Here is a 57,671-nt window from a genome sequence, read left to right as displayed (position 1 = left end):
GAGCAGATCGAGAACGTCGATTTCGGCCGCATCGCCGCGCAGGCCGCCAAGCAGGTGATCGTGCAGCGCGTGCGCGAGGCCGAGCGCCAGCAGGTCGTCGATGCGTGGAAGGATCGCGTGGGCGAGCTGGTGACCGGCGTGGTCAAGCGCGTGGAACGCGGCAATGTCTATGTCGACCTGGGCGGCAATGCCGAGGCGCTGATCCAGAAGGACAAGGCCATTCCGCGCGATGTCGTGCGCGCCGGCGACCGGGTGCGCGGCTACCTGTACGACGTGCGCAGCGAGCCCCGTGGCCCGCAGCTGTTCATCAGCCGCGCCGCGCCCGAATTCATGATGGAGCTGTTCAAGCTCGAGGTGCCGGAAGTCGGCCAGGGCCTGGTCGAGATCAAGGCCTGCGCCCGCGATCCGGGTGACCGCGCCAAGATCGCCGTCGTCGCCTACGACACCCGCACCGATCCCATCGGCGCGTGCATCGGCATGCGCGGTTCGCGCGTCCAGGCGGTGTCCAACGAGCTCAACGGCGAGCGCGTGGACATCGTGCTGTGGTCCGACAACCCGGCGCAGTTCGTCATCAATGCGATGGCCCCGGCCGAGGTGCAGTCGATCGTCGTCGACGAGGACAAGCACTCGATGGACCTGGCGGTCGCCGAGGACAAGCTGGCGCAGGCGATCGGCAAGGGCGGGCAGAACGTGCGCCTGGCCAGCCGCCTGGCGGGCTGGCAGCTCAACGTGATGACCCAGGACCAGGTGACCGCGAAGTCGGAGGCCGAGCAGGCCGCCGCGCGCCAACTGTTCATGGACAAGCTGGAAGTCGACGAGGAAATCGCCGGCATCCTGGTGTCCGAGGGCTTCGGCACCGTCGAGGAGATCGCCTACGTGCCGGTCGGCGAATTGCTCGCCGTCGAGGGCTTCGACGAGGACATCGTCGAAGAGCTGCGCTCGCGCGCCCGCGACGCCCTGCTCAACGACGCGCTCGCGGTCGAGGAGGAAGCCGACGAGAACGCGCCGGCCCAGGACCTGCTGGCACTCGAGGGCATGGACGAGGACACCGCGTTTGCGCTCGCCGCCCACGGCGTGCGCACCAGCGAGGACCTCTCCGACCTGGGCGCCGACGAGGTGCTGGAGTTCGGCATCGAGGGCCTGGACGAGGCGCGCGCCGCGGCGTTGATCCTGGCCGCGCGTGCCGAGGAGATCGCACGTCTGGAACGGGAGGGGTGATCTGCCGCCCGGTCGTGTGAAGGCCGGGCAGGACGACCCGAAGTCGTAGTCGGACCGTCGGGAAGGCCGCAGTGATGGCGCAGGTCGCAGGCTCCTTCGAGGGGCGCGCCTGCAGTCGCCCGGTCCCGGTAGGCGGTCGCGTTCGGAATGCACCCCATGCAGCGCTAGAATGACAAATCCACTGCGCCGCCCCCTGCGGCGGCGCGCAAGGAATCGGAATCACGAATGTCGCAACAAACCACCATCCGTAAGCTGGCCGCACTGGTGAACACGCCGGTCGAGAAACTGCTCGAACAGCTGTCCGAGGCGGGCATGCAGTTCAGCAACCCCGATCAGGTCGTGACCAGTGCCGAGAAGCTCAAGCTGCTCGGCTTCCTCAAGCGCGCCCATGGCAAGGGCGATGCCCCGGTCGAGGAAACCTCCGCGCCGAAGAAGATCACGCTCAGCCGCAGCCGCAAGCAGGAACTGACGGTCGGCGGCGGCAAGAACCGCCAGACGGTCGACGTGGTCGTGCGCAAGAAGGTCACGCTCAGTCGGCCTGCCGATGGCGGGGCGCCGGTCGATCCCGACAGCGAGCGCGCCGAGATCCTGCGCAAGCTCGAGGAATCGCGCCAGCGCAACCTCTCCGAGCAGCAGCGCCTGGCCGAGGAAGACAAGCGCCGTGCCGACGAGGCCGAGCAGCGCAAGCGCGAAGCCGAGGCCGAAGCCGAGCGGCTGCGCCAGGCTGCCGCGGCTGCGGCCGCCGCGCCGGACGTCGCCGAGGCCGCGACCGCCCGCAAGCCGGCCGGTGGCCACGCACATGCGCACAAGGCGCCGGCGGCGCCGCGCAGCGACGACCGCAACGCCAATGCCAAGAAGGGCAACCGCGGTTCGCACGCGATGGTGTCGGGCGTCGAGGACGACGACAGCACCGCGCGCTTCGCCGGACAGTTGCACCTGAGTGCGTCCGACCGGGCGCGCCGCAGCACCAGCACGCGCGGCCGGCCGACCCGTGGCCCGCAGCGCCGCGGCAGTGCGCCTGCGCGCAGCGGCGCCGGTCCGCACGGCTTCGAGCGTCCGACCGCACCGGTCGTGCGCGAAGTCGCGATCGGCGAGGCGATCACCGTGGCCGATCTCGCCCAGAAGCTGGCGATGAAGGGCGGCGACGTGGTCAAGGCGCTGTTCAAGATGGGCGTCATGGCGACGATCACCCAGTCGATCGATCACGACACCGCGGTGCTGGTGGTCGAGGAACTGGGCCACACCGCCGTGCGCGCCGATGCCGATGACGCCGAGAGCGAGCTGATCGCCCACGTCGGCGAGTCGCAGGGCGAGCTGGCCGCGCGTCCGCCGGTGGTCACGATCATGGGCCACGTCGACCATGGCAAGACCTCGCTGCTGGACTACATCCGGCGCACCAAGGTCGCCTCGGGCGAAGCCGGTGGCATCACCCAGCACATTGGCGCCTACCATGTCGAAACCGACAAGGGCGTCATCAGCTTCCTCGACACCCCGGGCCATGCGGCGTTCACCTCGATGCGCGCCCGCGGCGCCAAGCTCACCGACCTGGTGGTGCTGGTGGTCGCGGCCGACGACGGCGTCATGCCGCAGACGGTCGAGGCGGTGAAGCACGCGAAGGCGGCGAAGGTGCCGTTGATCGTGGCGATCAACAAGATCGACAAGTCCGATGCCGATCCGAACCGGGTCAAGAACGAGCTGCTCGAACACGAGGTCGTGGCCGAGGACTTCGGTGGCGACACACAGATGGTCGAACTGTCGGCCAAGACCGGTGACGGTGTCGACGACCTGCTCGATGCGATCTCGCTGCAGGCCGAGATCCTGGAGCTGCGCGCGGTCGCCGAAGGCCGTGCCAGCGGCACGGTCATCGAGTCCTCGCTCGACAAGGGCCGCGGCCCGGTGGCGACGGTGCTCGTGCAGCAGGGCCTGCTGGCCCGCGGCGACTACCTGGTCTGCGGCGTGCAGTACGGCCGCGTGCGTGCGCTGTTCGACGAGACCGGCACCCAGGTGCAGACCGCGGGGCCGTCGATCCCGGTGCAGGTGCTCGGCCTGTCGGGCGTGCCCGACGCCGGCGACGATTTCGTCGTCGTCGCCGATGAGCGCCTGGCCAAGGACGTCGCCCAGCAGCGCGAGGCCAAGCGCCGCGAGACGCGTCTTGTGCAGGCAGCGGGCAACCGCATGGAAGACATCATGGCGCAGATGGGCCAGGCCGAGCAGCAGCTGTCGCTCAACTTGGTCGTCAAGGCCGACGTGCAGGGCTCGGTGGAGGCGCTCAAGCAGGCCCTGACCGCGCTGTCGAATGATCAGATCCGCGTCAACATCATCGTCTCGGGCGTGGGCGGCATCACCGAGTCGGATGCCAACTCGGCCGCGGCGGCGAAGGCGACGATCATCGGCTTCAACGTCCGTGCCGACGCCTCGGCGCGCAAGGTCATCGAAGGCAACGGTCTGGACCTGCGCTACTTCTCGGTGATCTACGATGTGATCGACCAGGTCAAGCAGGTCGCGTCCGGCATCCTGGGCATGGAGATCCGCGAGGAGATCATCGGCATCGCCGAGGTCCGCGACGTCTTCCGCAGCTCCAAGTTCGGTGCCGTGGCCGGCTGCATGGTGGTGGAGGGCGTGGTCAAGCGCTCCAAGCCGATCCGTGTACTGCGCGACAACACCGTGGTGTTCGAAGGCGAACTCGAATCGCTGCGCCGCTTCAAGGAGAACGTCGACGAGGTGCGCAACGGCACCGAGTGCGGCATCGGCGTGAAGGCCTACAACGACGTCAAGGCCGGCGACCAGATCGAGTGCTTCGAGCGCATCGAGGTGCAGCGGACGCTGTAAGCGTCCGCGACCGATCGGCGATGAAGGATTCGTGATCCGCGAACGCGGGTCACGGGTCCGCACTCCATCGCAGGATCGAGCAAGCTTTTCGCACCCCCCTGACGAATCACGAACTACGAATCACGTGCCAACCAAATCCTTCCACCGCACCGACCGCGTCTCCGCCCAGCTTCGCCGTGAACTCGGCACCCTGGTCCGCGAGGCCGTGTCCGAGCATGGCCTGCCGTCGGTGAGCGTGTCCGACGTCGAGGTCACGCGCGACATGGCCCACGCCAAGGTGTTCGTGACCGCGCTGCAGTCCGAGCGCGCGGCCGAGGCGCTGAAGGGGCTCAAGGCGGTCGCACCCGAAATCCGCTTCCGTCTCGCGCGCGCGGTCAAGCTGCGCCACGTGCCCGAGCTGCATTTCCACTACGACGATTCGGTCGATCGCGGCGAGCGCATCGACCATTTGCTGCGCGATCTCGACGACGGCGGCGAGCGGGCCTGACCGCGATCGTCGTGAACCGGCGGCCCGGCGTTCGTCGGTGCCGCATGGTCGTCGTGGCTCGATACGAGGCCGCACGCAGGGCGTCGGACGCCCACGCTGCGGCCATGACGCCGCCCGTGTCCTGCGGGACGTCGTTCTTGTTTTCGTCCGCCGATATCCGATGAGCCGTCCCCAGTCCCGCCCGCGCACCAAGTTCCGCAAGCTCGACGGCATCCTGCTGCTCGACAAGCCGGGCGGCCTGAGCTCCAACCAGGCCCTGCAGCGCGTGCGCCATCTGTTCCGCGCCGAGAAGGGCGGCCACACCGGCAGCCTCGATCCGCTGGCGACCGGGCTGCTGCCGATCTGTTTCGGCGAGGCGACCAAGATCGCCGGCGGGCTGCTGGGCGCCCGCAAGGCCTATACCACCGTCGCCAGGCTCGGCCAGGTCACCGATACCGACGATGCGGCCGGCCAACTGCTGCGCGAGCGGCCGGTGCCGCCGCTGGATCTGGCCACGATCGACGCCGCGCTGCGGCGCCTGACCGGTCGCATCGACCAGCGCCCGCCGATCTATTCGGCGCTCAAGCGCGGCGGCGAACCGCTGTACGCCAAGGCCCGCCGCGGTGAGGCCGTGGAGGTCGAGTCGCGGCCGGTCGATGTGCACGCCTTCGAACTGCAGTCGGCGGCCGACCTGCTCGACGGCGTGCTCGACCCAGGGGGGGCGCCGCAGTTGCGCCTGCACGTGGAGTGCGGCTCGGGCACCTATGTGCGCAGCCTGGTCCGCGACCTTGGCGAACTGCTGGGCTGCGGCGCGCACGTCGCGCAGTTGCGCCGGCTGTGGGTCGACCCGTTCCGCGATCCCAGGATGTGGACGCTCGACGAACTCCAGGCGCTCGCCGCGCGCGGCGAGCACCAGCTCGAGGCCTGCCTGTTGGAGCTGGAGGCCGGGATGCTGGCCTGGCCGGCGGTCCACGTCGACGCCCGCCAGGCGGCCCGGCTGCAGAACGGGCAGTCGCTGCCCGGCCCGTTCGCGGCGACCGGCGAGGTCGCGGTCTTCGGACCGAACGCACGCGCCGAGGGGCTGGCGCAGGTGCAGGGCGACGGCAGCCTGTGGCCGCGGCGCATGTTCCGGCGTGCGGGCGTGCCGGACTGAATAGGTCGCCTTGTTCGGGCAGGCCGCAGGCGATACAATCTTGGCCGCCTTTTTCCAGGCGAAATGCACTCTCCATCCACAGGCGGTCCGGGCGGTACGTGACGGTTGATCCGTCGCTGTCTCTGCGGGACGCGCGTCAAGAGCGAACACATGACCACGATCGACAACAGCAAGATCATCGAAGAACACAAGCGCGGCGACAACGACACCGGCTCGCCGGAAGTCCAGGTCGCCCTGCTGACCGCACGTATCGTGCACCTGACCGAGCACTTCAAGACGCACAAGAAGGACCACCACAGCCGCCGCGGCCTGCTGATGATGGTCAATCGCCGTCGCAGTCTGCTCGACTATCTGCACCGCAAGGATGCAGACCGCTACAAGGCGCTGATCGAGAAGCTCGGCCTGCGTCGCTGAACCCGTCTCCCCCCGCGGCGCAGAAATGCGCCGCGGTCGTTTTTTGGGCGCGTGCAGCGTCCGCCCGGTCGGGGCAAGGGTTCCGTCCGGTCCATCGCAAGAGTCATCAAGGGAATTCAACGTGGCAAAAGTGACAAAGAGCTTCCAGTTCGGTAACCAGACGGTGACGCTCGAAACCGGCGAGATCGCCCGCCAGGCCGGCGGTGCGGTCATGGTCTCGTGCGAAGGCACGCAGGTGCTGGTCACCGCGGTCGCCAACAAGACCGCGCGCGAAGGGCAGGATTTCTTCCCGCTGACCGTCGATTACCAGGAGAAGTTCTACGCAGGCGGCCGGATCCCGGGCGGCTTCTTCAAGCGCGAAGGTCGCGCGACCGAGAAGGAGACGCTGACCGCGCGCCTGATCGACCGTCCGATCCGCCCGCTGTTCCCCGAAGGGTTCCGCAACGAGGTTCAGGTCATCGCCACGGTGATGTCGCTCAACCCCGAGGTCGACGGCGACATCCTCGCCCTGATCGGCGCCTCGGCCGCCCTGTCGCTGTCGGGCGCGCCGTTCGACGGCCCGATCGGCGCGGCGAAGGTCGGCTACAAGAACGGCCAGTACCTGCTCAACCCCACGACCAGCGAGCTGGTCGATTCCGAGCTCGAGCTCGTCGTCGCCGGTACCGCCAAGGCGGTGCTGATGGTCGAGTCCGAAGCCAAGGAGCTGTCGGAAGACGTGATGCTTGGCGCGGTGGTGTTCGGTCACCAGCAGCAGCAGGTCGCGATCGCCGCGATCAACGAGCTCGTCGCCGAAGCCGGCAAGCCGAAGTGGGACTGGCAGGCTCCGGCCGCCGATGAAGGCCTGATCTCGACCCTGCGCACCGCCATTGGCGAGCAGCTCGCGGGCGCGTTCCAGGTGCGTGACAAGCTCGAGCGCAAGGACGCCATCTCCAAGCTCAAGAAGGCGATCCTCGAAACCATCGCGCCGCACGCCGAGGCCAATGCCTGGTCGCAGGGCGACCTGTCGAAGGAGTTCGGCGAGCAGGAATACCAGACCATGCGCAACTCGGTCCTCAAGACCAAGAAGCGCATCGACGGCCGCGGCCCGGCGGACGTGCGTCCGATCAGCTCGAAGGTCAGCGTGCTGCCGCGCGTCCACGGCTCGGCGCTGTTCACCCGCGGCGAGACCCAGGCGATCGTCGCCGTCACGCTGGGCACCGCCCGCGATGGCCAGATCATCGATTCGGTCGCCGGCGAGTACAAGGAACACTTCCTGTTCCACTACAACTTCCCCCCCTACTCGGTGGGTGAGGCCGGCCGCATGATGGGCCCGAAGCGTCGTGAGATCGGCCACGGCCGCCTCGCCAAGCGCGGCGTGCTCGCGGTGATGCCGACGATGGAAGAGTTCCCGTACACGATCCGCGTCGTGTCGGAGATCACCGAGTCGAACGGCTCCTCGTCGATGGCCTCGGTCTGCGGTTCGTCGCTGGCGCTGATGGACGCCGGCGTGCCGGTCAAGGCGCCGGTCGCGGGTATCGCGATGGGCCTGATCAAGGAAGGCGACGACTTCGTCGTCCTGTCCGACATCCTGGGCGACGAGGATCACCTCGGCGACATGGACTTCAAGGTCGCCGGCACCACGAACGGCATCTCGGCGCTGCAGATGGACATCAAGATCCAGGGCATCACCGAGGAGATCATGAAGGTCGCGCTGGCACAGGCGAAGGAAGGCCGTCTGCACATCCTCAATGAGATGAGCAGCGCGCTGACCACCCCGCGTGCCGAGCTCAGCGAGTTCGCGCCGCGCCTGATCACGATGAAGATCCACCCCGACAAGATCCGCGAGGTCATCGGCAAGGGCGGTTCGGTCATCCAGGCGATCACCAAGGAGACCGGCACCCAGATCGACATCCAGGACGACGGCACGATCACGATCGCTTCGGTCAACGGCGCTGCCGGCCAGGCCGCGAAGTCGCGGATCGAGCAGATCACCTCCGACGTCGAGCCGGGCCGTATCTACGAGGGCAAGGTCGTCAAGCTGATGGACTTCGGTGCGTTCGTGACGATCTCCCCCGGCAAGGACGGTCTGGTCCACGTGTCGCAGATCTCCAACGAGCGCGTCGAGAAGGTCGGCGATGTGCTCAAGGAAGGCGACGTGGTCAAGGTCAAGGTGCTGGAAGTCGACAAGCAGGGCCGCATCCGCCTGTCGATGAAGGCCGTTGCCGAAGGCGAGGGCACGCCGGCCGAGTAAGGCCTGGCGTTACGAGCCGAAGAAAAAGCGGGCCGAAAGGCCCGCTTTTTTTGGTTCTTTGCGAAGTTGCGGTCATCCTGCTTCTGCGCGCTCGATCGGGCGTTCGTCTCCGGAGAGCGCGTCGCGCCGGCCGGGGACTGCTCACCGGCTCGGTCAGCCATCCATGGCTGACTCGCCGCCGCGGGCCATCCCTGGCCCGCTATCGCAATCCCCGACCAGCACGACGCACTGAGTCCGAAGGCGTACGACTTCTTCCAGCGGACGCGAGGCGTCTACCGAAGTCGCGGTGTATTCGTCTGCTGCAGCGGACTGGCGGCCGGTGGCCGCGTCGAGCGCGCCATGGGTGAGCCCGCTCTGTTTGCGCGGCATGCCGCGCGAGCGGGCGAACGCCCGGCGTGCTGCGCCGGGCCGGACCGATCCGCGAAGCGGAGCGGGCGCGCGCCCGAGTCAAGGCAGGGTGAGCATGGATGGCATGCGCGGCACTGCCGCGCATCCATGCGAACGCCACGCGTGCTTCGCGTGGCTGGACCGCGAAGCGGCCTTGACCGAGGTGAAAACGGCTTCCGGCCGGCAGGCGGCTGCCCATCCGAAGTAGAGCGCCCTGTGTCAACACTGCGTGCTCGTTTCGACGTGCGAGAAAGTGCGGGTGCGCCGCTCAGTCCTCGAGGCTGACGCCTGGCGGCACGGTGCCGGCGGTGTGCAGGCGCGGTGCGACCTCGGCCCACCAGTCGGCGTAGACCGCGCTGTCGAGATAGGACGCGAAGCCGACATCGTCCGGCATCGCGGCCGGATCGCAATCCAGCCGGCCCTGCGCGAGCAATGCGCATAGCGTGCGCAGCAGCGGAAGCTCCGGTGACGCCTGCTCCAGGAACAGGAACTGCCCCGCCTGGTTGACCTCGATGAAGTGCAGCGCGCCGCTGCGATCGACGACGAGGTCGACGCACCCCAGCGCGAGATCGAGCTTGCGATGCAGCGCGAGCAGACCGTCGTGCCAGAAGGCGGGGAGTGCGTAAGCGGACGTCTCCACCGCACCGGCGATCGAGGCCGAACGCCAGTCGACCACGTCGTCATCGTGCGGCGCGTCGAGGCGCGCGGCGAACACGTGCGCGCCGATCACCGTCACCCGCAGGTCGCAGACCTTGTCGATCGCCTGCTGGTAGATCCCCGGACAGAGCTGCAGACTCGCGTCGGAGGCGAGCATCTGCGCATCGACGACGCGCGCGTAGGTGCTGAACAACCGACCGTCCGCATCCTGCCAACTGTGTGTCTGAAATGGTTTGTAGACGACCCGGCCGTGGCGCGCGACAAACGCGCGAATGCGCGCCGGATCGCTGGATATCAGTGTGGCTGGGACCGGCAGGCCGAGTTGCGCGGCGGCCTGCAATTGGACGAGCTTGTGCTCGGCGTGCAGGGCCGATGCCGGCGGATTGACCCACAGTGGCCCGGCCACGTCGCCGGCGATCGCATGCAGATTGCCGGCGAAGCGGCGCCACTCGTCGCCGACGAAACGCTGGTCGGGCTCGGCCACGCCCGGCAACTGCGCCGGTGGCATCGGGCGTCGGAACCACACGCTGCGCGGCATGCCGTCAGGTCCCCAGCCGTCGACGGTCGGGGCGCCGTCGGACGCGATCTCCAGCGTCGGCGCGCCAGCGTGCCAGCCGGCGATCCAGCGCGGCGCAAGGCCCGTGCGACGCAGCCCCCAGCACGCGGCGGCGGCATGGATGTCGTGCGCGAGCGACGACACGATCAGAGGGGCGGTCATGGCGTTGGCGGCATCTGGAATGCAATGCGGCCGACCGTCGGGGGACGGCCGGCCGCGCAGGGCTCGCAGCGGGTCAGACGACGCCCGGGTCGCCCGGATCGTCGCCGTTGGGGCCGGTGGCGTGGGTGTGGTCGGGCTTGCCGCCGGCGACAGCGGCGACCTCGTCCTCGGTCAGCTCGCGGGCCGCGAGGCGTGCGATGGGGCGGACATGCTGCGCGTCTTGATGGCTCATGTTTCCTCCAGTGGCTTGTCCGGATCGAAAGGGGCCGGTCCGGTTCCGGCGTCTTCGATGCTAGTCGCCTGCAGGGACGATGCGGAACCCCGGATTCCGGACCTACGTCGTGTTTCCGGACTTTCGATGCCGACGGTCAGGTACCGTTGGTGTCGTCCGCGCCGTCGTCTTCGACGACGCGCCCATTCACCAGCCGCACGACGCGATCGGCGCTGCGCACGGTCTCGGTGCGGTGCGCGATGATGATGCGGGTCGCGTGCAGGTCGGCGATCAGCGCATTGACCGCGCGCTCGCGCGGCACGTCGAGATGGCTGGTGGCCTCGTCGAGCAGCAGCAGATCGGGCTGGCGATACACCGCGCGGGCGATGATCACGCGCTGCTTCTGGCCGCCCGACAAGGCCGAGCCCATGTCGCCGACCAGCGATTCATAGCCCATCGGCATCGCGGCGATGTCGTCGTGGATCTGCGCGATCCGTGCGGCGTTCTCGATCCGGTCCAGCGTCGCATCGGGATCGAACACGCTGATGTTGTCGGCGATCGAGCCGGCGAACAGCACGTCGTCCTGCATCACCACGCCAAAGCGGGCGCGGTAGCGCGCCAGGCCCAGGTGCCGGATGTCGACGCCATCGATCAGGATGCGGCCCTCGCTGGGCGCCAGCAGGCCGAGGATCAGCTTGGCGAGGGTGGTCTTGCCTGACCCTGATGCGCCGGTGATCGCCACCGACTCGCCGGCGTTGATTCGCAGCGAGCAGTCGCGCAGCACCCAGGGGCCGCTCTCGTCGTAGCGGAACGACACGCCCTCGATCGTGAGCTCGGGCGCGGGGTCGGGGCCCGAATGCACAGCCTGGACATCGGCCTCGGGCGCGGCCAGCGCGACGTCGGCGATGCGTTCGCCGTGCATGCCCAGCAAGCGGAACTCGACCAACTTGTCGACCAGCGCCCCGCCGCGCGTGGCCAGCAAGTCGGCGTAGGTGACGAAGACCACCATCATGCCGGCGGTGAACCGGCCATCGAGCACCAACAGCGCGCCCAGCCAGATCAGGCCCACGCGCATCAAGCCGAAGATCAGCTTGGAGAGCGCGCCGAAGGTCGCAGTCGTGCGCGCGATCGCGGCCTCGCGCGTGGCGACCTCCAGCGTCGCGTTGCGCAGTCGCGCCAGGCGCGCGGCCTCCAGGCCCGCGAGCTTGATGGTCTGGATGCCGCCGATCGACTCGATCATCTGGCTCTGCTGCCGCCCCAGGTGGACCAGTTGGGTCTCCTTGAGGTCGCGCAGGCGCCGGTAGGCAAGCCAGCGCAGCAGCGCGTACAGCGCGAAGGCCAGCAGCACCAGGGCGGTCAGCGGCCCGCTGTAGAACAGCAGCAGCGCGAACACCAGCAGCACGGTCAGCCCGTCGAGCACCGCCTCGACGAAGCTGCCGGTCAGGGTCTGCTGGACCGACTGCACCGACAGAAAACGCGACAGCACGCCGCCGGCGCTGCGCTTCTCGAAGTAGTCCAGCGGCAACCGCAACAGGTGCGCGAACAGGTTGCCGATCCACTGCGCATTGAGCGAGGCGCCCAGGTCGGCCACCAGCCAGCCGCGCACCGCCGCGATCGTCGCCTGGAACGCGACCACGCCGAGGAAACCCAGCCCGATCAGCGTCAACAGGCTGGTATCGGCGGTGACCAGCACGCCGTCGATCGTCCACTGCAGGGCGAGGGGCAGCAGCAGCGTGAACAGTTCCAGCGACAGCGCCAGCAGCAGGATCTGCGTCGCCGCCGGGCCGATGCCGGAGATTCGGCCGAACAGCGCGCGCAGCGGCACTCGGGTACGGTCGGAGACCGGGGCGAAATCGGCGGCTGGCGTCAGTTCCAGCGCCACGCCGGTGAAGTGCCGGCCCAGTTCGGCCAGCGGCATCGTCACCGCGCCGCGTGCCGGATCGTGGATCAGCGCCTGGCCGCGCGACACGCGCACGAGCACGACGAAATGATTGAGGTCCCAGTGCAACACGCACGGCGCCTGGAGCGTGTGCAGATGCTCGGGTTCGGTGCGCAACGGGCGCGCTTCGAGACCGAGCTCGCGGGCGATCGCCATCAGCCGCGACAGGCTCGCGCCCTGGATCGGAATCGGAAACCGCCGGCGCATCGCCGCCAGGTCGAGATCGTGGCCTTGATGCACCGCGACCATCGCCAGGCAGGCCAGCCCGCATTCGGCGATCTCGTTCTGCTGCACGACGGGCACGCGTCGACGGGAAGACAGGGCCATCAGTCGGCTCGGGCGACGGTGGGGCGGGCGAAGCGATCGCCGAACAGGCGCTGGTACAGCCGTTGGCGTTCGAGAATCAAGTCGGCGTCGACCCCGATATCGGTGCGCAACGCGGCGTCGGCGCCTGGCACGTTCTGATGGTCGGGCCGCACCAGCACGCGGTACAGCGGCACGCTGGCGTCGGCGCCGGTGCGCGCATGTGGCGGCGCGGACTGTGCAGCACGGGCCACGCTGACGATCGTGCCCGGCTGCTGGCCGTAACGACGGTGCGGGAAGGCGTCGTAGCGCATCTTCACGCGCTGCCCCGGCGCCAGGTGCGCGACCGCCTGCGCGGGCACCCACAGTTCGGCGACGAAGCGCGCGTCATTGGGCACGATCGTCAGCAACGGCTCGCCCGCGGCCACCGGGCTGCCGATCGACAACCCCGAGGTGCTGACCACGCCCGGGCGCTGGGCGCGCAGCCGGATCGTGCCGCGTGCGCGGTTCTCGGCATCGCCACGGTCCAGGTCGGCCAACGCCTGGGCCAGCGTGCCGCGCTCGTTGGCCTGGGACAGTGCCTGCTCGCGCAGGCTGCGACGTCCATCGGCGAGCCGGCGCTCGGCCTCCAGGCCCGCACGCCGGGCAGCGCCGAGCGCGGCGCGCGCTTCCAGGGCCTGGTTCTCGTACTGCTGGACCTGGACCTCGCTGACGATCCGCGCCTCGCGCAACGGCTGCAGCCGTGCGAACACATCTTCGGCATTGGCGGCCTGGCGCTCGCGCAGCGCGATCTCGTCGCGCGCCGAGCCGGCCTCGTCGACCAGCGTCGCCAGCCGCGCCTGCAGGTCGGCTTCGCGGGCCGGCTGCGCAACGTCGAAGGTCTGCAGCGCCGCGCGCAGGCGCGTGCGTTCGGCCTCCAGGCTCTCGGCCACCCGTGCCGACAGTGGCGCGCCACCATCAGCGAGGTCGCGATCGACCGCGATGTCGAGCAAGGGATCTCCGGCTGCGACGATCGCGCCGTCGGTCACGTGGACGCGGACGACGACGCCGGCCTCGGGCGCCTGCACACGCTGCAGGCCTTCGGCGGGTTGCAGCGTGCCCGAGGCGCGCACCGTCCGGTGCAAGCTGCCGAACGCCAGCGTCGCGGCGATCACCAGCAGCGCAGCGCCACCGAGCGCGGCGAGCAGCCAGCCGCGGCGCGGCACCGGCAGGCTCACGGTGCCGAGCCAGGCCTCGCGGCGCGCGCGCAGCACCTCGTCGCGGAACAGCCCCGTGCTCATCGGGCGCAGGACTCGTGCTGGCGGGGCGGTGCGGCGGGCGGCATCCCCCGATGGTGCACGGGCGGCGCCGTGATCGCCAGCATGGCGGCGGTCGCACTGTCGCGATCGCCGCACGGCGCTTGGCCGGGACGCAATGGCCGGCCGTCAGCCGCCGTCGGCGACGTCCACCCAGACCAGGCGGTGGTCGGTCCCGTCGACGATCTCGGCATGCGGGGTGTCGCTGGGCGGCCAGAACACGCCGCTGGCGAGCGGGACGTGGCCCACCGACGGCAGCACGTAGTCGAGCCGGAGGTTGCCCACCCGCGGGCCGAAGCTGCCGGTGTCGTGCGCGGCCGCGCCGCGGTGCTCGAGATTGGCGCCGCCATCGCGCGCGGCCGCCTCGACCGCGCCTTCGCTGCGCGGCGTGGCCATCCGCAACACGCGCGGGTGTTCGAGGAGACCGACGATCGCCTCGTGCGCACCGGCACCGTCGACCGGGTCGTTGTTGAGGTCGCCCAGGATCACGAACCGGGCACCGGCGGCCAGGCCACCGCAGCGCCCCGCATCGTCGCACAGCCAGTCGTGCGCGCCCGGCGACAGATAGTCCTGCCAGAAGCGGATCTCGTCGTGGTTGCGCGCAACGTTGCGCTTCTCCGGCCCGTCGAACGCCGGTGGCGTGGGATGGGAGGCGAGCACGTGCAGCACGCCGGTGGGCGTGCGCACCGGCACGTCCCAGTGCGATTTGGACGACAGTCGCAGCTGCGCCCACACCGCGTCGGGATGGAACGGCGCGCCGGTCGCCGGGTCGCGCGGGCGCTGCGCATCGGACATCGCGCTCCACTTGAGCAACTGGAACGTGCGCGCGGCCTCGGCGTCGATGGGATAGCGCGAGAGCAGCAGCATGCCGTACTGGCCCGGATGCAGGCCGTAGCCCCAGGCGTCGTTGCCGCGGTCGCGGCCCTCGCCGCCAACGGTGCCATTGCCGTCGAGGTCCAGACCGCTCTGCACGCCGGTGTTGACCGCAGCCAGATAGCGGTAGGGATAGTGCAGCGGTGCGCCGCCGCCCGGTTGTGCGCGCTCGAGCCAGCGGGATTGGAACAGCGTCGCCGCGCTGCCGTCGGCGACGTAGTCGAACTCGTTGAGCAGCACGATGTCCGGACGCACTCGCTGCAGCACGGCGGCGACCTTGCGCGCGCCCGCGTCGTCGCCCTGCAGCCGCTGCAGCAGACCGCCGGGCACGTCGCTGTTGAGCGAGGTGTTGTAGGTGGCGATGCGCAGCGCGCCGGCGGCCGGCGCGGGCGGCGAGGCCGTGGTCGGGCGGTCGCCGTGTACATGCACCCGGACGCAGGCGGCCAGTCCCAGCGCGACGACGACGAGCAGCAGCCAGAGCATGCCGCGCCTCATCGTGCCCACGCCGTCATCGCGCGCCACTGGCGTCCATCGAAGCCTTCGAGCGGCTGGAAATTGCGTTTGTAGTCCATCTTGCGGTGTCCTTCGATCCAGTAACCGAGATACAGGTATCGCCTGCGGTCGCGCTGCGCCCAGGTGATCTGGCGCAGGATCGCCAGTGTGCCGAGGCCGCGTGACACGAAGTCGGGGTCGTAGAAAGTGTAGACGGCCGACAGCGCATCCTCGATGAGATCGGTCACAGCAACCCCCACCAGCTGCCCGTGCAGGCGCAGTTCCAGCAGGCGGCCCTCGTTCCAGCTGCCGATCAGGAACTGGTCGAACTCGTGCGCACCATGGTCGTCCATGCCGCCGGCCGGATGTCGCGAGACGAGATAGCGCCGGTACAGCGCCAGGCGCTCGTCGTTGCGTTCGGCCGGCACCACGCGCGATTCGATGTCGGCATTGCGCGCGAGTGCGCGGCGCTGGCTGCGGTTGGGCGTGAAGTCCTCGACCGGAATGCGCACCGCCACGCACGCGCGGCAGTGCGCGCAGTGCGGGCGATAGACGATGTCGCCTGAGCGGCGGAAGCCCCAGCCCAGGGCCTGGGTGTAGACATGGGCCAGGCGGGGATCGTGCGGGTCGAGCACCAGATCACGGGCTTCGCGTTCAGGCCAGTACCCGCAGGCATGTGGCGCCGTGTGGAACAGGCGCAGATCGCTGGCCGCAGCGTCGGGGGCGGGATCGGGCGGCGGGGCGTCGTGCATGCGGCGAGGATACCGACGCGCGTCGCAGGCGGCGCGACCGGTTCGCCGGCTGCCGGCTGAACCAGGCCGACGCCGCGTCAACGGATCGCATGGCCGGCGCGTTGATCCCTGCATAGCGGCACGGTGCCGCGGCAACGGGACATCAACATGAAGAAGCGCCTCATCACCACCGCACTGCTGGCGGCACTCTCCATCACCACCATCGGCGCTGCGGCTGCGCAGAACCCTGCAGCCGGCACGCAGGCGACCAAGCCCGACGGCGAGCGTCATCGCGGCCACGGCATGCGCGGTCACGGCGGCGATCGCGTCGACGCGCTCGCGCGATTCGACATCGACAAGGATGGCCGCATCAGTCGCGCCGAAGCGCAGGCTGCGCAGCAGGCCATGCAGGCACGTCGCGACGCGCACCGCGCCGAACGTACGGCACGTGGCGACGCACCGCGCGCGGAACCGCCGGCGGCGGCACGCGGCGAACGCCCGCAGCGCGGGCCCGGCGCGCGTTCGCACAAGGGCGACGGCTTCGATCTGGTCGCCAACTTCGATGCCATCGATACCAACCGCGATGGCTATCTGACCCGCAGCGAACTGCGTGCCTGGCACATCGCGAAGGCCGCGGAGCGCCGCGCCGAGGGCGAGCGTCGTTTCGATGCGAAGTTCCGCGAGACCGACCTCAACAACGACGGCAAGCTGAGCCGCGTCGAAGTCGCCGAGAAGATGCCGCGACTGGCCGGACGCTTCGACTGGCTGGACGACAACCGCGACGGCTTCCTCAGCCGCGAGGAACTGCGTCCGGCGCGTCCGCAGCGCTGAGTCGGCAGAACAAGTCGTCAACAAGAGGCCGCGCACTGCGCGGCCTCTCCTGTTTCAGCGGCGGACGGACTTCTTCGTGCGGATCGGGGCGACCGCGAATCTTCGATGGACGGCGCGCGCCACGCGACACCGGCCTGCGTCGCGCGTGTGTCCGATCAGGCCGTCCTGAGCCAGAAGATCAGCAGCACGCCGATCAGGCCGACATTCGTCAGGATCAGGCCGCTGGAGCCGAACATCAGGCGATAGCCCAGTGCACGCCGCGCGCCGCCCTTGGGATCGCGTGCGATGTCGCGCGCAATCAGCGGATTCATCAGGCGCGGCATGCTGGTCAGGAGCGGATAGTTGTAGAGGAACAGCGCGATCGCGACCGACAGCAGGATCCAGCCGTCCGCGATGTGGCTGCTGGCCGTCATGAAGCCGATGCCGGCGCTCAGCAGGCCGCCGGCCAGCGAGCCCCACACGAACCATCTGTCGTAGAGCTTGAGGATCGCCCGGCGCTCGGCCTCGGTGTCGGCATAGCGCGCGACCATCTTCCGGCACAGCCACAGCGTCAGGCCGCCGAAGACCAGCGAGACGCCGGCCGCGCCCAGCGCGCTGGCGCTGCCGAGCGCCGCCTTGCCCGCGATGCTCGTGCCGAATGCAGCGCCGGCGGCGACGCCCGCGGCGGTGCCCGCCGTGGCGGGTTTGGCGAAGCTCATCAGGCCTGCGGTCACGAGCAGCGTGAACGCCGTGCCAGGCGCGGAACTCGTCGCGAACTCGCGGAAGCGCGCCATCAGGTCCTCGCGCAGACTGCGCCGCGCGCGCGACAGGCGCTTGCGCACGGCCGCATCCGACAGACCGAGCAGGGCGGCGACCTGGCGGGAATTGCCGCCCTCGCGGTAGTACAGCAACAACACTTCGCGGCTGTCGTCGGGCAGTTCGGAGATCAGGTCGGCGGCCACGCGCCCGCTCTCGTCGTCGATGATCTGCTGCATCGGACAGCCATCGGGATCGGCGGCCTGCGCGATCGCGAGCTCCGCAGCCTCGCCGGCGACCAGCCGTTCGCGGCGCGCGCGCAGGTGATCGCGCGCGAGATTGCGGGTGATCTGGCGCAGCCACGGCAGGAAGCTGGTGGGGTTCTGCAGCCGCCCGAGCTGCTGCCAGGCCTTGAAGTAGGCTTCCTGGGCGATGTCCTGGCTGGCCTGCACGTCGCGGGTGATCGCCAGGGCGATCGCGGTCGTCGCGTTCTGGCTCAGCCGCACGATGCGACCGTACGCGGCCTGGTCGCCGTCGCGCGCGGCGGGCAGCTCCAGGTGGATCCGGTCTTCGAGGCTCGGGTCGACGGCAATCGCGGACATCGGTCGCTTCCAGCGGAGGATCTGACTAGGACGCAGCCCGGTGGCCGGATGTGACCGACCCGCCGATCATGCCCCATCCCGGCGCCCGCGCGCAGCGACCGGCGACGAGTCCCGGCTACTTGGCCGGCGCGAAGTGCCAGTCGCGGCCTTGCCGCTGGACGTCGAAGGTGTGCGTGATCACGCCCTGGGCGGCGTCGGTGCCCCCGCTCGACAACTCCACTGTGCCCCGGCCCGAGCCGTCGGTGCGGTAGTTGCGCACTTCCAGCCACGCGGCCTGGCCGTCGCCGCCCGTGCATGCCGAGGCTGGCAGCACCTGCGCATAGCCGGCCTCGAGCTCGGCCAGCAGCGGGGCGGTCGGGGTATCGCCGTCGACGGCCACGCAGACCGGGCCCGATTGCGCGCGCAGCGCATCGGTGAGCACCGTCGCGGCCAACGCCTGCGGCACCGGGATGCGGAACACGCCGGCCTCGACCGTCTGCGGCAGCATGTCCAGCGCCGGGCCCTGCTCGGCGACCGGCGTGGCGGCGGGTGCCGGCGCCGGTGCCTCGGGTGACGGCCGCGACCACCAGGACAGCCCGATCACCACGACTGCGCCGCCCAGCAATGCGTAGCGGATCTTCGCCGCCCGGCTCAGGCCCCGGCGGGGCGGCGGTGCGTTGTCGGCCGCGAACGTCAGTTCGCCCTGCGTCAGGTAGCTGCGCGTCGAGGGCTGGGTCTGCAGCAGGCCGGTGTCGCGCAGCAGCGCGCGGGCGCGCGGCTGGTCCTCCGAGCGCGTCACCCAGACCGCGGGGCGGGGGCCGGCGGCCTGGTCGCGATAGCTGAAGGTGCCGCGCCGGTTGCCCTTGTAGGAGCGGCCGTTGCTGATCTGCACCTCGATGCCTTCGGCGCGCAGCATCTCGGCAACGCGCTCGACGTTTTCCAGGCGCGCGCTGGAGAAGACCTGGCGCATGTCAGTCGGCCGCCGGGGCCGGCGGTGCGTCGGGGCGCACGCGGATCATGCCTTCCTGCGCGCTGCTGGCGACCAAGCGCCCTGTGCGGTCGAAGATCTGGCCGCGGGCCAGCCCTCGCGCATCCTGTGCGCTCGGGCTGTCGAGCGAATACAGCAGCCACTCGTCGACCCGGAACGGACGATGGAACCACAGCGCGTGGTCGAGCGAGGCCATCTGTACGTTCGGCTGGTAGTAACTGATGCCGTGCGGGAAGGTGGCAGTGCCCAGCAGATGAAAGTCGGAGGCGTAGGCCAGCAGCGCGCGATGCAGCGACGGCGCATCGCCGACGCGCTCCGACAGCCGGAACCACACCTGCTGGAACGGCGGGCGCTTGGGCGGCTGCAATTCGTCGCGCGGATACACGTGGCGGAACTCGAACGGGCCGCTGCGGTCGAGCCAGCGCTGGACCTTGACCGGCAGTCGGGCCAGCACTTCGGCCGGCAGCGGGTCCTGCGGGGCGATGTCCTCGGGCGCGGGCACTTCGGGCATCGTCAACTGGTGCGTGGCGCCGGCTTCGGCCTCCTGGAACGAGGCCGCGCAGAAGAAGATCACCTTGCCGTGCTGGATCGCGGTGACGCGGCGCACCGAGAAGCTGCCACCGTCGCGGGTGCGGTCGACGTCGTAGACGATCGGCGCGTCGACATCGCCGGCGCGCAGGAAATAGGCATGCAGCGAATGCGCCGGGCGCGGCGCGGTCATCGTCGCCTGCGCGGCCGACAGCGCCTGGCCGAGCACCTGGCCGCCGAACACGTACTTGGTGCCGATGTCGCGGCTCTGGCCGCGGAACAGATTGTCCTCGAGGCGCTCGAGCGAAAGCAGGTCGATCAGTTCCGAAACGGGCGGGGTCATCGCGGCAGGGTCGTGGCGGGCGGCACCGGGCGGACGATTATAGGGGGCGTCCGATGCCCGGCCCCGATCGCGTCGTTCAGGCGACGGCGCGCCGCAACGGCACCTGCGCCAGCACCTTGTCCCAGGGGAAGTGCGGGCCGGGGTCGCGCTTGCGCGGTACACGGCGCTGCGGATCGTCGCTGGCAGGCACCTGCTCGACATCGAGGTCTTCGTGGCCGGCGATCTCGCGCAGCGACGGCAACGTGTCGCACAGCTGCCGCAGCAACGCCACCAGGGCCTCGATCTGCGCGTCGGTGTAGGGCTCGTCCATCGCCTGATGGCGCGAGTCGAGCCAGTGCGGGAAGCGCCCGCGGTTGACCAGCTCGATGCCCACCGATTCGGCGTTGCGGCCGCGCACATGGTGGGCGACGTGCTCGGCGGGCACGTACTCGACGATCGTGCCGTCGCGGTCGATGTACCAATGTCCGCTGTTGCCGGTGCCGGCCGCGTAGAGCACGCGCTCGCCGTAATTGCGGGCGGTCGCCAGGTCCGGCAACTCGGTGCAGTGGATCACCACCAGCGCGATGTCGGTGCGCGCACGTCGCGGCAGCCGGTCCACGTAGGGCAGCGGCTGCTGCACGATGGTCGAGAAGGGCGCGGCGGTGGACATGGCGCGGATGGTAGCCCGGATCGCACGGCGCGAACGCACTGTTGGACTTGGCACGTGCGCGTGTCCGAAAGGCGTTCCGGGCTACCATTGCCGCGATGAGACTTCCGCCCGCCGATTCCCCGCTCCACGCCTTGATGACGCAGTTTCCCCGCGCCGGCCGGCTCGACTGGATCGGCCTGCGTCCGGCACGCGATGTGCCGATGACGGTCGTCGAGACCGCGCAGGCACATGCGGGCGCAGGCCTGGCCGGCGACCGCTACGCCGGTGGCAGCGGCAAGCGCGGCGCCACCCTGATCCAGGCCGAGCACCTGCCGGCGATCGCTGCATTCAGCGGCCGGGACGCCGTCGCGCCGATGACCTTGCGCCGCAACCTGGTGGTCTCGGGCATTCCGCTGATCGCCTTCAAGGGCCGGCGCTTTCGGATCGGCGAGGTCGTGTTCGAAGGCACCGATCCCTGCGACCCGTGCTCGCGCATGGAGACCGCGCTGGGGGCGGGCGGTTACAACGCGATGCGCGGCATGGGCGGGCTGTGCGCGCGGATCGTGCAGGGCGGCACGCTGCGCGTCGGCGACGCCGTGCACTGGGAGGCCGCCGCATGAGCGCGCGGCGCACGCCGATGCAAGGCCACTGCATCCTTTCGCACGGCTTCGAGAGCGGGCCGGACGCGACCAAGGTGACCGCGCTGGCACAGGCGGCCGAGGCGCTGGGCTGGACCCACGAGCGGCCCGATTACACCGATCTGGACGCGCGGCGCGAGGTGAGCCCGCTGGGCGATGTCGCCGCGCGCATCGAGCGGCTGATGCAGGCCGCGACCGCCGCGGCCGCGCGCGGCCCGCTGGTGCTGGCCGGCTCCAGCCTGGGCGCCTGGATCGCCGGGCACGTCTCGCAACGGGTGCCGGTCGCGGCGCTGTTCCTGATGGCGCCGCCGGTCCGGCTCGACGCCGCGCATCCGTTGCAGGCCGCCGAGGTGCCGCTGTCGGTGATCCACGGCTGGCACGACGAGCTGATCCCGGCCGCCGATGTCGTCGACTGGACCCGCGCGCGCCGGGGTCGGCTGCTGCTGGTCGACGACGACCACCGCCTGGGCGCGCACGTCGCGGCCTCGGCGCAGGCCTTTGCCGAGTTGCTGGTGCGGCTCTAGGGCGGCGCGCGCAGGGCTTGCGCCGAACACCAGGCTGCGGGGGGGCGAGGCGCGGCGATCAGCCGTCCGTCGATCGGGTCACCGTCTCCCAGGCGGCCAGTTCGGCTTCGAGAGTGGCGAGCTTGCCGCGCACCAGGTCGAGTGCATCGCTGCCCAGCAGCAGGTGCGTCGGCGGACGCGGCGCGTCGAGCATGGCCAGGATGGCGCGCGCGGCCTTGGCCGGGTCGCCCGGCTGGTGGCCGCTCCTGGACCGGCGCGCTTCGCGGATCGGGTCGAACAGCGCGTCGTAGTCGGCGATGCTGCGCGGCGTGCGCACCATCGAACGGCCCGCCCAATCGGTGCGAAACGACCCGGGCGCAACCGCGGTGACGTGGATGCCCAGGGGCGCAACCTCCTGGCCCAGTGCCTCGGAAATACCTTCCAGCGCGAACTTGCTGCCGCAGTAGTAGGCGATGCCGGGCATCGTGATGAAACCGCCCATCGAAGTGATGTTGACGATGTGTCCGCGCCGCCGCCGGCGCATCCCGGGCAGCACGGCCTTGATCATCGCGACCGTGCCGAACACGTTGACGTCGAACTGCCGGCGCAACGCGTCCATTGCGGATTCCTCCAGCACCCCCTCGTGGCCGTAGCCCGCGTTGTTGACCAGCACGTCCAGCGGCCCGATGTCGGCCTCGATCGCGTCGACGACGCCGGCAATGGCATCGCAGTCGGTCACATCCAGGACCCGGCCCACCGCACCGGCGCCCAATGCTTCGAACGTCTGCCGCGCCTGTGAACTGCGGACCGTGCCCACGACGCGATGGCCGGCGACCAGCGCAGCTTGGGCAAGCGCACGGCCGAAGCCGCTGCTGACGCCGGTGATGAGCACGATTTTCGGCTGCGCCATCGCACGCTCCGGAGTTCAATGAAGGCCTGCAGGATGCTATTGACACCCTGCAGTCACGACGCCGAAACGTCTGCTTTGATTGCCTATTTCTATGAATGCTGCACTCGATTCTGTCGCGCTGCTGCGCGCCCTGGCGCCGCGGGAGGGCTACACCCTGACGGCCTTGCGGATGTGCGGGTGCTGCGGTCGGACCGGCCGCTGACGCTCACGCCCGTGCTCTACGATCCCGGCATCGTCTTCGTGTGCCAGGGCGCCAAGCGGGGGTACTTCGGCGACGAGGTGTTCGTCTACGACGAGCAGCACTACCTCGCCGTCTCGGTGCCGGTGCCCTTCACCATGCAGTCCGAGGGCAGCGCGGAGCGGCCATTGCTGGCGCTGTACCTGCATCTGGACGTGCCGCTCGCCGCGAGCCTGATGCTCGAGATCGAACACGCCGGCGGCGTGCCGCCTGCGCAGGCGCCCAGGAGCCTGGTGTCCAGCCCGATGGATGACACGCTGCGCCAGACCCTGCAGCGTCTGCTGCAGGTGCTGAGCCGGCCGCTGGACGCGGCGATCCTCGGCCGCGCGCTCGTACGCGAGCTGTACTTCCGTGTGCTGACCGGACCACAAGGGCAGACGCTGCGCGCGGCGCTGGCCCAGCAGGGCCAGTTCGGCCGCATCGGCCGGGCGCTGCAGCGCATCCATCGCGATCACGCCCGGCGGCTCGACGTCGCGCAACTGGCGCAGGCGGCCGGCATGAGCGCACCGTCGTTCCATGCCCATTTCAAGGCCGTGACCCAGGTCGCGCCGATGCAGTATCTGAAATCGATCCGCCTGCACCAGGCGCGCGTGCTGATGGCGCGCGACGGGATGACCGCCACGGCCGCCTGTCATGCGGTGGGGTACGAGAGTGCGTCGCAGTTCAATCGCGAGTTCAAACGGCTGTTCGGCCGGCCGCCACGGGCGGAGGTCGCGCGCATGCGCGCCGATTTCGCCGTGCCCCCGGCTGCGCCCGGCGGTGGTTTCGTCGCCTCGCATTGAGCGGCGCCACGCGCGCGACCCCCGTCAGCGGTCAGCGCGTGACGATCGGGCCGCACGCGCGTCATCGGCCGGGGCGCCGGGTTGCGCGAGACGGTCGGCTGCGTGACCGCGCTGCGGTCTCCAAGTGCGCGCCGCGGTCGTCTTCGCGATGGCTGGCGGCCTGCGCGTCGTATCGCCCTGCAGCCGGGGCGAGCAGGGCCCTGTGGTATTTTGCGCGCCATCGTCGTGCCGTCCGTTGCACGCCATTCCCGATCCGTGGTCATCGCTGCGGCCGCCGAGGATCCGGCGCGGCTGCTGGCGATGCGCACGCGTGCGGCGTGCGCCGCATCCTCCTTTTCCCTTTCGTTGTGGACCGCCTGTCCGTGAAATTCTTCGTCTCCTGCGCCAAGGGCCTGGAATACCTGCTCGTCGATGAGGTGCTCGCGCTGGGCGCGGTCCAGGCCACCGCCACCGTCGCCGGGGTCAACGCCGAAGGCACGCTGCAGGACGCGCAGCGCGCGGTGCTGTGGTCGCGGCTCGCCAGCCGGGTGTTGTGGCCGATCGCCGATTACGCCTGCGAGCACGAGGACGCGCTGTACGCCGGCGCGCGCGCGGTCGACTGGGCGGCCCATCTCGACCCGTCGATGACGCTGGCGATCGATGCCCATGTCTCGGGCAGCGCGATCACCCATGCGCGCTACGCCGCGCAGCGGGTCAAGGATGCGATCGTGGACACCCTGCGCGAGGCCACTGGTGCGCGCCCGGATGTCGATGTCGAGGCGCCGGACCTGCGCCTGAGCCTGGTGGTGCGCAAGGGGCGCGCGCTGCTCTCGGTGGACCTGGGCGGTGGGCCGTTGCACCGCCGCGGCTGGCGCCGCGCCCAAGGCGAGGCGCCGCTGAAGGAAAACCTCGCCGCCGCGGTGCTGATGCGCGGCGGCTGGCCGGCGCTGTATGCCGCGGGCGGCGCACTGCTCGACCCGATGTGCGGCAGCGGCACGCTGTTGATCGAAGGCGCGCTGATGGCCGCCGATGTCGCGCCGGGCCTGGCACGGGATGGCGGCGCGGCGACCGCAGGCCGCGCCCCGAGCCGCTGGCACGGCTTCGACGCCGGGCATTGGCGGACCCTGTGCGACGAGGCCTTGGCACGCGAGCGCAGCGGCCGCGAGCGCCTGCGCAAGGCGTTTTTCGGCCGCGACCTCGACCCGCACGCGATCCATGCCGCCCGCGAGAACGCTACCGCGGCCGGGCTGCGCGATGCGATCGATTGGCAGGTCGGCGACGTTGTCGCCCTGCAGGCGCCGCCGGCGTCCGCGCCGTCCGACGATGTCGCAGCAGATGCCGCCGCGCCGCGCGGCCTGGTCGTCTGCAATCCGCCCTACGATGCCCGTTTGGCCGCCGATGCTGCGCTCTACCGCAGTCTCGGCAATGCGCTGGCGCGCGCGGTGCCGGACTGGCGCGCGAGCCTGCTGTGCGGCGATGCCGAACTCGCGCACGCCACCGGCCTGCGCGCCAAGAAGAAGTATCAGGTCTTCAACGGTGCGCTGGAGTGCAGCCTGATCGTCTGCGATCCGGTGCGCCCGCCCCAGCGCGAGGTCGACGACGCGCCGCAGGCGCTGAGCGAGGGCGCGACGATGGTCGCCAACCGCCTGCGCAAGAACCTGCGCAGGTTCAAGGCCTGGCGCGAGCGCGAAGCGGTGACCTGTTATCGCGTCTACGACGCCGACCTGCCCGAGTACGCGGCCGCGATCGACGTCTATATCCAGTCCGCATCCGATCCGGCCGCCGACGGCGCGCCGCTGTGGCTGCACGTCCAGGAGTACGCCGCGCCGGCCGAGATTCCCGAAGCCACGACCCGGCGCCGCTTCGGCGACGTGCTGAGCGCGGCCCGCGAGGTGTTCCGCATGCCGCGCGAGCGCATCGCGATCAAGACCCGCAGCCGCGGCAAGGGCGGCAGCAAGTACGGCCGCCTCGACGCGCGCCATGCGTTCATGCTGGTCGACGAGGGTCAGGTGCGTCTGCGCGTGAACCTGTTCGACTATCTCGATACCGGGCTGTTCCTCGACCATCGCCCGATGCGCCTGCGCATCGCAGAGGAGGCGGCGGACACGCGCTTTCTCAACCTGTTCGGCTACACCGGGGCCGCGACCGTGCATGCCGCGGCCGGCGGTGCGCGGACGACCACGACCGTCGATCTGTCGGCAACCTACCTGCAGTGGTGCGCGGACAATCTCGCCGCCAACGGCATGGGCGGCGCGCGGCACCGGCTGGTGCAGGCCGACGCGCTGCAGTGGCTGGAGGCCGAGACCGCGCAGTACGACCTGATCTTCTGCGACCCGCCGACGTTCTCCAACTCGGCGCGGGCCAAGGATTTCGACATCCAGCGCGAGCACGTCCGGCTGCTGCGTGCGGCCGTCGCGCGGCTGGCGCCGGGCGGCGCGCTGTATTTCTCCAACAACTTCCGCCGGTTCCGGCTCGATACCGAATCCGTGGCCGCGTTCGCGCACTGCGAGGACATTACGCCGGCGACGATCGCGCCCGATTTCGAGCGCAATCCGCGCATCCATCGCGCCTGGCGCTTGATCGCGCGCTGACGCGGCCGGGCGTGCGATCGCGCCCGGTCATGGACCTCGGCGATGCGGCCGGGGATGGAGCTGGCCCGTCATGACGACGATCAGGCGCGCTGCATCAGGTACCCACGGAAACCTGCGTTCCATCCGCGCCGATGGAATTGGCCTGTCGCACCCGCATCGTGTGCATTCCGACCCTGACCGGAGTTCCCGATGACTGCCTCCCAGACTGCCCGCGTCGTGCGCACCGTGCGCGGCATGCCCGCCAGCGACGGTGCCGGCGTCAAGCTCACCCGCGTCATCGGCACGCCGCAGTTGCCCGATCTCGATCCGTTCCTGATGCTCGACGAGTTCGGCACCGATCGCGCCGAGGATTACCTGGCCGGCTTCCCTGAGCACCCGCACCGCGGCTTCGAGACCGTGACCTACATGCTCGACGGGCGCATGCGCCACCGCGACAACCACGGCAACGAGGGCCTGCTGGTCCCCGGCAGCGTGCAGTGGATGACCGCCGGGCGCGGCGTGGTGCATTCGGAGATGCCCGAGCAGCAGGCCGGACGGATGCGCGGCTTCCAGTTGTGGGTGAACCTGCCCGCGCGCGAGAAGATGACCGCGCCGCGCTACCAGGAGTTCGCGCCCGAGCGGCTGCCGGTGGTCGAGCCTGCGCCCGGCGTGACGGTCAAGCTCATCGCCGGCAGCGTGGACGGCACCGCTGGCCCGATCGCGCAGCCGGCGACCGAGCCGCTGTATCTGGACATCGCGCTGGCGCCGGGCAGCGCCTGGGCGTTCGACCTGCCCGAAGGTCACAACGTCTTCGCCTACGTCTACGAAGGCCAGACGACGGTGGGCGAGGGCGAACAGATGCGCCCGCTCGCCGCGCAGGAGCTGGGCGTGCTCGGCGGCGGCGCGCGGCTGCAACTGCGCGCCGGTGAGGACGGCGCAAAGCTGATCGTCGTGGGCGGTCGTCCGCTGCGCGAGCCGGTGGCCCGCCACGGCCCATTCGTGATGAACACCCGCGAAGAACTGATGCAGGCCTTCGTGGATTTCCAGGAGGGCCGGTTCTAAAGCCGGCTCCAGGCACGCCCCCTCAGTTGCCGAGGCGCACGTCGGCGAATTCCAACTGTTCGACCTGGCGCAGCGTGCGTGCCAGCTGCGCCGGGTCGTCGGCCCGCACGATGATGTGCGCGTAGTCGCCCGAGGCCAGCTCCAGCAGCGTCTCGCGCACGATGGCGCTGGTCAGGTCGTTCTGCGGTGCGTGCCACCACGCCGACAGCCCGTCGATGCGGATCGGTTGGCCGATCCGTTCGCCCCGGCGCGGCTGGAAGGTCGGCGTGCGTCCGATCGCCACAGCGAACGGCTGACGCTGGGTGTCGAACTCGATCGCGCGGCAGAACACGAAATCGTCGCTCTCCTGCACGATCCACTGCACGTTGGCGATGACCGGCAACTGCGGACAGGCGCTGGTGGTCTCGGCCTGCGCGGCGCTGGCGCCGCAACCTAATGCGCCAAGCAACGCCAGCGTTCGGATGCGATGCATCATTGGCTCCCTGTGTGACTTGAACAGACCATAGCGCAGGGCCCGGCGAGCGCGTATGGGAAACGAAGAGAACGCGCTTGGGAAAGCGCCGCGTCCGCGGATCGGAGAGCTGCGCGTGTGCCGGCGATCCGCATCGCGGCAGTCGCGCTCTCGCGTTGGCGACGGGCGCGCGCCCACGGCCGGTCAGGCGTCGCACAGGCCGATGCGCCAGGCGGCGAGCTTGGCGTCGAACCGCAGCGCCGCATGCGCCGGGCTCGTCGAGGGCAGCCGCGCCAAGTCCGGGACGCGCGGCAGTGCCGGCAGCACGTGGCGACGGAACAGGGTCTGCGCGGCGCTGCCGTTGAAGCGGATGCGGTCGATGCCAGGATGGGCCGCCAGCAGGCCGGCAATGTCGTTGGCGACGACGCTGCCGGCCTCGATCCGGGCATCCAGGCTGCCCGGCCGCACGCATTCGCCAGCGACGTCCCACAAAGCGATCCCTGCCTGTTGCAGGCGCGCCAGCCGCTGCGCGTAGGGCAGTTCGGGTCCGGCGTCGAACAGCGCGCCCATGATCGGCCAGAACAGGTTGCGCGGATGCGCGTAGTAGCGACTGGCCTCCAACGAGGCCACGCCCGGCATGCTGCCGAGCACCAGCGCGCGTGCGCCGGGGCCGACGACGGGAGCGAAGCTGCGGAGCACGGGATCTGGCATCGGTGTGGAACTGAGGCGGGGCCCGCATGCTGCCATGCCTGCAATGACGCCTGCGCTCCTGGGGTCGACCCGGGCTGGGGTCGGCCCCGGATTGTGCCGGCTGCGCGGGTCGCCGAGGGTGGTGCTATCGCGTTGCGAGCCTGCCGCCATGGTCAATGCCGTCTCATCGCTTTCCAGCCACGCCAACCGCAGTGCCGGCAGCGACTACGCCGTCCGTCCGGGCGACACGCTCTCGGCCATCGCGCAGCAGCACGGTGTCAGCGTCGATGCGCTGCTCGCCGCCAATCCCCAGGTCCGCGATCCGGATCGGATCGCCGGCGGCCAGACACTGTCGATTCCCGAACCGGTCGCCGGGACTGCGGCACCGGCGGCGCATGCCAGCTCCGAGCCGTTGTCGAGCGTGCACCCGAGCATCCGCGCGCAGTTGCCGGCGGCCAACGACGGCGGCGCTGACTGGATGACCATCGCCGAGCGCGAGCTCGGACAGGCCGAGGTCTCGGGGACGCGCGCGAACCCGCGGATCATGGAATACCACGCCGCGTCCGGCTTCTGGGGCAAGGACGACAGCGGCCGCGACAACGCCTGGTGCGGCTCGTTCGTCGCCTTCGTGATGAAGGCGGCGGGCCATCCGATCGCCAACGAGGCCTACCGCGCACGCGAGTGGGCGAACTGGGGCGACGCGGTGCCGCGCGCCGAGATCCAGCGCGGCGACGTGGTCGTGTTCCCGAACCATGTCGGCTTCGTCGACCGGGTCGAGGGCGACACCGTGCACCTGCTCGGCGGCAATCAGAGCAATGCGGTCAACGTGGCCCCGTACGACCTGGGCAACGCGATCGCGATCCGCCGCCCCAGCGGTGCGCCGGTCGCGCCGCCGTCGACGCCGGACACGCCGGGTTCCGCGCCCGATCCATCGCCGGCCCCGCGCGGTGGGCAGGTCACGGTGGTCGCCGGCGACACCCTGTCGGGGATCGCCGGCCGGCATGGCGTCGGCCTGCCGGCGCTGCTGCAGGCCAATCCGCACCTGGCGGCGAACCCGGACCTCATCCATCCCGGGCAGTTCGTCCGGGTGCCCAGCGGAGGGGCGTCCACGCCGTCCACGTCCACCGCGTCCGGCCCGGATGCCACGGCGGCGACGGGCGAGGGCGGCGCGCGCGCCCGCGCGCAAGGGCGCGATACCGTCATCACGCACGCCGACGGTTCGGTCGAGACCCGCAGCGGCGGCACGCTGGCCTGGCGCAACCACAATCCAGGCAACATCCGCGCCGGCGATTTCGCTAATGCCCATGGCGCCCTGGGCACAGGGCCGGGCGGATTTGCGGTTTTCCCCGATCGTGCCACCGGCGAACGCGCCATCGGCGCGCTGCTGCAGGGGGCGAGCTATCGCGATCTGAGCATCAACAACGCGATCCATCGCTACGCACCGCCGGTGGAGAACGACACCAACGCCTACCAGCGCACCATCGAACGCCTGACCGGGCTCGACAGTGGCCGCAGCATCGCCAGCCTGTCGGCCGCCGAACTGGCGCGCGTGGTCGGCGCGATCCAGGTGGTCGAGGGCTGGCAGGAAGGCCACGTGACCCGCACGCCATGACGGCGCGGCACGCGTTGCCGGCCGCAGTCCGGCCGGTGCGTGCGGCGCACAGCTGTGGGGATCTGGCGCGCCGGCGCGCCGGCCTCTAGGCTGGGCCATCGCCCGGTTCGGACCCTGCCGCATGGCCGTTCGCAACTGCAGATTCGCCTGGATGCTGGCCCTGGCCGGGCTCGTGGCCTGCGGGCCGCAACCGGCAGCGCCGGCCCAGGCGCCACCTGTGCCGCCAGGAGCCGAGGCCGCAGCGGCTGTCGCGTCAGCACCAGCGCCCGCAGCGCCTGTGCGCTATCGCCTCGAGCCCGAAGTGTCGGTCGTCACCGGCCGGGTGGCGATGCGCGAGGAGCGGGGCCCGCCGGACTTCGGTGAATCGCCGGACGATCCGGTGGTGCGGGTGCCGGTGCTGCAGTTGGACGCGCCGATCGAGGTCGAGGACGGCGCCACGATGCGGCGAGTGGACGCGTTGCAACTCGCCGGCAGCGGCGCTGCCGGACTCCGGCCCGGCTGCCGACGTGTGCGCGGCACGTTGTTCCCCGCCGAGACCGGGCATCACTACACCGAGGTGCTGATCCAGGTGGCCGACAGCGCCCCCTCGGACGTCTGCCTGCCCGCCGGTGAAGACACAGCGGCTTGCCTGGAGGGCCCGTTCGACACCGCGTGGCCGGCATTCCGAGACGCGCTGGCCCGGCGCGACTGTGCCGCCCTGGTCGATCACGCCCGGCTCCCGCTGCGCGCGCCGGGCCTGTTGGACGACGATCCGGTGCAGACCCTCGACCGCGCCGCGCTGCTGGCGGCGTGCCCGGCCTGGCTCGACGACGATGCCGGCCTGCCGAGGGCCTCGCGTCCGCTCGCCGATTACGCGGCCTCGCCCGACAGCGCAACACCGAACTGGCGGATCGCGCCTGGCGTCGACGATCAGGCACGCGTCGGCGCGCTGGTGTTCGCCCGCGAGGCGGGCTGCTGGCGCTGGACGGCGTACTACCGGCAGTAGCCTCGCAGGGCCGGGGCGGGGCGCGGCGAAGCCGGTGCCGCCCTCCGGCCGGACCGGTCAGTGCCGGCCCCCTGTGCGCACGGGCTCGGACGCGGCGATTCCCGACCCCCGGGTGCGCAGTCGCCGGACTGCGAGAGGCCGCGCCACGCTGCAGGCTGTCGTCAGGACAGTGCAGGACGCGCGCGATGGAACAGGACGAGGCTGCGGTCGCCGGGCCGCATGGAGGCGCCGGCGACAGTGACAGCAGTGGCGGTGGAACGGGCCGAATCGAGGTCGGCGCGACGGGTCCGTCGGCAGCAACGTTCGGCACCGCGACCGCCGCGGCGCTGGTGCTCGGCGCGACCGTCTGTCTCGCGTTGCCGGCGCTGCTGCCGATGTGGGTGCTGTGGGGCCTGCTCGCGCTCGGGGCGGTGGCCTGGGCCCTCGGGGGTGTGGCGCTGCGCGTGGCAGGCGCGGGCGTCCTTGGCCTTGCCCTGTGCGGATTGCAGGCGACGCACGCGCTCTCGCTGCAGTGGCCGGCCGCGATGGCGCGCAGCGACGTCGTGGTGTCGGGGCGCCTGGTCGGCCTGCCGGTGCACGAGGCGCAACGGACCTGGTTCGAGTTCCGGGTCGACGCCGATGCGGGGCCTGCGGCGTTGCGCGGCCGGCTGCTGCGGTTGTCGTGGTTCGATGCCCGCGACGCGGCCCCGGACCCGCGCCGGCTGGCGCTCGAACCCGGCGACCGCTGGCGCTTCACCGCGCGCATCCGCGCGCCACGCGGCCTGCGCAATCCCGGCTGGATCGACAGCGAGAAGCACGCGATGGCGCGGCGCGTGACCGCCGCGGGCTACCTGCGCACCGGCGAGCCGATGACGCGGCTCGAAGCGACCGGCGGCATGGACCGCTGGCGGCATCGCACCGCCGAGCGGATCGAGCGGGTGGTCGACGGGGACGCCGCGCGCTTTGTCCGGGCGCTGGCGGTCGGCGATACGCGCGGCCTTGGCGAACTCGACTGGGAAGCGCTGCGCGCCACCGGCCTGACCCACCTGATCGCGATATCGGGCTTCCACGTCGGCATGGTCGGCGGTGCGTTCGCATTGCTGGCGGCCGCGGTGTGGTGGTGTCTGCCGTCGCTGGGGCGCCTGCTGCCCCGGCCGCAGGCGGCGGCGCTGGTCGCGCTGGCCGCTGCCAGCCTCTATGCCGCGGCGGCCGGTTGGGAGCTGCCGACCGTGCGCACGGTGTTGATGATCGCGGTCGCCGTCGTCGCCCGGCTGGTGCGCCGTCGGCTGCGCATCGCCGATGCCCTGGCCTATGCCGCGACCGCCGTCGTGTTGGTCGATCCGATGGCGGTGCTGTCGGCGGGTTTCTGGCTCAGCTTCGCCGGCGTTGCCTGGCTGGTGTGGTGTCTGCCCGACGCGCGCGCCCTGTCGGCGGTGCGGGGGCTGCTGGCCTCGCAGTGGGTGGCGACGCTCGGGCTGTTGCCGCTGACCGCGGCTCTGTTCGGCCAGGCGTCGCTGGCCGGTCCGTTGGCCAACCTGGTCGCGATTCCCTGGTGGAGCCTGGTCGTGGTGCCGCTTTCGGTGCTGGGCACCGGCCTGGAAGCGCTGCATGCCGGCGCCGGGGACTGGGCCTGGCGGCTGGCGGCGTGGGCGTTCGCGCCGAGTTGGCGGCTGTTCGACTGGCTCGCGGCCGCGCCGTTCGCACTGTGGTGGCTGCCGGCCCCGCACCGGCTCGCGCTGCCCCTGGCGCTGCTGGCTGCGTTCTGGCTGCTGCTGCCGCGCGGCGTGCCGGGCAAGGGGCTCGCCGCGCTGTTGTGGCTGCCGTTGCTGTGGCCGGACCGGGACTTGCCCGGCGTCGGCGAGGCCGAGCTGGTGGTGCTCGATGTCGGCCAGGGGCTGGCGGTGCTGATCCGCACTGCCAGCCACACGGTGCTCTACGACACCGGGCCGGCGATGCCCGATGGCTACGATGCCGGCGAACGGGTCGTGGTGCCGGCACTGCACGCCCTGGGGGTGCGCCGGCTCGACGCGATCGTGGTCAGCCATGGCGATGCCGACCACGCCGGGGGCCTGGATGCGGTGCAGCGGCGTTTCGCCGCGCCGGTGGTGTTCGCGCCGCAATGGGACCGGGTACCGGGGGCTTCGCCGTGTCTGATGGGCGTGGCCTGGCGCGCCGATGGCGTCGTGTTCCGCTTTCTGCATCCGGATCTGTATTTCCCACCGTTCCGCAATCCGTCCAGCTGCGTGCTGCGCGTGGAGACCGCCTATGGCACGGCGCTGCTGCCCGGGGACATCGATACGCTCGTGGAGCGGCTGCTGGTGCACCGCGACGCCGAAGCGCTGGCGGCGGACGTCGTGGTCGCCGCGCATCACGGCAGCAGCGGGTCGTCGGATCCGGCGTTCGTGGCCGCGACCGGGGCGGGGCATGCGCTGATGTCGGCCGGCCACGGCAACCGGTTCGGCCATCCACATGCCCAGGCGCTCGCGCGCTGGACGCACGGGGGGGCTGCCACGCCGGGCACGGCCGAGGCCGGCGCGCTGCGGGTGCGCCTGGGGCAGGGCGAGGTCCGCGTGGCCGGCGAGCGCACCCGGACGCCGCGGCTCTGGGACGCGGCCCGCCGCAGCGAGCGCGGCGCCGGGGGCTGAGTCGCGCTACGTTATCCTAGTCGCCCGAGTGGACCGGCGCCGTGGCCGAAGGGGTTTGCGTGCTCGAACTGGTGAAGGCCGGCGGCTGGCCGATGATGCCGCTGCTGCTGCTGTCGGCGTTCGCGCTGGCAATCATCGTCGAGCGCTTCTGGGCCCTGCGTCGCCGCGCGGTGCTGCCGCCCGGGCTGGGCGAGGAAGTCCGGGCCTGGGCTGCGCGCGGCGCGCTCGACCCGACGCACATCGCCTCGCTGCGCGCGACCGCGCCGCTGGGCGCATTGCTGGCGGCGGCGCTCGACGTCCGTGACCGGCCGCGCGATGAGATCCGCGAGCGCGTCGAGGACGTCGGCCGCCATGTCGCCTTCGCGATGGAGCGCCATCTCAACGCGCTGGGCACGATCGCCGCGGCCGGCCCGCTGTTGGGCTTGTTCGGCACGGTGGTGGGCATGATCCAGATGTTCCTGGGGGTGATGGACCACGGCATCGGCGATGTCGACCAGCTCGCCGGCGGCATCGGCAAGGCGCTGGTGTGCGCGGCGACGGGCATGATCGTCGCGGTGCCGGCGCTGATGTTCCATCGGCATTTCCGCGCGCGGATCGACGGCTACATCGTGGCGATGGAGCACGAGGCGATCCTGCTGATGGACGCGATCGACCCGCGCACGGCGCGCCGCCCGCCTTCCGTCGCGCCGGGGCGGGGCTGAGCGATGCGCATCCGCGACCGGCGCGCGCGCGACGAGCCCGAGATCAACCTCGTGCCGTTGATCGACGTGATCTTGGTGCTGATCATCTTCTTCGTGATCACCACCACGTTCGACGCGCGCTCGGTGCTCAAGCTCGAGTTGCCGCAGGCCACCGGCGAGCGCAACGACGCCCGGGGCGATACGCTGACGCTGCTGATCAATGCCGATGGCCGCTACTTCGTCCAGGACCGCGAGGCGCTGCGCACCGATGTCGACGCGCTCAAGCGCACGATCGTCGAGGTCGCCGGCGACGACCGCGAGCGCGTGGTGCTGCTGCGCGCCGACGCCCGCACCCCCTGGCAGGCGGTCGTCACCGCCTACGATGCGCTCGGCCAGTTGGGCTTCACCCGCATCGCCAACGCGACCGCGCCGCAGACGGCCGGACGCGTTGCCGAGCCCGCTTCACAGGAACGTTGACGTCATGGCTTCTCCCCCCCAAGGCGCGACACGCGCCGATCGCGCCTGGCCGGTCTACCGCCGGCTGCTGACTTTCGCCGGCGCCTATCGCGGCCTGCTGTCGGTCGCGCTGGTCGGCATGCTGATCGAGGCCGCCGCCGGCGGCGCCTTCACCAAGATGATGGAACCGATCATCGACGAGACGTTCGTGTCGGCCAATGCCGGCGTGAACCTCTGGTTGCCGGCGGCGATCATCGCGCTGTTCGTGGTCCGTGGCCTGGCCGGCTACCTGGCCGACTACAACATGGCCAAGTCCGGGCGCGGCATTGCGCGGGATCTGCGCGTGCGCGTGCTCGCCAAGTACCTCGGGCTGCCGGGCATGCGCTTCGATGCCGAGCCGGTGCCGTCGATGCTGGTCCGACTGGGCTCGGACAGCGACCAGGTCTCGCAGGCCGCGATCGACGCGGCCAAGGTGATGCTGCAGCAGTCGCTGCAGATCATCGCTTCGCTGATCGTGATGCTGATGACCAGTTGGCAGGTCACGCTGACCATCCTGGCGATCGCGCCCCCGTTGTCGTGGATCATGGGCAAGGTCGCGCGCCGCTACCGCCGCGTCAGCCACAGCATCCAGGACAGCGCCGCGATGCTGATGCAGACCGCCGATCAGTCGCTGAGCAACCAGCAGGAAGTGAAGATCTACGGCGCCCAGGCCGCGGAGAACGCGCGCTATGCGGAGGTCGCCGAGCGGCACATGCGGCTCAATCTCAAGGTCGAGGCGACGCGCGCGATCTCCTCGGGCGTGGTCCAGCTGATGGGCTCGATCGGTCTGGCGTTGCTGCTCTTGATCGCCGGCTATGAAGCCTCGCAGGGCCGGCTGACCGCAGGCGGCTTCGTCGCGTTGATGATCGCAATGATGGCGATCATCCCCGCGCTCAAGCAGCTGACCAACGTGCAGAACATGCTCCAGCGCGGGGTGGCGTCGGCCGAGCGTTTGTTCGAGATCCTCGATGCGCCCGACGAGCACGACCCGGGCGTGCGGCCGCTGGCGCGCGCGCGCGGCGAGATCGAGTTCCGCCACGTCGGCGCGCGCTATCCGGGGCAGGCCGAGCCGGCGCTGGAGGATGTGAGCTTCGTCGCGCGTCCGGGCACCGTCACCGCGATCGTCGGCCGCTCGGGCAGCGGCAAGTCGACGCTGATCAAACTGCTGCCGCGCTTCTACGAACACGAGACCGGCGAGATCCTGCTCGACGGCCATCCGCTGGAGGACTACCGGCTGGCCGACGTGCGCCGGCAGATCGCGCTGGTCGGCCAGCAGGTGATGCTGTTCGACGACACCGTCGCAGCCAATGTCGCCTATGGCGAGATGGCGGGCGCGCCGATCGCCGCGCTCGAGGGGGCGATCCGCGGCGCAAACGCGATGGAGTTCGTCGACAAGCTGCCCGGCAGGCTCGAGAGCGGCATCGGCAGTCGCGGCGGCCGTCTGTCGGGCGGCCAGCGGCAGCGCCTGGCGATCGCCCGCGCGATGCTCAAGGACGCACCGATCCTGATCCTCGACGAGGCGACCGCGGCGCTGGACGCCGAATCCGAGCGCCTGGTGCAGGACGCGCTCGAGCACCTGATGCCCGACCGCACCACGCTGGTCATCGCCCATCGGCTGGCGACGATCGAGCATGCCGATCAGGTGCTGGTGCTCGATCATGGCCGGCTGGTCGAGCACGGCACCCATCGCGAACTGCTCGCGCGCGGCGGCCTGTACGCGCATCTGCATCGCATGCAGTTCCGCGAGCCCGAGCCGTCGGCGGAGCAGGGCGCGTGAAGGCACCGGACTACTGGTTCGACGGCAGCCGCCCACCGTTGCACGCGCGCTTGCTCGCCCGCGTGTACGCCCGCGCCAGTGCTTGGCGACGCGCGTGGCTGCGCACCCGCAAGGTCGCGCGGCCGGTGCTGGTGATCGGCAACCTGATCGCCGGTGGCAGCGGCAAGACGCCGTTGACGATCGCGATCGTCGAGCGGCTGCAGGCCGCGGGCTGGACGCCCGGCGTCGCCAGCCGCGGCTACGGCCGCGACGAGGCGGGGACACCGCGCTGGGTCGAGCCGGTCAGCGACCCGCGCTGGTCGGGCGATGAGCCGGTGCTGATCGCTGCCCGCACCGGGGCGAAGGTCCGCGTCGACGCCGACCGGGTCGCGGCCGCCAAAGCGCTGATCAAAGCGGGCTGCGACATCGTGGTCTGCGACGACGGCCTGCAGCATTACCGCCTGCAGCGCGACGTCGAGATCGAGGTGATCGATGGCCGCCGCCGTTACGGCAACGGCGCCCTGATCCCGGCCGGACCGCTGCGCGAGCCGGCCGAGCGCGGCGCACGCTGCGATTTTCGCGTGCTCAACACCGGCATGGACGACAGCCTCGAGCCTGGTTTCGGCGAGTGGCCGATGCGGCTGGAGACCGCGCACGCGCTGCCACTGGCCGGCGGGCGGGCGCGGCCGTTGTCGGCCTTCGCCGGGCAGCGCGTGCATGCGGTCGCCGGCATCGGCGATCCCGAACGCTTCTTCGACACGCTGCGCCGCCAGCGCATCGCCGTAGTGCCGCATGCGTTCGCCGATCACCATCGCTACACGCCCGAGGACCTGCGCTTCGGCAGCGACCTGCCGGTGCTGATGACCGAGAAGGACGCGGTCAAGTGCATGCGGTTCGCCGGCGAGCGGCATTACAGCGTGCCGGTCGCCGCGCGGCTGCCCGAAGCGTTTTGGATCGCATTGCTCGACCGTCTCGAGGCGGTCCGCAGCCCGGCCGGCAAGGCTTGAACGCGGCGCGGGCCGCAGCGCCGGTCAGGAGGCGCGCTTGACCGCGGCCATCGCGCGCGCGCGCTCGGGCGGCGCGAAGCTGTCGGCGCGCGCCACCGGCCAGAACGTCCGGAACACCGCGTGCTCGGGCACGCCGGTCAGCAATTCGCCGGGCTCCAGGAACCGGTAGAGCGCGGCCAGCGAGCGGACCTCGGTCGGCGTGACCCGGCGCAGGATGTGCTCCGGCCCGATCTGCATCGGGTGCTCGAGCCCGGCCGCGCCGAGCATGTCGCGCAGCCCGCGCAAGGTGTTCTGGTGGAAATGGAACACGCGTTCGGCCTTGTCGGGCACGTCGAGCAGGCGCCAGCGACGCGGGTCCTGGGTCGCCACGCCGGTCGGGCAGCGGTCGTTGTGGCAACTGCGCGACTGGATGCAGCCGAGCGCGAACATGAAGCCGCGGCCGGCATTGCACCAGTCCGCGCCCATCGCCAGTTGCCGGGCGATGTCGAAGCCGCTGGTGATCTTGCCCGCCGCGGCGACCCGGATGCGTTCGCGCAGCCCGATGCCCACCAGGGTGTTGTGCACCAGCATCAGGGCCTCCTGCAGCGGCAGGCCGACGTGGTTGATGAACTCCGACGGCGCGGCGCCGGTGCCGCCTTCGGCACCGTCGACGACGATGAAGTCGGGCAGGATGCCGCTTTCGAGCATCGCCTTGGCGATGCCGAACCATTCCCAGGGATGGCCGATCGCCAGCTTGAAGCCCACTGGCTTGCCGTCCGACAGCGTCCGCAGCCGCGCGACGAAGTCCAGCAGTCCGCGCGGGGTGGAAAACGTCGAATGCGCCGCCGGCGATTCGCAATCGATCCCGACCGGGATACCGCGGGTCTGGGCGATCTCGGGCGTGACCTTGGCGCCGGGCAGCAGCCCGCCGTGTCCCGGCTTGGCGCCTTGCGAGAGCTTGATCTCGATCATCTTGACCTGCGCCTCGGCGGCGTGCCGGGCGAAGCGCGCCTCGTTGAAGCGGCCCTGCTCGTCGCGGCAGCCGAAGTAGCCCGAGCCGATCTCCCAGACCAGATCGCCGCCGTGCTCGCGGTGGTAAGGCGAGATCGCGCCTTCGCCGGTGTCGTGATAAAAGCCGCCGCGCTGCGCCCCGAGGTTCAACGCCCGGATCGCATTGGCCGACAGCGAACCGAAGCTCATCGCCGAGATGTTGAACACGCTGGCGGCGTAGGGCTGCGCGCTTTCCTCGCCGACCGGGATGCGGAAATCGTGCGATGGGGCATGTGCGGGCACCAGCGAATGGTTGATCCATTCGTACTGTGTGCCGTACATCGGCAGTTCGCTGCCGAATGGCACCACGTCGCTGACGTTCTTGGCGCGCTGGTAGACCAACGCGCGCTGCTGGCGCGAGAACGGCACTTCGTCCTGGTCGTCCTCGATGAAGTACTGGCGGATCTCGGGTCGGAAGGACTCCAGGCCGTAGCGGAAATGCGCGGTCAGCGGATAGAGCCGGCGTAACGTCGCCCGGCGCTGCAGCAGGTCCAGCGTGCCCAGGCACGCCAGCGCGAGGAACACCGCCGCCGCGACCGCCCAACCGCCCGAACGCAAGGTCCATGCGCAGACCAGTGCGACGATCGTCATCAGGACCGAGACGCCATATGTCAGGTAACGAATCATCCGACTCCTTCGTGCGGCCCGGCCGATGCCGATCCCGATGCGGATAGCCATGGTAGGAGAGGGCGCGACCGGCCGGCCACCCCGGATCTGAACGGTTCGCCGACCCGGCGATGACTTCACGGCGGATTGGCGTCGCCTTGCCTAGGCTGACGCCACATTCCCAGAACGTTTCGACCCCCAATGCACCGCGCCGTCCCCCAAGCCCAGCATCAGGTCATCCTCGCCGAACTGGCGCGCGCGACCCGGGCCGGACATCCGGATGCGGATTGGCATGAAGTCGAGCCGATGATGCGTCAGGTCTGGGAGTCGGCCACGCGCGGCGCGAGCTGGGAACAGGTGCGGCCGCAGGCCGCCACGCATTGGCGGTCGGGCGATCAGTATCCGTGTCCGGCGTTGGTGCTGGCACCGCCGGTGCGCAAGTCCGGTCTCGCTGCTTGTGTCGAGGGGGGCGGACGCGGTCTGGTTCGGCCCGCGTCATCCTTGTCCCGACAGGCGCCACGGCGATGATGCCCGCACGTGCCGTCTGGCGGATCCTCATCCTGCCGTCGTATGTCCTGATTGCCGGTGCAGTGTTTGCATTCGCGCTCGCCCGCACGCAGGGTTCGATCATCGGGGCGATGGCTGGGCTTGCGCCGTGGGCGTTGGCGGTCTCGGTGATGCTGGCCGTCGCGCTGGCTGTAGGCGGGCTTGTCCGCTGGCGTCGGCGACTGGCGACGATGCGCCGCGCGGTGCGGCATGCCCGCGTCCGTGCCGCGGAAGGCCGCCGCCGTTCGTCCGCGCGCGCGCTGTGGGCGCAGATGCGTGGCGCACCTGCTGACGCCGCCGCAGCCGACGAGCAGGAACCGGACGCGCAGGCAGCGGGAATCCGCTCCTGAGCCAGTACGGCGGTCCTGTCGTGCGTCATCGCGGCCCATACCGGCGCACCTGTGCCGCTCCCATCCGGGGCGGCAACCGACAGGCGCGCAGCCTGTGACGCGCACCGCGCACCGCGCACCGCGCACCGCGCACCGCGCGACGCGCTCGGCGACGAGGTCGCGCGCACCCCTAGAACCACCGCGTCGTACATCGGCCGCCATGCGAGAATCGCGCCATGGACGTCCCCGCTGATTTCATCGTCGCCATTCCGGCCCGCTATGCCTCGACCCGTCTGCCCGGCAAGCCGCTGCAGCCGCTGGGCGATGCCCCGCTGGTGCTGCACGTGGCCCAGCGTGCACTCGAGGCCGGCGCTGCCGAAGTGTGGGTGGCCACCGACGATGTCCGGGTCCGCGATGCGCTGGCCGGTACACCCGTCCACGTGGCGATGACCTCGTCCGCGCATCTCTCCGGCACCGATCGGCTGGCCGAATGCGCGGCGCTTGCAGGCTGGGCAGACGAGCGGGTGGTCGTGAACCTGCAGGGCGATGAGCCGTTCGCGCCAGCCGCCGGCATCCGTGCGGTCGCAGCACTCGCGGCGCAGCCGCAGGTCGCGCTGGCCACGCTGGCCGCCCCGATCGACGATGTCCAGACGCTGCTCGACCCGAACGCGGTCAAGGTCGTATTCGGCGCGGGCGGCAATGCGCTCTACTTCAGCCGCGCGCCGGTGCCGTGGCCGCGCGATGCGTTCGCCCGCGACCGCGCGACGATGCCGGCCGGCGAGTGGTGGCGGCATATCGGAATCTACGGTTATCGCGCCGGTTTCCTGCGCCGGTTCGCCGCGATGGCGCCCGGGCGCCTGGAACAGATCGAAATGCTCGAGCAGTTGCGCGTGATCGAAGCCGGGCTTCGGGTCGCGGTCGGCCCGACCCCTGCACCGTTCCCGCCGGGCGTCGACACCCCCGAGGATCTGGCGCGGGCCCAGGCGCGGTTGTCGGGTGCCGATGCCGGGCGTGGCACCGGCTCCGGCGCGCCTGCCTGAACGCGTTCGGCGGCCTGCGCTGACCGCAGTGCTCTCGACAGGGTGCCGCGGCGGGATCCCGCATAATTGCGTCATGAACGACGCTGTCGCAGCGCCCGAATTCCCGGCCGGCCTGGCCTGGCTGAACCTGCGCGACCCGCTGCGCATGGCGCAGCTGCGCGGGCGGGTCTGCGCGCTGGCGTTCGTCAATCTGAGCTCGGCCTGGTGCCAGCAACGGCTCGCCGATCTCGGCCACCTGCGCGCGCGCCATCGCGAGCGCCTGCAGGTGGTCGTCGTCCACGTCCCGCGTTTCGATGCCGAACGCGACGCCAGGCGCAGTGCGCACCGCGTCGACCTGCAGCAGTACGACTTCCCGGTCGCGCATGACGGCGACTGGACGGCCTGGCAGCACTTCGGGCTCGATGCCTGGCCGACGGTCCTGTTGATCGACGGCGAGGGGCGAGTGCGCGAGCGCATCGTCGGCGAAAACGGCATCCGCGACCTCGATGCGCGGATCGGCACGTTGGTCGAGGGCCTGACCCCGCAACCGCTTGCCGGCGATCCGATCCGCTTGCGCCGGGACAGCGAGTCGGCGCTACCGCTGCGGTTCCCGGCAGGGCTGGCGGTGTCGGGCGATCTGCTCTATATCGCCGACTGCGGCCATCACCGCGTGCTCGAATGCGATGCCCGCGGGCGCATCCTGCGCCAGTTCGGCAGCGGACGCGCCGGCTTCATCGACGGCCCGATGGAACTGGCCGCGGTGACCCGGCCGCAAGGGCTGTGTCTGGCGCGCGGTGCGCTCTATGTCGCCGACACCGGCAACCATGCCGTGCGCCGGATCGACCTGCGCAGCGGCGACGTGTCCACCGTCTGCGGTGCCGGCCGACCCGGCGTCACCGTGCCCGGATCGCTGGCCGACCCGCGCGCGGTCGCGCTCGACCAGCCGCGTGCCGTCGTGTTGTCGGGCGACCGGTTGTACGTCGCGACCGCCGGCGACAACCGCATCTGGCAGCTCGACCTGGGCCAGGCCCGGATTGCGCCGCTGTGCGGCAGTGGCGCGCTCGGCACGCGCGACGGTGTGGGCGCGCAGGCCGCATTCGCCGAGCCGGTGGCACTGGCGTGCGTGCAGCACACGCTCTACGTCTGCGATGCCGCGGGCTCGGCGATCCGCAGTGTGCACCTGCCGACCGGGCAGGTCGCCACGCTGGTCGGCGGCGGACCGTGGCAATTCGGGGCCGTCGACGGCGCGCGCGACGATGCGCAGTTGCAGGCGCCCCAGGCGTTGGCACTCGATCCCGAGGCGCCGGTGCTGTGGATCGCCGACAGCGGCAACGACACCTTGCGCCAGCTGCGTCTGGGCGGCGGCGCGCTGTCGACGCTCGCGTTGCCCCAGCGCCTGCATGGACCCGCGGCCTTGGCCGTCGCGAACGGGCGGCTGTGGATCGCCGATACCGATGCCCATGCCGTGCTGCGGCTGGAGCCGACCACCGGCGCGCTGCGCCGCGTCCCGGTGGGCGAATGACCGGCACGACGAAAGCGCGCGGCGCGCGGCCGACATTCGACGGCAAGGCCTTCGTTGCAGGCCTGAGCACTGCGCCGGGCGTCTATCGCATGATCGCGGCCGACGATGCGGTGCTGTACGTCGGCAAGGCCGCGGACCTGCGCAAACGCGTGGCGAGCTACTTCAACGCCACGCCCAAGGCGACGCGGACGATGGCGATGATCGCGCAGATCGCGCGCATGGAAGTCACCGTCACCCGCACCGAGGCCGAGGCGCTGCTGCTGGAAAACCAGCTGATCAAGTCGCTCAAGCCGCGTTACAACGTCTCGCTGCGCGACGACAAGAGCTATCCCTACGTGCTGGTCACCCGCGACACCTGGCCGCGGATCGCCGTCCATCGCGGCCCGCGCAATGTGCCCGGACGCTACTTCGGGCCGTACCCGGGCGTGACCGCGGTGCGCGAAACGCTGAACCTGATGCAGAAGCTGTTCAAGCTGCGCAACTGCGAGGACAGCGTGTTCCGCAACCGCTCGCGGCCCTGCCTGCAGCACCAGATCGGCCGCTGCACCGCGCCGTGCGTCGGGCTGGTGTCAGAGCGCGAGTACGCCGACGCGGTGCGGCGCGCGTCGATGTTCCTCGAAGGTCGCAGCGATGCGCTGACCGACGAGGTCACGCGCGACATGGAAGCGGCGGCCGAACGCCTGGATTTCGAAGAGGCCGCGCGCTTGCGCGACCTGCTGGGCAACATGCGCGGCATGCAGGCGCGGCAGTACGTCGACGGCAAGGTCGCCGAGCTCGACGTGCTCGCCTGCGCGATGCGCGGCACCCATGCCTGCGTGCTGCTGTTGTCGTTCCGCGATGGCCGCAACCTGGGCACGCGGGCGTTCCACCCGCGCACCAACGGCAGCGAGGACCCGGCCGAGGTGCTCGCCGCGTTCGTGTCCCAGCACTATGCCGAGCAGGTGCCGCCGCGCGAGATCGTGCTCGATCGCGCGATCGAGGATGTCGCCTTGCTCGAGCAGGCGTTCAGCGAGGCGGCCGGACGCCGGGTGCAGCTCAAGTGCAACGTGCGCGGCGACCGGGCGCGCTACGTCGACCTGGCGCGGCGCAATGCCGAGATCGCGCTGGCCAGCGAGCTCGGCAGCCAGGCCGCACAGCAGGCGCGCGCCGACTCGCTGCGTCAGATGCTGGGCCTGGCCGAACCGGCGCAGCGCATCGAGTGCTTCGACATCAGCCATACGATGGGCGAGGCCACCGTGGCCTCGTGCGTGGTGTTCGATGCGCAAGGGCCGGTGCGCAGCCAGTACCGGCGCTACAACATCGCCGGCATCGAACCGGGCGATGACTACGCGGCGATGCACCAGGCGCTCACCCGGCGCTTCCGCAAGGTGGCCGAGGAGGGCGGCGTGATGCCCGACGTGCTGCTGATCGACGGCGGCGCCGGCCAGGTCGCCCAGGCGCGCGCGGTGCTCGACGGCTACGGCATCACCGGCATCTGTCTGGTCGGCGTGGCCAAGGGCGAGGCGCGCAAGCCGGGCGACGAGACCTTGCTGTTGCCCGCCACCGACGGGCAGCCGGCCCGCGAACTCAAGCCCGGCGCCGCCTCGCCCGGCTTGCAACTGGTGCAGCAGGTGCGCGACGAGGCCCACCGCTTCGCGATCACCGGCCATCGCGGCCGACGCCAGAAGGCGCGCAACACCAGCCGGCTGGAAGACATCCCGGGCATCGGCCCGCGGCGCCGTGCGAACCTGCTCAAGCATTTCGGTGGACTCGGCGGCCTCAAGGCGGCCGGTGCCGAGCAGATCGCGCAGGTCGAGGGCGTCAATGCAGCGCTCGCGCAGCGCATCTATGCGACCCTACACGGGCTCGATGCCGGCGCATCGGGTGCCGGCCAGGACTGATTGCCACGAGTTTGCGATGAAATTGACGATTCCCACCTGGCTCACGCTGCTGCGGATCCTGATGATCCCGGTGCTGGTGCTGGTGTTCTACCTGCCGTTCAAATGGACCAACTTCGCCGCCGCGTTCGTGTTCGGGCTGGCGGCGGTCACCGACTGGCTCGACGGCTGGATCGCGCGTCGCTATGGCCTGTCCTCGGCGTTCGGCGCGTTTCTCGACCCGGTCGCCGACAAGTTGATGGTCGCCGTGGCGCTGTTTCTGATCGTGCAGGGGCACCCGTCGCCGTGGATGGCGATCTGGGCGGCGGTGATCGTCGGGCGCGAGATCGCCGTGTCGGCGCTGCGCGAGTGGATGGCCGAATTGGGGCAGCGGGCGACGGTCAAGGTCGCGGCGATCGGCAAGATCAAGACGATCGCGCAGATGGTCGCGCTGCTGTGCCTGCTGTACTCGGTCACGCCCGAGCGGCCGGTACCGCCGCCGCCGTGGCTGGGGCGCGAGATCTTCGTCGTCGGCGACTGGCTGCTGGCGCTCGCCGCGCTGCTCACGCTGTGGTCGGGGCTGGCGTATCTGCGCGCGGCCTGGCCGATCATGCGCGCCGCCGAACGCAACAAGTATTGACACCCTGCCGGCGAACGGTAGAATTTCGCCTCCCAAGCGGGAATAGCTCAGTTGGTAGAGCACGACCTTGCCAAGGTCGGGGTCGCGAGTTCGAGTCTCGTTTCCCGCTCCAGTTTCAAACGCGAAACCCCGGGTGGTACGCGGGGTTTCGTTTTGTCGGCAGGATCCTCCGGATCCCGGCGACGGGTCACCGGCCTGGTGGCAGAGTGGTTATGCAGCGGATTGCAAATCCGTGTACGCCGGTTCGATTCCGACCCAGGCCTCCAGCCGGCGCACCACACAGGTCGCAGGCAGGGTACAATTGAAGTCATGCGGGAATAGCTCAGTTGGTAGAGCACGACCTTGCCAAGGTCGGGGTCGCGAGTTCGAGTCTCGTTTCCCGCTCCAGTTCGATGAACAACCCCGCGCAAGCGGGGTTTTTCGTCTGTGCGACACGTGACGTCGCCGGCCTGCCGGGGTTCGGGTTTCAATTCCCCGGGCGCTCAGGCACGCTTGGCGCCGCATGCCCGGATGGCGAAACTGGTAGACGCACCGGACTTAAAATCCGTTGGCCGCAAGGCCGTGCCGGTTCGATTCCGGCTCCGGGCACCATCGCAAGCCCTGCGGGCGGCGGCCGCGTGGACCCGCGGCGTGCCCGCGCATCGTGTCATTCCCCCTTCACCCGGCGGGCTCTAGATTCCCTGTCGACGCTCACTGGGGATCGAGGCGCATCGCGACCGCGGATGCGATGCAACGTATGGCCGTCTCCAGAGTCCGCGACGATTTCCAACTCGCGATCGTCTCCCTGCTCGGGCTGACGACGCTGTTGACGCTGTCGGGCTTCATGCTCTGGCGCTGCCTGCGTGGGGAATGGACGCTGGCTGCGTTCGACGCACTGGTGATCGTGGTGATCGCCTTGATCGTCGGGCGCGCCTGGCGCACGGGCCGGACCAATGCGGCCGGCGGGTTGATGGCGATTCTGAACTCCGGCTTCTGCCTCACCGCCTGCGTGCTGATCGGCGATGCCGCCAGCGGCTGGGTGTACGTGGTGCTGATGACCAACTTCTACATTGCGCGGACCGAGATCGCCGCGTGGTGCGGGGCGCTGCTGATCGTGGGCGCGACGACGCTGCTGATCGTGCCCGATGCCAGTCTGGGACGGTGGGCGACCGTCATCACCTGGTCGCTGGTGTATGCGTTCTCGTTCGCGTTCTCGCGCCGCCTGCGCGACTACAGCGACTCGCTGGAGCGTCGGGCCATGCTCGACCCGTTGACCCGGCTGCCCAACCGCGGCGCGATGGAAGCGCATCTGCGCAGCCTCGTGGACGATCGCCGGCAGCCCGGGATCGGCCTGCTGGTCCTGGACCTCGACCGCTTCAAGGCGGTCAACGACACCTTCGGCCATGCGGTCGGCGATGCGGTGCTGGTCGAACTGGGCACGATCCTGCGCGACACGCTGCGCGAGGGCGATGCCGTCTACCGATTCGGCGGCGAGGAGTTCGTCCTCGTGCTGCCCGCAGACGACGATGCGGGGTTGACGGCCGCGGCCGAGCGCGTGCGGGTCGAGGTCGAGCGGCGCCTGCGCAGTCCCGCCGGCCCCATCACGGTGTCGATCGGTGGCGCCATGCTCGCCGCCGAGCAGGACTGGCAGGATTGGTTCGGGCGGGCCGATACCGCGCTGTACCTTGCCAAGCGCGCAGGGCGCAACCGCACGCATATCGCCAAAGGGCTGGACTGACGCGGTGTCGCCTCGCCCGGCGCTGCGGCGTCAGGGCAGCAGGTCGAGCAGGCGCTCGGTGGGGCGACCGACGACCGCGCGCGTGCCGTGCAGCAGGATCGGGCGTTCGATCAGGCGCGGATGCGCCGCCATCGCCGCGATGATCGCTTCGTCATCGAGCACCGGGTCGGCCAGGCCCAGCTCGCTATAGACCGCCTCACCGGTGCGCAGCAGCGCCCGGGGTGCGAGGTCCAGGCGCTGGAGCAGGTCGCGCAGCGCCGCGGCATCGGGCGGGGTCTCCAGATAGAGCACCACCTGCGGCGCGATGCCGCGCGCCTGCAACAGCTCGAGCGCGGCACGCGATTTCGAGCAGCGGGGGTTGTGATAGAGGACGAAGGAATCGGTCATGTCGGGGGAGCTTCGGGATCGGAGGCGGAGGGAGGCACGCCGCTGCGTCGTGCGACCACGCCGGTCGCGGTAACGTCGGCGGTGGTGTTGGTGACGGTCGCAAACGCATCGGGCAGGGTGTCGACCGCCAGCAGCACGCCCAGTGGTTCGACCGGCAGGCCGACAGCCTGGGTGACCGGCAGGTTGTTGGTCATGAAGCTGACCTGCCCGGGCAGGCCGACCGAGCCCATGCTGATCACGATGGCCAGTGCGACCGCGATCGCCAACTGGCCGGCGCCCAGCTCGATCCCGTAGATCCAGGCGATGAAGCTGACCACGCTCAGATACTGGACCGGGCTGGCGATGCGGAACAGCGACACCGCCATCGGCAGCACCAGCGAGGTTACCGCGAGCGGATAGCCCAGGCGGCTGCGCGCGCTGTCGACCATCACCGGCAACGCGGCCAGCGACGACTGGGTGCTCGCCGCGATCGCCTGCACCGGCAGCAGCGCTGCGGCAAAGCGCGCCGGACGCTCGTCGGCGACGACGACGGCGATGAGGTACATCAACAGCGTGATCGCCACATACAGCACGCATTGCAGCGCGATGTAGGTGCCCAGCGCGGTGAACACGCCCAGCCCGACATGCGCGCACACCGACAGCACCAGCGCGAACACGCCCAAGGGCGCGGCGACCAGCACCCAGCGCACGACCACGATCATGGCATCGGCGATCGTGCGCACCAGCTCGAGCATGCGTTCGCGACGCGCGGCCTCCAGGCGGGTCAGCGCGAAGCCGAAGAACATCGAGAACACCACCAGCGGCAGCATTGCGCTGGCGGCCGCCGCGGCGATCGCATTGCTGGGGATCAGGCTGGTGATCCACAGTCCGAACGCTGGCGCCTGCGGCAGTACGTCCGGCGCGCCGATCGCGGCGCGAAACAGCGCGGTCTGGGTCTCGTCGCGCGGCACCAGCGACAGCAGCGCGGGCGCGGCGAGTGCGGCGAACGTCGCTGACAGCGCCAGCATCACCACGAAGGTGGTCATCGCCAGGCGCGCGGTGCGTCCGGAGGCCGCGGCATCGGACGCGGCGTTCACGCCGACGACCACGAGCGCTGCGACCAGCGGGACCACGGTCATCTGCAGTGCGTGCAGCCACAGCGTGCCGATCGGCTGGACGATGTCGGCGGTGCGCACCGCCACCGCCGGGTCCCAGGCGGCCAGCGACAGGCCGATGACGGCGCCGGCCAGCAGCGCGAGCAGCACGCGCGCGGGCATCGACAGGCGGAAGCGAGCGGGCGCGGACGGGCTGGGCGTCATCGGTCGGGTCGGCAGCGGCGGACCCGGCGAGCATGCCATGCCGGCGGCCGCCTGCGATGCAGGTCGGTCATCGCGCCGCAGGGGCGTCCAGTGACAGCGTCAGCATGTCCCGATGGCCGTCGACGAAGCCTGCGCGCAGATACAGCGCCTTGGCGCGCGGGTTGTGGTGATGCACCTCCAGCCGCAGCATCGCCACGCCCCAGGCGCGGCTGCGTTCGGCTGCCAGGGTCAGCGCCTGCGCCCCCAGGCCGCGGCCGCGCGCCTGCGGCGCGACATAGAGCTCGTCGAGCAGCGCGAACGCGCCGCCCTGTTCGAGGCTGAAGCCCCGGGTCAGCACCAGATAGCCGTCCTCGCCGGCATCGCCGAGCAGCAACACCACGCCGTGCGCGGGGTCGGCCAGCAGCGCATCGAGCCCGGCACCGACGCGGACCGGGTCAAACACCAAGCGGTCCTCCGCATAGAACGCACGCATCATCGCCAGCACATGTGCGCGATCGGCGGCGGTAGCGTCGCGCGCAAGCGGCGCCGGATCGACAGGAAGCACCATCGGACAACTCCAGACAACGACAGACGCCCCATTGTCGCCCGTGGGCGAACGAGCGTCAGGCGGGAAGCGGGGCGAGATCGCGGATCGACACGATGCCAAGGCCCGGTGCCTCGCTGATGCGGATGGTCGGCCCGTCGAAATGGACGCCACCCTCGACCGGGTCGTACGCGCACAGCGACGGACCATCGAGATCGACCTTGGTGATCGCGTCGGCCTTGGCAACCGCCAGGTGCACGGCCGCGGCGACACTGATGCTGCTCTCGAGCATGCAGCCGATCATGCAGTCGATGCCGTGCAGGGCGGCGATGTCGGCCAGCCGGATCGCGTTCGACAGGCCACCGGTCTTCATCAGCTTGATGTTGACGATGTCGGCCGCGCGCATGCGGATCAAGTCGATCAGCTCGAGCGGGCCGAACACGCTTTCGTCGGCCATGACCGGCACGGCGACCCGATCGGTGACGAACTTCAGGCCGTGTAGGTCGTGCGCCGGGACCGGTTGCTCGAGCAGTTCGGGATGGATACCGGCCGCCTCGAGCCGGCGCATCGTCTGCACGGCCTGCTTGGGCGTCCAGCCCTGGTTGGCATCGAGCCGCAGCGTGGCGCGGCCGTCGACCGCAGCATGGACCGCGCGGACGCGGTCCAGGTCCAGCGCGGTGTCCTGGCCGACCTTGACCTTCAGCGAGCGAAAGCCGCGTGCGAGCGCGGCCTGCGCGTCGGCGACCATCGTGTCGACATCGCCGACACTGATCGTGAGGTCGGTCGCGAGCACCGGCTCGCCGCCACCGCCGAGGATGCGGTACAGCGGCGCGCCGTGCAGCTGCGCGAACAGGTCGTAGAGCGCGATCTCGACCGCGGCCTTGGCGCTGGTGTTGCGCAGCAGCGCGGTCTGTACCAGGCGCACGAGGCGGTTGAGATCCCCGACCTCCCGGCCGACCAGGCGCGGTGCGATGACCTGGGCGATCGCCGCGACGATCGCGCCGTGCGTGTCGCCGGTGATCACCGCGGTCGCGGCGGCCTCGCCGTGGCCGACGAGACCGGTATCGGTGTGGATCGTGACGACGATGTCCTCGACCCGCTCGACCGTGCGCAGCGCGGTCTTGAACGGCGTTCGGAGCGGCACGCGCAGCATGCTCAGGCGAATGTCGGTGATCTTCATGGCGACAGGTCCGGGCAGGGCGTTCAGCGCACGCGCTGGATGCTGGTGATGCGGTCGATCGTCGCCTCGCCGTCGCTGCCCAGCAACGGCAGCAGCGGGGTCACCACGACGCCATTGAGCGCCAGCCGCGCGAGCGCGCCGTCGGCGCCGCGCAGCGAGGTGCCGGCGGTGTCGTGGATCACATAGGGATCGCCGTCGACATGGCCGATCACCATCATCACGTGGCCCGGAATGAACACCAGGTCGCCGACATCGGCCTGGCGCAGTAAGCGCAGGCGCGCCTCGCGCGACATCGTCGGCGCGAACGCGAGACGGTCCAGCGCCGGGCTGGTGGCCTGCGCGCTGGTGTTGCGCGGCAACAGGATCCCGAAACTGCGGTAGATCTCCGAGACGAAGCCGCTGCAGTCGCGCGCGTTGTACGAATGCCCCCATCCGTAGCGCTCGCCGAGGAACTTGAACGCCTGCCGGATCAGTTGGGCGCGGGTGTGTGCGGGCGCGTCGTCGGCGACGTCGGCCGCCTGCGGCAGCATCGCCGGCGCGAACGCAAGGCCGCCGGTCGCGGTGCGCGCCGGCAGCTCCACGACGCGGCCGTACCACGGGATCTGGCCATTGAGCACGCGATCGCCGGGCCAGTCGAGGGCGGGCACGCGCACGCCCATTTCCAACTGCACATCGGAGACCTCGGGCGCCTGCGGCGTATAGACGGTGCGCGCGGTCGCGCCGGTCACGATCGGCCCGCGTGCTGCACGCGCGGCGTAGTCGGCGACCGCGTCGCGCGTGCCCAGCGCGACGTGCGCGGCATCGATCCAGGCCGCGTAGCGCTCGCTGACGACGAAGTACCAGGCGCCGTCGCGGCTCGCGTGCACCACCGCGACCGGCGTGCCCGGAAACAGGGCGTCTTCCTGGAATCGGTCGATGTCGGTGTCGTCGGGGCGGCTGAACACCCGTGTGCGGGTCGGGAAGGCACGCAGGTCGGCGCGGCGCACGACCAGCCCGAACCGGGGCGATGGCGCCGCGGGCAGGGCGGCCAGGTCGACGTCGGCGATCAGGCGCTCGAGCGCCGCTGCATCCAGCACGCGGCCATCGAGCGTGTAGCGTGCCTGCGATGGACGCGTCGACACCGCCTCGATCCAGCCGGCGACCGTGGCGCGGTCGAGCGTGTCGGGCAACGCGAGCACAGCGTGGAACGAGGGATCGTCGCGTCGCATCGCGGCGTTTTGGGTCGCGATCGCGGCGCGATCGAGCAGGCGCGCATCGGGCGCGTCGAGCCGGTCGATCCAGTACTGCGGATCGAGCTGCGCGCGTGTCATGCCGGGAATCGCCGGCGGCGTCGCCGATGCGCTCGCCGCCAGCAGCGAGGCCAGCAGCGCGCCGGCTATACATCGCCATGGACGGCGGCGCCCGGGCGAGGCGCCGCGTCGCGTCCGCATCGTGGCCGTTGTCGTCTGCATCGCAGCTCCTGCATGGCGGCCGCACGGGCCGCGGGGACGCATTCGAGCATAGGTGTTTTGGCGCAGCGGACAAGCCGGTCGACGCGGTTGACAAGGCTCGGGGTGCGGTGTAATCACAATGGCATCGTGTCGCGCGCATGGGGAGCGGGCACACACACGGCAGGCCGGCATCGATGCGCGATGGCGCGTGTGGCCGCCGGCTGTGCCCGTCACGCCATCGCCAGGGGAACGCCGCATGCCCGTATCGTCCAGACTTCTGTGCTCGAGCCGTTGTCCGCTCGCCATCGCGTTGTTGGCGGCCATCGCGATGCCGGCCGCGGCGCAGTCGACCGATGCCCACGTCAACACGCTCGACCAGGTCCAGGTGACCGGCTCGCGCATCGCGCGCACGCAAGTCGAGGGGCCGGCGCCGGTGACCGTGATCACGGCCGAGGAGATCCAGAAGCAGGGGTTCAGCACGGTCTGGGAGTCGCTGGGCACGCTGACCCAGTTCACCGGCAACACACTCAACGAATCCGATCAGACCGGCAACGCGCCCAACGGCCAGTTCATGAATCTGCGCGGCCTGGGGCCGGGCTACCAGCTGATCCTGCTCAACGGCCAGCGTCTGGCCGACTATCCGCAGCCCTACGGCTCGAGCGGCACCGCGGTGAGCCTGGGCAGCATTCCGGCCGCGGCGATCGAGCGTATCGAAGTCATGAGTGGCGGCGCGTCGGCGATCTACGGGTCCGATGCGGTGGCCGGCGTGGTCAACATCATCACCCGCGAGAACTTCAGTGGCGACACCGTGCGCCTGCGCGGCGGCACGACATCCGGCGGCGGAGGCGACACCGGCCAACTGCAGTGGAGCGGCGGCCGCAGCGGCGACCGCTGGAGCCTGACCTACGCATTCGAGCGACTGGATCGCGAAGAGATCGTCGCCGCGCAACGCGACCTGACCTATCTTGCGCACCCGCAGTACCGCACGAACCCCGAGCGACCGACCGCATCGATCTCGGGCGTGTACTTCCTCGCCGGTTCCAACTATCTGTGGCGCGGCGACGACGGCGTGCTGTCCCCCGGCTATGACGCGATGGTGCAGGCGTGCGCGGCAACCAATCCGAGCTTCGTGCCGTTCCATTCGGCGACCAGCGCACCGCTGCCCAATCGCTGCGGCGCACTGGATTACTACAACGCCCGCTCGATCCAGAACGCCTACGGCAAGACGTCGGCCTACCTGTCGGGCAGCGTCGACTTCAGCGAATCGGTGACTGGCTACGCCCAGGTGCTGGGCAGCCGCTCGCAGGACAAGAGCTCCAGCCAGACGCACTATTACATCGGCGAAACCCCGTTCACGGTGCAGGATCCGACGCGGGGGCTGGTGACCGCGCAGCGGATCTTCCTGCCCGACGAGGTCGGCGGGGTGAAGCGGATCGAGTACGACGAGCGCGCCTGGAACCTCAATGCCGGCGTGCGCGGCACAGCGTTCGGCGGCCGCTTCGATTGGGACGTGGGCTTCACCTCGTCGCGCTTCGATATCGAAACCAGGCGGCCGCGCTTTCTGACCCGCGCGGTGCGCGATTACTACATGGGGCCGATCCAGGGCTATACCGCCAATGGCACCGAGATCCGCGAGTTCCTCGTCGACCGGCTGTTCGCACCCGGCACGCCCGAGCTCTACGACCAGCTGACCACGACCGTCGTCAGTTCCGGCACGTCGAAATCCGACCAGGCGCAGTTGGTCTTCAGCGGTCCGCTGTTTGACCTGCCGGCCGGCCCCTTGCAGATGGCCGCAGTCGTCGAGGCTGCGCGGCAGGAGTACACGCTGACGCCGGACCCGCGCACGACCGTCGACTACACCGGCCCGGATCGCGTCTACAACCTGACCAGCACGCCCGGCGGCGGCCCGCGCAATCGCTACGCCGCCGGTCTCGAATTCCGCGTGCCGGTCTTCTCCAAGCTCGAAGCCACGCTGGCCGGCCGCTACGACAAGTACGACGACATCACCTCGGTCGACGATGCGATCACCTGGCAGGCGGGCCTGGAATGGCGTCCCTTCACCACGCTGCTGCTGCGCGGCGCCCACGCGACGAGCTTCCGCGCGCCCGATCTGCTGTGGATCTACGCGGGCACGACCGGCTCCAATCCTTTTGTCGACGACGAGTATCTGTGCCGTGCCAACGGCATCGCCGCCGAGACGCCCGCGTGTACCTCGGCCTACAACTATCAGACCTACATGACCCAATCCTCCAATCCCCTGCTGCAGGAGGAGGAGGGCAAGTCGACGACGCTCGGCGTGGTGTGGGACGCGCTGCCGAACCTGTCGATCGGCGTCGACTGGTACCGGATCGAGCTCGAGGGTCGCGTCCAGGCGCTGTCCAACAGCTACTACCTCGAACAGGAAGCGAACTGCCGGCTCGGTGTCGACCGCGCCGGCAATGCGGTCGATACCACCTCGCAGGCGTGCCAGTTCTACGCCGGGGCGGTCGAGCGCACGGTCTCCGATCTCAATCCCGAAGGCCGCATCACCCGCTTTGCGACCTATCCGATCAATGCTTCGCTGATGCGCACCGAAGGGCTCGATGCGACCTTGCGCTGGGCGCAGGACCTCGGCCGCTGGGGCGATCTGGGCGTGCAATTGGGCTACACGCATGTGCTCGCGTTCGAGGTCGCGCAGTTCGGCGACGAGGCGCCGCGCGACGTCCGCAGCACGGTCGAGTACAACGCCTTCCGCAGCCGCGCCAACTGGCGCGCCAACTGGGCGGTCGGCGACTGGACCACCAGCCTCTACGGCTACCGCTGGGGCGGGCGCCCCAACTACAACGGCACGCTGCGCCCCGGCCGCACACCGGCCTACGTGATCTGGAACGCCGACGTGTCGCGTCGCATCACCGACCACGTCACGCTCGGCGTGAGCGTACTGAACCTGCTCGACGAGACGCCGCCGCGCGACGATTCCCACACTGCGTGGCCGTACTTCGCCAGTTCCTACAGTGCGATCGGTCGCCAGGTGTTCGCCAACATCACGTTCGATTTCTGAGGCATGCGCGCCACTTGCCTGGCCTGGACGCTGGCGGGCTGGCTGGTCGCGGGCCTGCCCGCAGTCGCCGCCACCCCCGTCGCGCCTGCGCGCCTGGCAGCGCTGGTCGACGCTGCGGCCGAGCGCTACGCGCTGCCCGGCATCGCGGTCGGCGTGGTCGTCGATGGCGAGGTCGTGCTGCGGCATACGCGCGGCGAACTGCGTGCGGGCGAGGGCGAGGCCGTCGATCCCGCGACGCTGTTCAAGATCGCCTCCAACAGCAAGGCGATGACCGCTGCCGTGCTCGCTCGGCTGGTCGATGCCGGGCAGCTGCGCTGGGACGATCCGGTGGTGCGGTACCTGCCGCAGTTCCACATGTACGACGACTGGGTCACGCGCGAGATGCAGGTCCGCGACTTGCTGATCCACAACAGCGGCCTGGGCCCGGGCGCCGGCGACTTGATGCTGTGGCCGTCGCCGAACGCCTTCACCCGCGCCCAGGTGATCGAAGGGCTGCGCCACCTGCGGCCGCGCTGGAGTTTCCGGTCACGCTACGCCTACGACAACACGCTCTACATCGTCGCTGGCGAAGTCGCGGCTGCGGCGGGCGGCGCCCCATACGACACGCTGGTGCGCCGCGAGGTCTTCGAGCCGCTCGGCATGCACCGTTGCCAGGCCGGCGCCTGGCAGCGCGATGCGGTCGGCAACGTCGCCCAGCCGCACGCCCGCTTCGATGGCCGCAATACGGTCGTGCGTGGGGACGAGGCGACGATTCCCGACGAACCGATGATGGCGGCCGGCGGCTTGCGCTGCAGTCTCGACGACATGCTGCGATGGGCGCAGGCCTGGCTCGACCCGGACGCCGGGACGCCCGGCCAGCCCTGGCTGTCGGCTGCGCAGCGCGAGGCCGCTTGGACCGCGCACATGCCGATGCCGCTGACTGCGCGCATGCGCGCCTGGGACCGCAGCCATTTCTCGGCCTACGGCTACGGCTGGCGGTTGACCGATGTCGACGGCACCGCGAAGGTGTCGCATACCGGCACGCTGACGGGCATGGTGTCCTCGCTGGTGCTGCTGCCCGAGCATCGCGTCGGCATCGTGGTGTTGATCAACGGCGATGCCGATCCCGCGCGCACGGTGCTCACCCAGGCGCTGGTCAAGCAGTTCGTCGCCACCGACGGTGGTCCGCACGACATCGACGCCTATGCCGGCCGGCTGGAGGCGGAGCGCGGCACGACAGCGCATGCCGCACTGCCGGACGCCCACGATGCGGTCGCCGTCTCGGCCGCGGTCGCCGCCTCGCTTGCCGGTCGTTACCGCGATCCCTGGTTTGGTGACGTGGCGTTGTGTCCGCGCGACGGAGGCCTGCGCTGGATCGCGGCGCGTTCGCCCAAACTCGATGGCGATGTCGTCGCCGTCGATGGTGGGCTGCAGGTGCGCTGGCGCGCGCCCGATGTCGACGTCGATGCCTGGCTATGGCGCACGCCAGCGGCTGGCCGCACGGTCTCGCTGCAAATGGCCAAGGTCGATCCGGACGCGGATTTCAGCTACGACTTCGAAGACCTGGCACTGACGCGCGTCGGCGACTGCGACTGAGCGATGCAGCGTCGCCGTTGGCGGCGATGGTGCATCTGCGCGGTCCCGCGTGGCTGGGAGATGCGTGCGATGTGCGTTGCTCCTTCCCTTCGCGTGCGGGGCATTGCGCTCGTTACGGATGGAAGGTTGGGCTGGGGCAGGGCGGCTGCGTCCAGAACGAAAAAACCCCTGCATCGCTGCAGGGGTTTTTCGTAACACTGGCGGAGCGGACGGGACTCGAACCCGCGACCTCCGGCGTGACAGGCCAGCATTCTAACCAGCTGAACTACCGCTCCGAGCCGCGAGATTCTACGCGAATTCGCGCGCTTGGGAAGGGGGTGCGCGATCTTTTTTTCATCTCGCCTTCGTCGGTGCGTGCGCTCCCCGAATCGGCGCGTTTGCGAGGCGCGCGATCTGCATCGGTCGACGTGCGTGGCTGCGTGGTGTGTCGCCGGATCGCTACGTGGGGACGACCAGCGACATGCGATGCGCGATGTCACTGCACGCGTGGATCGTCGGCCCGCGTGTCGAGGTCGCCACAGTGACGGGGGCGCTACACCGGCACGCGCATCGAGAGTGACGTCATGCGAGTGCACGTCTCGAGCTGCCACAGCGCGAAAAGCCCGCGCCCCCACCCGACGCCTCCGGCGTCGACCTCCGCCCGCAAGCGGGGGAGGTGGTGCGCTGCTCGACGACTGCATCCTCTGATCGAGATCGCGGAAAGCCTTCTTCGCATGTGGGGAAGATGGGGCGGATGCAGGTCGATGCGGGGCTTGTGGCATTGGCGGCCGGGGCTCCAGGCCCCCACCCGACGCCTCGGCGTCGACCTCCGCCCGCAAGCGGGGGAGGTGGTGCGATGCTCGACGACTGCGTCCTCCGATCGAGCCGCAAAAAGCCCTCCCCACATGCGGGGAGGTTTAGGAGCGGCTACAGGTCGATGTGGTGTTTGCAGCAGTGGTGGCCCAGCCACGCGCGTCCCACCCGACGCCCGCAAGCGGGGGAGGTGGTGCGATGCTCGACGACTGCGTCCTCTGATCGAACCGGAAAAAGCCCTCCCCCGCATGCGGGGGAGGGTTGGGTGGGGGGCAGGGCTCGCGACGTAGGACTCGACGCCCATGTTCAACAGCGCGCCACACCCGCACCCACACGCAAAAAAAAGGTTCTTCGCAGATTAGCGGGGAGTCCTTTGCCAGCCACCGTTACGCTTGATGCCTGATTCCAGGGCGCAAGGGTGAGGGGATGTTCGACCGGAAGACGATCAAGAGGCTGGGCGGGTGGGAAGGCTATCGGGTGGAGCGCATCGCGTGGCCCGAGGGCGGCAGCCGGACCGTGACGATCTACCTCAAGCCCACCGCCCGCATGATGTACTGCCAGCACTGCGGCAGTCGGTGCCGGCAGGTGCATGAGACGACTGCGCGGCGGGTGCGTGACCTACCTCTGATGGCACTTCAGGTGCGGTTGGT

Annotated in this window: 47 protein-coding genes and 5 tRNA genes (1 of these 52 running past the window's edge); 32 read left to right on the top strand and 20 right to left on the bottom strand. The window is 70.4% G+C overall.

Annotation, left to right across the window (positions count from 1 at the left end):
* The 6 genes from nusA to pnp form a co-directional block, all read left to right on the top strand.
* On the top strand, nt 1-1,218 hold the 3' portion of the coding sequence (nusA, locus tag ABE488_RS06405) for a transcription termination factor NusA (RefSeq protein WP_346442323.1). The gene continues 294 nt to the left of window position 1, outside the view; only the last 1,218 of its 1,512 coding nucleotides appear in the window; its start codon lies off the left edge, out of view; its stop codon occupies nt 1,216-1,218.
* A 225-nt stretch (nt 1,219-1,443) separates the two neighbouring features.
* Nucleotides 1,444-4,047, top strand: a complete 2,604-nt coding sequence (gene infB / locus ABE488_RS06400; protein ID WP_346447544.1) for a translation initiation factor IF-2 — start codon at nt 1,444-1,446, stop codon at nt 4,045-4,047.
* Between the two features lie 124 nt (nt 4,048-4,171).
* Nucleotides 4,172-4,534, top strand: a complete 363-nt coding sequence (gene rbfA / locus ABE488_RS06395) for a 30S ribosome-binding factor RbfA (protein WP_241945861.1) — start codon at nt 4,172-4,174, stop codon at nt 4,532-4,534.
* A gap of 160 nt (nt 4,535-4,694) precedes the next feature.
* Nucleotides 4,695-5,666, top strand: coding sequence for a tRNA pseudouridine(55) synthase TruB (truB, locus tag ABE488_RS06390; protein WP_346447543.1), 972 nt, complete (start codon nt 4,695-4,697; stop codon nt 5,664-5,666).
* 150 nt (nt 5,667-5,816) lie between these two features.
* Complete coding sequence (gene rpsO / locus ABE488_RS06385) at nt 5,817-6,080, top strand: 30S ribosomal protein S15 (RefSeq protein ID WP_183426485.1); 264 nt, start codon at nt 5,817-5,819, stop codon at nt 6,078-6,080.
* Nucleotides 6,081-6,201: 121 nt separating this feature from the next.
* Complete coding sequence (gene pnp, locus ABE488_RS06380) at nt 6,202-8,310, top strand: polyribonucleotide nucleotidyltransferase (RefSeq protein ID WP_346447542.1); 2,109 nt, start codon at nt 6,202-6,204, stop codon at nt 8,308-8,310.
* Nucleotides 8,311-8,965: 655 nt separating this feature from the next.
* Here the strand turns inward: pnp and ABE488_RS06375 are convergent.
* The 6 genes from ABE488_RS06375 to ABE488_RS06350 all read right to left on the bottom strand — a co-directional run bounded on the left by ABE488_RS06375 (nt 8,966) and on the right by ABE488_RS06350 (nt 15,937).
* On the bottom strand, nt 8,966-10,072 hold the full coding sequence (locus tag ABE488_RS06375; RefSeq protein ID WP_346447541.1) for a hypothetical protein: 1,107 nt from the start codon (nt 10,070-10,072) through the stop codon (nt 8,966-8,968).
* Nucleotides 10,073-10,145: 73 nt separating this feature from the next.
* Nucleotides 10,146-10,304 carry a hypothetical protein gene (locus tag ABE488_RS06370; protein ID WP_183426482.1) on the bottom strand — a complete coding sequence of 53 codons (159 nt, stop codon included), beginning with the start codon at nt 10,302-10,304 and terminating at the stop codon, nt 10,146-10,148.
* 136 nt (nt 10,305-10,440) lie between these two features.
* Nucleotides 10,441-12,549, bottom strand: coding sequence for a peptidase domain-containing ABC transporter (locus tag ABE488_RS06365; protein WP_346447540.1), 2,109 nt, complete (start codon nt 12,547-12,549; stop codon nt 10,441-10,443).
* Entirely contained in the window at nt 12,549-13,805 is a 1,257-nt protein-coding gene (locus tag ABE488_RS06360; RefSeq protein ID WP_346447539.1) for an HlyD family efflux transporter periplasmic adaptor subunit, read from the bottom strand. Before ABE488_RS06360 ends, ABE488_RS06365 begins: the two co-directional genes overlap by 1 nt.
* A 144-nt stretch (nt 13,806-13,949) precedes the next feature.
* The gene (locus ABE488_RS06355; protein WP_346447538.1) at nt 13,950-15,176 is read right to left on the bottom strand and encodes an endonuclease/exonuclease/phosphatase family protein; all 1,227 of its coding nucleotides are present in this window, start codon (nt 15,174-15,176) and stop codon (nt 13,950-13,952) included.
* Between the two features lie 8 nt (nt 15,177-15,184).
* Nucleotides 15,185-15,937 carry an arginyltransferase gene (locus ABE488_RS06350; RefSeq protein ID WP_346447537.1) on the bottom strand — a complete coding sequence of 251 codons (753 nt, stop codon included), beginning with the start codon at nt 15,935-15,937 and terminating at the stop codon, nt 15,185-15,187.
* Between the two features lie 147 nt (nt 15,938-16,084).
* On the opposite strand from ABE488_RS06350, the gene ABE488_RS06345 reads away from it, so the two are divergent.
* Complete coding sequence (locus ABE488_RS06345) at nt 16,085-16,747, top strand: EF-hand domain-containing protein (RefSeq protein WP_346447536.1); 663 nt, start codon at nt 16,085-16,087, stop codon at nt 16,745-16,747.
* A gap of 155 nt (nt 16,748-16,902) precedes the next feature.
* Here ABE488_RS06345 and ABE488_RS06340 read toward each other — a convergent pair whose 3' ends face one another.
* The 4 genes from ABE488_RS06340 to ABE488_RS06325 all read right to left on the bottom strand — a co-directional run bounded on the left by ABE488_RS06340 (nt 16,903) and on the right by ABE488_RS06325 (nt 20,571).
* Nucleotides 16,903-18,084: an RNA polymerase sigma factor gene (locus ABE488_RS06340; protein WP_346447535.1), complete on the bottom strand. Its 1,182-nt coding sequence runs from the start codon at nt 18,082-18,084 to the stop codon at nt 16,903-16,905.
* Nucleotides 18,085-18,199: 115 nt separating this feature from the next.
* Complete coding sequence (locus ABE488_RS06335) at nt 18,200-19,033, bottom strand: hypothetical protein (RefSeq protein ID WP_346447534.1); 834 nt, start codon at nt 19,031-19,033, stop codon at nt 18,200-18,202.
* Between the two features lies 1 nt (nt 19,034).
* Nucleotides 19,035-19,922: an acyl-CoA thioesterase II gene (gene tesB, locus ABE488_RS06330; protein ID WP_346442336.1), complete on the bottom strand. Its 888-nt coding sequence runs from the start codon at nt 19,920-19,922 to the stop codon at nt 19,035-19,037.
* A gap of 76 nt (nt 19,923-19,998) precedes the next feature.
* Nucleotides 19,999-20,571: an N-acetylmuramoyl-L-alanine amidase gene (locus ABE488_RS06325; RefSeq protein ID WP_346447533.1), complete on the bottom strand. Its 573-nt coding sequence runs from the start codon at nt 20,569-20,571 to the stop codon at nt 19,999-20,001.
* A 95-nt stretch (nt 20,572-20,666) separates the two neighbouring features.
* Between ABE488_RS06325 and ABE488_RS06320 the strand changes: the two genes are divergently transcribed.
* Entirely contained in the window at nt 20,667-21,170 is a 504-nt protein-coding gene (locus ABE488_RS06320; protein ID WP_346442338.1) for an MOSC domain-containing protein, read from the top strand.
* Between the two features lie 17 nt (nt 21,171-21,187).
* Complete coding sequence (locus ABE488_RS06315) at nt 21,188-21,712, top strand: YqiA/YcfP family alpha/beta fold hydrolase (RefSeq protein ID WP_346447593.1); 525 nt, start codon at nt 21,188-21,190, stop codon at nt 21,710-21,712.
* A gap of 58 nt (nt 21,713-21,770) precedes the next feature.
* On the opposite strand, the gene ABE488_RS06310 is transcribed toward ABE488_RS06315, so the two are convergent.
* Nucleotides 21,771-22,601 (bottom strand): oxidoreductase, encoded by an 831-nt coding sequence (locus ABE488_RS06310; RefSeq protein WP_346447532.1) that lies wholly within the window; start codon nt 22,599-22,601, stop codon nt 21,771-21,773.
* Nucleotides 22,602-22,778: 177 nt separating this feature from the next.
* On the opposite strand from ABE488_RS06310, the gene ABE488_RS06305 reads away from it, so the two are divergent.
* The 3 genes from ABE488_RS06305 to ABE488_RS06295 all read left to right on the top strand — a co-directional run bounded on the left by ABE488_RS06305 (nt 22,779) and on the right by ABE488_RS06295 (nt 27,232).
* A complete protein-coding gene (locus ABE488_RS06305; protein WP_346447531.1) occupies nt 22,779-23,621 on the top strand; it encodes an AraC family transcriptional regulator in 843 nt (280 codons plus the stop codon).
* Nucleotides 23,622-23,983: 362 nt separating this feature from the next.
* A complete protein-coding gene (gene rlmKL, locus ABE488_RS06300) occupies nt 23,984-26,191 on the top strand; it encodes a bifunctional 23S rRNA (guanine(2069)-N(7))-methyltransferase RlmK/23S rRNA (guanine(2445)-N(2))-methyltransferase RlmL (protein WP_346447530.1) in 2,208 nt (735 codons plus the stop codon).
* 189 nt (nt 26,192-26,380) lie between these two features.
* Nucleotides 26,381-27,232, top strand: coding sequence for a pirin family protein (locus tag ABE488_RS06295; protein ID WP_346447529.1), 852 nt, complete (start codon nt 26,381-26,383; stop codon nt 27,230-27,232).
* A 22-nt stretch (nt 27,233-27,254) separates the two neighbouring features.
* On the opposite strand, the gene ABE488_RS06290 is transcribed toward ABE488_RS06295, so the two are convergent.
* A complete protein-coding gene (locus ABE488_RS06290) occupies nt 27,255-27,704 on the bottom strand; it encodes a hypothetical protein (protein ID WP_346442341.1) in 450 nt (149 codons plus the stop codon).
* A gap of 183 nt (nt 27,705-27,887) precedes the next feature.
* Nucleotides 27,888-28,394, bottom strand: coding sequence for a DNA-deoxyinosine glycosylase (locus tag ABE488_RS06285; protein ID WP_346447528.1), 507 nt, complete (start codon nt 28,392-28,394; stop codon nt 27,888-27,890).
* A gap of 148 nt (nt 28,395-28,542) precedes the next feature.
* Between ABE488_RS06285 and ABE488_RS06280 the strand changes: the two genes are divergently transcribed.
* The 7 genes from ABE488_RS06280 to lpxK all read left to right on the top strand — a co-directional run bounded on the left by ABE488_RS06280 (nt 28,543) and on the right by lpxK (nt 37,532).
* Nucleotides 28,543-29,985 (top strand): TIGR02594 family protein, encoded by a 1,443-nt coding sequence (locus ABE488_RS06280; RefSeq protein WP_346447527.1) that lies wholly within the window; start codon nt 28,543-28,545, stop codon nt 29,983-29,985.
* A 277-nt stretch (nt 29,986-30,262) separates the two neighbouring features.
* Nucleotides 30,263-30,970: a DUF4431 domain-containing protein gene (locus ABE488_RS06275; protein ID WP_346447526.1), complete on the top strand. Its 708-nt coding sequence runs from the start codon at nt 30,263-30,265 to the stop codon at nt 30,968-30,970.
* 185 nt (nt 30,971-31,155) lie between these two features.
* Nucleotides 31,156-33,594, top strand: a complete 2,439-nt coding sequence (locus ABE488_RS06270; protein WP_346447525.1) for a DNA internalization-related competence protein ComEC/Rec2 — start codon at nt 31,156-31,158, stop codon at nt 33,592-33,594.
* A 59-nt stretch (nt 33,595-33,653) separates the two neighbouring features.
* Nucleotides 33,654-34,295 carry a MotA/TolQ/ExbB proton channel family protein gene (locus tag ABE488_RS06265; protein WP_346447592.1) on the top strand — a complete coding sequence of 214 codons (642 nt, stop codon included), beginning with the start codon at nt 33,654-33,656 and terminating at the stop codon, nt 34,293-34,295.
* 3 nt (nt 34,296-34,298) lie between these two features.
* The gene (locus ABE488_RS06260; RefSeq protein WP_346442346.1) at nt 34,299-34,751 is read left to right on the top strand and encodes a biopolymer transporter ExbD; all 453 of its coding nucleotides are present in this window, start codon (nt 34,299-34,301) and stop codon (nt 34,749-34,751) included.
* 4 nt (nt 34,752-34,755) lie between these two features.
* The gene (msbA, locus tag ABE488_RS06255) at nt 34,756-36,546 is read left to right on the top strand and encodes a lipid A export permease/ATP-binding protein MsbA (RefSeq protein ID WP_346442347.1); all 1,791 of its coding nucleotides are present in this window, start codon (nt 34,756-34,758) and stop codon (nt 36,544-36,546) included.
* Nucleotides 36,543-37,532, top strand: a complete 990-nt coding sequence (lpxK, locus tag ABE488_RS06250; RefSeq protein WP_346442348.1) for a tetraacyldisaccharide 4'-kinase — start codon at nt 36,543-36,545, stop codon at nt 37,530-37,532. Before msbA ends, lpxK begins: the two co-directional genes overlap by 4 nt.
* A 24-nt stretch (nt 37,533-37,556) precedes the next feature.
* On the opposite strand, the gene ABE488_RS06245 is transcribed toward lpxK, so the two are convergent.
* A complete protein-coding gene (locus ABE488_RS06245; protein ID WP_346442349.1) occupies nt 37,557-39,188 on the bottom strand; it encodes an FMN-binding glutamate synthase family protein in 1,632 nt (543 codons plus the stop codon).
* Between the two features lie 503 nt (nt 39,189-39,691).
* Here ABE488_RS06245 and ABE488_RS06240 point away from each other — a divergent pair.
* The 10 genes from ABE488_RS06240 to ABE488_RS06195 all read left to right on the top strand — a co-directional run bounded on the left by ABE488_RS06240 (nt 39,692) and on the right by ABE488_RS06195 (nt 46,796).
* Nucleotides 39,692-40,063: a hypothetical protein gene (locus ABE488_RS06240; RefSeq protein WP_346447524.1), complete on the top strand. Its 372-nt coding sequence runs from the start codon at nt 39,692-39,694 to the stop codon at nt 40,061-40,063.
* Between the two features lie 215 nt (nt 40,064-40,278).
* A complete protein-coding gene (kdsB, locus tag ABE488_RS06235; protein ID WP_346447523.1) occupies nt 40,279-41,082 on the top strand; it encodes a 3-deoxy-manno-octulosonate cytidylyltransferase in 804 nt (267 codons plus the stop codon).
* Between the two features lie 73 nt (nt 41,083-41,155).
* Entirely contained in the window at nt 41,156-42,583 is a 1,428-nt protein-coding gene (locus ABE488_RS06230) for a hypothetical protein (protein WP_346447522.1), read from the top strand.
* Nucleotides 42,580-44,463, top strand: coding sequence for an excinuclease ABC subunit UvrC (uvrC, locus tag ABE488_RS06225; RefSeq protein ID WP_346442353.1), 1,884 nt, complete (start codon nt 42,580-42,582; stop codon nt 44,461-44,463). The genes ABE488_RS06230 and uvrC overlap by 4 nt, the downstream gene beginning before the upstream one ends.
* 16 nt (nt 44,464-44,479) lie before the next feature.
* Complete coding sequence (gene pgsA, locus ABE488_RS06220) at nt 44,480-45,079, top strand: CDP-diacylglycerol--glycerol-3-phosphate 3-phosphatidyltransferase (RefSeq protein ID WP_346442354.1); 600 nt, start codon at nt 44,480-44,482, stop codon at nt 45,077-45,079.
* A 36-nt stretch (nt 45,080-45,115) separates the two neighbouring features.
* Nucleotides 45,116-45,191 (top strand) — tRNA-Gly (locus ABE488_RS06215).
* An 80-nt stretch (nt 45,192-45,271) separates the two neighbouring features.
* A tRNA-Cys gene (locus tag ABE488_RS06210) sits at nt 45,272-45,345 on the top strand.
* Nucleotides 45,346-45,390: 45 nt separating this feature from the next.
* A tRNA-Gly gene (locus ABE488_RS06205) sits at nt 45,391-45,466 on the top strand.
* Nucleotides 45,467-45,583: 117 nt separating this feature from the next.
* Nucleotides 45,584-45,670: transfer RNA gene (locus ABE488_RS06200), tRNA-Leu, on the top strand.
* A gap of 145 nt (nt 45,671-45,815) precedes the next feature.
* A complete protein-coding gene (locus ABE488_RS06195; RefSeq protein ID WP_346442355.1) occupies nt 45,816-46,796 on the top strand; it encodes a GGDEF domain-containing protein in 981 nt (326 codons plus the stop codon).
* A gap of 30 nt (nt 46,797-46,826) precedes the next feature.
* Here ABE488_RS06195 and arsC read toward each other — a convergent pair whose 3' ends face one another.
* The 5 genes from arsC to ABE488_RS06170 all read right to left on the bottom strand — a co-directional run bounded on the left by arsC (nt 46,827) and on the right by ABE488_RS06170 (nt 51,635).
* The gene (arsC, locus tag ABE488_RS06190; RefSeq protein ID WP_346447521.1) at nt 46,827-47,183 is read right to left on the bottom strand and encodes an arsenate reductase (glutaredoxin); all 357 of its coding nucleotides are present in this window, start codon (nt 47,181-47,183) and stop codon (nt 46,827-46,829) included.
* A complete protein-coding gene (locus ABE488_RS06185; protein WP_346447520.1) occupies nt 47,180-48,481 on the bottom strand; it encodes a cation:dicarboxylase symporter family transporter in 1,302 nt (433 codons plus the stop codon). The genes arsC and ABE488_RS06185 overlap by 4 nt, the downstream gene beginning before the upstream one ends.
* Before the next feature lie 67 nt (nt 48,482-48,548).
* Nucleotides 48,549-49,028: a GNAT family N-acetyltransferase gene (locus ABE488_RS06180; RefSeq protein WP_346442358.1), complete on the bottom strand. Its 480-nt coding sequence runs from the start codon at nt 49,026-49,028 to the stop codon at nt 48,549-48,551.
* Nucleotides 49,029-49,083: 55 nt separating this feature from the next.
* Nucleotides 49,084-50,184, bottom strand: a complete 1,101-nt coding sequence (locus tag ABE488_RS06175; RefSeq protein WP_346447519.1) for a dipeptide epimerase — start codon at nt 50,182-50,184, stop codon at nt 49,084-49,086.
* Between the two features lie 23 nt (nt 50,185-50,207).
* Nucleotides 50,208-51,635 carry an SH3 domain-containing protein gene (locus ABE488_RS06170; RefSeq protein WP_346447518.1) on the bottom strand — a complete coding sequence of 476 codons (1,428 nt, stop codon included), beginning with the start codon at nt 51,633-51,635 and terminating at the stop codon, nt 50,208-50,210.
* 235 nt (nt 51,636-51,870) lie between these two features.
* Here ABE488_RS06170 and ABE488_RS06165 point away from each other — a divergent pair, with 235 nt between their 5' ends.
* Both ABE488_RS06165 and ABE488_RS06160 read left to right on the top strand, forming a co-directional pair.
* Nucleotides 51,871-54,654 carry a TonB-dependent receptor gene (locus ABE488_RS06165; RefSeq protein WP_346447517.1) on the top strand — a complete coding sequence of 928 codons (2,784 nt, stop codon included), beginning with the start codon at nt 51,871-51,873 and terminating at the stop codon, nt 54,652-54,654.
* Between the two features lie 3 nt (nt 54,655-54,657).
* Nucleotides 54,658-56,229, top strand: a complete 1,572-nt coding sequence (locus ABE488_RS06160; protein WP_346447516.1) for a serine hydrolase domain-containing protein — start codon at nt 54,658-54,660, stop codon at nt 56,227-56,229.
* A gap of 198 nt (nt 56,230-56,427) precedes the next feature.
* Here the strand turns inward: ABE488_RS06160 and ABE488_RS06155 are convergent.
* Nucleotides 56,428-56,504 (bottom strand) — tRNA-Asp (locus ABE488_RS06155).
* Nucleotides 56,505-57,447: 943 nt separating this feature from the next.
* Between ABE488_RS06155 and ABE488_RS06150 the strand changes: the two genes are divergently transcribed.
* Nucleotides 57,448-57,671, top strand: a 224-nt coding sequence (locus tag ABE488_RS06150) for a transposase family protein (RefSeq protein ID WP_346447515.1), incomplete at its 3' end; no start/stop codon positions are given.

Source organism: Luteimonas sp. TWI662, from assembly GCF_039673825.1.
Lineage (GTDB): Bacteria > Pseudomonadota > Gammaproteobacteria > Xanthomonadales > Xanthomonadaceae > Luteimonas.
The sequence above is the reverse complement of the archived record's forward strand: the minus strand, read 5'-3'. Positions and strand labels throughout refer to the sequence as shown.

Coding starts and splice junctions, on each gene's coding strand:
- infB (WP_346447544.1), top strand. CDS start 1,444: ATGTCGCAACAAACCACCATCCGTAAGCTGGCCGCACTGGTGAACACG.
- truB (WP_346447543.1), top strand. CDS start 4,695: ATGAGCCGTCCCCAGTCCCGCCCGCGCACCAAGTTCCGCAAGCTCGAC.
- rpsO (WP_183426485.1), top strand. CDS start 5,817: ATGACCACGATCGACAACAGCAAGATCATCGAAGAACACAAGCGCGGC.
- ABE488_RS06375 (WP_346447541.1), bottom strand. CDS start 10,072: ATGACCGCCCCTCTGATCGTGTCGTCGCTCGCGCACGACATCCATGCC.
- ABE488_RS06370 (WP_183426482.1), bottom strand. CDS start 10,304: ATGAGCCATCAAGACGCGCAGCATGTCCGCCCCATCGCACGCCTCGCG.
- ABE488_RS06365 (WP_346447540.1), bottom strand. CDS start 12,549: ATGGCCCTGTCTTCCCGTCGACGCGTGCCCGTCGTGCAGCAGAACGAG.
- ABE488_RS06360 (WP_346447539.1), bottom strand. CDS start 13,805: ATGAGCACGGGGCTGTTCCGCGACGAGGTGCTGCGCGCGCGCCGCGAG.
- ABE488_RS06355 (WP_346447538.1), bottom strand. CDS start 15,176: ATGCTCTGGCTGCTGCTCGTCGTCGTCGCGCTGGGACTGGCCGCCTGC.
- ABE488_RS06350 (WP_346447537.1), bottom strand. CDS start 15,937: ATGCACGACGCCCCGCCGCCCGATCCCGCCCCCGACGCTGCGGCCAGC.
- ABE488_RS06345 (WP_346447536.1), top strand. CDS start 16,085: ATGAAGAAGCGCCTCATCACCACCGCACTGCTGGCGGCACTCTCCATC.
- ABE488_RS06340 (WP_346447535.1), bottom strand. CDS start 18,084: ATGTCCGCGATTGCCGTCGACCCGAGCCTCGAAGACCGGATCCACCTG.
- ABE488_RS06335 (WP_346447534.1), bottom strand. CDS start 19,033: ATGCGCCAGGTCTTCTCCAGCGCGCGCCTGGAAAACGTCGAGCGCGTT.
- tesB (WP_346442336.1), bottom strand. CDS start 19,922: ATGACCCCGCCCGTTTCGGAACTGATCGACCTGCTTTCGCTCGAGCGC.
- ABE488_RS06325 (WP_346447533.1), bottom strand. CDS start 20,571: ATGTCCACCGCCGCGCCCTTCTCGACCATCGTGCAGCAGCCGCTGCCC.
- ABE488_RS06320 (WP_346442338.1), top strand. CDS start 20,667: ATGAGACTTCCGCCCGCCGATTCCCCGCTCCACGCCTTGATGACGCAG.
- ABE488_RS06315 (WP_346447593.1), top strand. CDS start 21,188: ATGCAAGGCCACTGCATCCTTTCGCACGGCTTCGAGAGCGGGCCGGAC.
- ABE488_RS06310 (WP_346447532.1), bottom strand. CDS start 22,601: ATGGCGCAGCCGAAAATCGTGCTCATCACCGGCGTCAGCAGCGGCTTC.
- ABE488_RS06295 (WP_346447529.1), top strand. CDS start 26,381: ATGACTGCCTCCCAGACTGCCCGCGTCGTGCGCACCGTGCGCGGCATG.
- ABE488_RS06290 (WP_346442341.1), bottom strand. CDS start 27,704: ATGCATCGCATCCGAACGCTGGCGTTGCTTGGCGCATTAGGTTGCGGC.
- ABE488_RS06285 (WP_346447528.1), bottom strand. CDS start 28,394: ATGCCAGATCCCGTGCTCCGCAGCTTCGCTCCCGTCGTCGGCCCCGGC.
- ABE488_RS06280 (WP_346447527.1), top strand. CDS start 28,543: ATGGTCAATGCCGTCTCATCGCTTTCCAGCCACGCCAACCGCAGTGCC.
- ABE488_RS06270 (WP_346447525.1), top strand. CDS start 31,156: ATGGAACAGGACGAGGCTGCGGTCGCCGGGCCGCATGGAGGCGCCGGC.
- ABE488_RS06260 (WP_346442346.1), top strand. CDS start 34,299: ATGCGCATCCGCGACCGGCGCGCGCGCGACGAGCCCGAGATCAACCTC.
- msbA (WP_346442347.1), top strand. CDS start 34,756: ATGGCTTCTCCCCCCCAAGGCGCGACACGCGCCGATCGCGCCTGGCCG.
- ABE488_RS06245 (WP_346442349.1), bottom strand. CDS start 39,188: ATGATTCGTTACCTGACATATGGCGTCTCGGTCCTGATGACGATCGTC.
- ABE488_RS06240 (WP_346447524.1), top strand. CDS start 39,692: ATGATGCCCGCACGTGCCGTCTGGCGGATCCTCATCCTGCCGTCGTAT.
- kdsB (WP_346447523.1), top strand. CDS start 40,279: ATGGACGTCCCCGCTGATTTCATCGTCGCCATTCCGGCCCGCTATGCC.
- ABE488_RS06230 (WP_346447522.1), top strand. CDS start 41,156: ATGAACGACGCTGTCGCAGCGCCCGAATTCCCGGCCGGCCTGGCCTGG.
- uvrC (WP_346442353.1), top strand. CDS start 42,580: ATGACCGGCACGACGAAAGCGCGCGGCGCGCGGCCGACATTCGACGGC.
- pgsA (WP_346442354.1), top strand. CDS start 44,480: ATGAAATTGACGATTCCCACCTGGCTCACGCTGCTGCGGATCCTGATG.
- ABE488_RS06195 (WP_346442355.1), top strand. CDS start 45,816: ATGGCCGTCTCCAGAGTCCGCGACGATTTCCAACTCGCGATCGTCTCC.
- arsC (WP_346447521.1), bottom strand. CDS start 47,183: ATGACCGATTCCTTCGTCCTCTATCACAACCCCCGCTGCTCGAAATCG.
- ABE488_RS06185 (WP_346447520.1), bottom strand. CDS start 48,481: ATGACGCCCAGCCCGTCCGCGCCCGCTCGCTTCCGCCTGTCGATGCCC.
- ABE488_RS06180 (WP_346442358.1), bottom strand. CDS start 49,028: ATGGTGCTTCCTGTCGATCCGGCGCCGCTTGCGCGCGACGCTACCGCC.
- ABE488_RS06175 (WP_346447519.1), bottom strand. CDS start 50,184: ATGAAGATCACCGACATTCGCCTGAGCATGCTGCGCGTGCCGCTCCGA.
- ABE488_RS06170 (WP_346447518.1), bottom strand. CDS start 51,635: ATGCAGACGACAACGGCCACGATGCGGACGCGACGCGGCGCCTCGCCC.
- ABE488_RS06165 (WP_346447517.1), top strand. CDS start 51,871: ATGCCCGTATCGTCCAGACTTCTGTGCTCGAGCCGTTGTCCGCTCGCC.
- ABE488_RS06160 (WP_346447516.1), top strand. CDS start 54,658: ATGCGCGCCACTTGCCTGGCCTGGACGCTGGCGGGCTGGCTGGTCGCG.